Annotated in this window: 41 protein-coding genes and 1 riboswitch (2 of these 42 running past the window's edge); of the genes, 23 read left to right on the forward strand and 18 right to left on the reverse strand. The window is 67.5% G+C overall.

What is annotated here, in order from left to right; translation table 11 throughout:
* A protein-coding gene (thiC, locus tag AC5P7F_RS04705) for a phosphomethylpyrimidine synthase ThiC (protein WP_164077178.1) crosses the window boundary here: on the reverse strand, positions 1-526 show its start. 1,319 nt of this gene lie to the left of the window's left edge; the window shows 526 of its 1,845 coding nt (coding positions 1-526); the start codon lies at positions 524-526; its stop codon lies beyond the left edge, outside the window.
* Between the two features lie 82 nt (positions 527-608).
* A riboswitch (TPP riboswitch) is annotated at positions 609-710 on the reverse strand.
* A 265-nt stretch (positions 711-975) separates the two neighbouring features.
* On the opposite strand from thiC, the gene AC5P7F_RS04710 reads away from it, so the two are divergent.
* Positions 976-2,553, forward strand: coding sequence for a BCCT family transporter (locus AC5P7F_RS04710; RefSeq protein ID WP_495204140.1), 1,578 nt, complete (start codon positions 976-978; stop codon positions 2,551-2,553).
* A 543-nt stretch (positions 2,554-3,096) separates the two neighbouring features.
* Here AC5P7F_RS04710 and ggt read toward each other — a convergent pair.
* Entirely contained in the window at positions 3,097-4,815 is a 1,719-nt protein-coding gene (ggt, locus tag AC5P7F_RS04715; protein WP_046432417.1) for a gamma-glutamyltransferase, read from the reverse strand.
* A 688-nt stretch (positions 4,816-5,503) separates the two neighbouring features.
* On the opposite strand from ggt, the gene ilvC reads away from it, so the two are divergent.
* The 9 genes from ilvC (at position 5,504) to leuB (ending at position 15,158) form a co-directional block, all read left to right on the forward strand.
* Positions 5,504-6,478, forward strand: a complete 975-nt coding sequence (ilvC, locus tag AC5P7F_RS04720) for a ketol-acid reductoisomerase (RefSeq protein WP_014648333.1) — start codon at positions 5,504-5,506, stop codon at positions 6,476-6,478.
* A 39-nt stretch (positions 6,479-6,517) separates the two neighbouring features.
* Complete coding sequence (ilvG, locus tag AC5P7F_RS04725; RefSeq protein WP_164077958.1) at positions 6,518-8,254, forward strand: acetolactate synthase 2 catalytic subunit; 1,737 nt, start codon at positions 6,518-6,520, stop codon at positions 8,252-8,254.
* Positions 8,238-8,489, forward strand: a complete 252-nt coding sequence (locus tag AC5P7F_RS04730) for an ACT domain-containing protein (protein ID WP_014648335.1) — start codon at positions 8,238-8,240, stop codon at positions 8,487-8,489. Before ilvG ends, AC5P7F_RS04730 begins: the two co-directional genes overlap by 17 nt.
* A gap of 96 nt (positions 8,490-8,585) precedes the next feature.
* On the forward strand, positions 8,586-9,677 hold the full coding sequence (locus AC5P7F_RS04735) for a threonine dehydratase (RefSeq protein ID WP_049420878.1): 1,092 nt from the start codon (positions 8,586-8,588) through the stop codon (positions 9,675-9,677).
* The gene (locus tag AC5P7F_RS04740; RefSeq protein ID WP_164077959.1) at positions 9,674-11,260 is read left to right on the forward strand and encodes a 2-isopropylmalate synthase; all 1,587 of its coding nucleotides are present in this window, start codon (positions 9,674-9,676) and stop codon (positions 11,258-11,260) included. The genes AC5P7F_RS04735 and AC5P7F_RS04740 overlap by 4 nt, the downstream gene beginning before the upstream one ends.
* Before the next feature lie 10 nt (positions 11,261-11,270).
* Positions 11,271-12,050, forward strand: a complete 780-nt coding sequence (locus AC5P7F_RS04745; RefSeq protein WP_014648338.1) for a class I SAM-dependent methyltransferase — start codon at positions 11,271-11,273, stop codon at positions 12,048-12,050.
* 60 nt (positions 12,051-12,110) lie between these two features.
* Positions 12,111-13,529: a 3-isopropylmalate dehydratase large subunit gene (gene leuC / locus AC5P7F_RS04750; RefSeq protein ID WP_164077960.1), complete on the forward strand. Its 1,419-nt coding sequence runs from the start codon at positions 12,111-12,113 to the stop codon at positions 13,527-13,529.
* Positions 13,529-14,107 (forward strand): 3-isopropylmalate dehydratase small subunit, encoded by a 579-nt coding sequence (gene leuD / locus AC5P7F_RS04755; RefSeq protein ID WP_164077961.1) that lies wholly within the window; start codon positions 13,529-13,531, stop codon positions 14,105-14,107. Before leuC ends, leuD begins: the two co-directional genes overlap by 1 nt.
* A complete protein-coding gene (gene leuB, locus AC5P7F_RS04760) occupies positions 14,097-15,158 on the forward strand; it encodes a 3-isopropylmalate dehydrogenase (RefSeq protein WP_164077962.1) in 1,062 nt (353 codons plus the stop codon). Before leuD ends, leuB begins: the two co-directional genes overlap by 11 nt.
* Positions 15,159-15,299: 141 nt before the next feature.
* Here the strand turns inward: leuB and AC5P7F_RS04765 are convergent, their stop codons facing one another.
* The gene (locus tag AC5P7F_RS04765; protein WP_046432430.1) at positions 15,300-16,073 is read right to left on the reverse strand and encodes an SDR family oxidoreductase; all 774 of its coding nucleotides are present in this window, start codon (positions 16,071-16,073) and stop codon (positions 15,300-15,302) included.
* A gap of 117 nt (positions 16,074-16,190) precedes the next feature.
* Here AC5P7F_RS04765 and AC5P7F_RS04770 point away from each other — a divergent pair, with 117 nt between their 5' ends.
* Entirely contained in the window at positions 16,191-17,096 is a 906-nt protein-coding gene (locus AC5P7F_RS04770; protein WP_014648342.1) for a LysR family transcriptional regulator, read from the forward strand.
* 621 nt (positions 17,097-17,717) lie between these two features.
* On the opposite strand, the gene AC5P7F_RS04775 is transcribed toward AC5P7F_RS04770, so the two are convergent.
* Together AC5P7F_RS04775 and AC5P7F_RS04780 are read right to left on the reverse strand one after the other, a co-directional pair.
* A complete protein-coding gene (locus tag AC5P7F_RS04775) occupies positions 17,718-20,879 on the reverse strand; it encodes an efflux RND transporter permease subunit (RefSeq protein WP_075077189.1) in 3,162 nt (1,053 codons plus the stop codon).
* Positions 20,880-20,883: 4 nt separating this feature from the next.
* The gene (locus tag AC5P7F_RS04780; protein ID WP_032958176.1) at positions 20,884-22,014 is read right to left on the reverse strand and encodes an efflux RND transporter periplasmic adaptor subunit; all 1,131 of its coding nucleotides are present in this window, start codon (positions 22,012-22,014) and stop codon (positions 20,884-20,886) included.
* A 119-nt stretch (positions 22,015-22,133) separates the two neighbouring features.
* Between AC5P7F_RS04780 and AC5P7F_RS04785 the strand changes: the two genes are divergently transcribed.
* From AC5P7F_RS04785 to AC5P7F_RS04795, 3 genes are all read left to right on the forward strand, one after another.
* Positions 22,134-22,814 carry a TetR/AcrR family transcriptional regulator gene (locus AC5P7F_RS04785; protein ID WP_069117902.1) on the forward strand — a complete coding sequence of 227 codons (681 nt, stop codon included), beginning with the start codon at positions 22,134-22,136 and terminating at the stop codon, positions 22,812-22,814.
* Between the two features lie 136 nt (positions 22,815-22,950).
* The gene (locus AC5P7F_RS04790) at positions 22,951-23,598 is read left to right on the forward strand and encodes a protein-L-isoaspartate O-methyltransferase family protein (RefSeq protein WP_014648346.1); all 648 of its coding nucleotides are present in this window, start codon (positions 22,951-22,953) and stop codon (positions 23,596-23,598) included.
* Between the two features lie 16 nt (positions 23,599-23,614).
* The gene (locus AC5P7F_RS04795) at positions 23,615-24,973 is read left to right on the forward strand and encodes a TolC family outer membrane protein (protein WP_014648347.1); all 1,359 of its coding nucleotides are present in this window, start codon (positions 23,615-23,617) and stop codon (positions 24,971-24,973) included.
* Between the two features lie 100 nt (positions 24,974-25,073).
* Here the strand turns inward: AC5P7F_RS04795 and AC5P7F_RS04800 are convergent, their stop codons facing one another.
* A complete protein-coding gene (locus AC5P7F_RS04800) occupies positions 25,074-26,318 on the reverse strand; it encodes an amino acid transporter (protein WP_069117901.1) in 1,245 nt (414 codons plus the stop codon).
* A gap of 223 nt (positions 26,319-26,541) precedes the next feature.
* Positions 26,542-27,840, reverse strand: a complete 1,299-nt coding sequence (gene waaA / locus AC5P7F_RS04805) for a lipid IV(A) 3-deoxy-D-manno-octulosonic acid transferase (RefSeq protein ID WP_014648349.1) — start codon at positions 27,838-27,840, stop codon at positions 26,542-26,544.
* A 60-nt stretch (positions 27,841-27,900) separates the two neighbouring features.
* Between waaA and AC5P7F_RS04810 the strand changes: the two genes are divergently transcribed.
* Positions 27,901-28,818 (forward strand): LpxL/LpxP family Kdo(2)-lipid IV(A) lauroyl/palmitoleoyl acyltransferase, encoded by a 918-nt coding sequence (locus tag AC5P7F_RS04810; RefSeq protein ID WP_014648350.1) that lies wholly within the window; start codon positions 27,901-27,903, stop codon positions 28,816-28,818.
* A 97-nt stretch (positions 28,819-28,915) separates the two neighbouring features.
* Here the strand turns inward: AC5P7F_RS04810 and AC5P7F_RS04815 are convergent, their stop codons facing one another.
* Genes AC5P7F_RS04815 through AC5P7F_RS04825 form a run of 3 tightly spaced genes read right to left on the reverse strand, consistent with a single transcriptional unit; the run spans position 28,916 to position 31,556 of the window.
* A complete protein-coding gene (locus AC5P7F_RS04815; protein ID WP_164077839.1) occupies positions 28,916-30,247 on the reverse strand; it encodes an O-antigen ligase family protein in 1,332 nt (443 codons plus the stop codon).
* Positions 30,228-31,343 carry a glycosyltransferase gene (locus tag AC5P7F_RS04820; protein ID WP_014648352.1) on the reverse strand — a complete coding sequence of 372 codons (1,116 nt, stop codon included), beginning with the start codon at positions 31,341-31,343 and terminating at the stop codon, positions 30,228-30,230. Before AC5P7F_RS04820 ends, AC5P7F_RS04815 begins: the two co-directional genes overlap by 20 nt.
* Positions 31,344-31,358: 15 nt before the next feature.
* Complete coding sequence (locus AC5P7F_RS04825; protein WP_005410967.1) at positions 31,359-31,556, reverse strand: zinc-finger domain-containing protein; 198 nt, start codon at positions 31,554-31,556, stop codon at positions 31,359-31,361.
* Positions 31,557-31,974: 418 nt separating this feature from the next.
* On the opposite strand from AC5P7F_RS04825, the gene AC5P7F_RS04830 reads away from it, so the two are divergent.
* Together AC5P7F_RS04830 and AC5P7F_RS04835 are read left to right on the forward strand one after the other, a co-directional pair.
* A complete protein-coding gene (locus AC5P7F_RS04830) occupies positions 31,975-35,319 on the forward strand; it encodes a GH92 family glycosyl hydrolase (protein ID WP_164077840.1) in 3,345 nt (1,114 codons plus the stop codon).
* Positions 35,316-36,059: a basic secretory protein-like protein gene (locus AC5P7F_RS04835; protein ID WP_032959489.1), complete on the forward strand. Its 744-nt coding sequence runs from the start codon at positions 35,316-35,318 to the stop codon at positions 36,057-36,059. The genes AC5P7F_RS04830 and AC5P7F_RS04835 overlap by 4 nt, the downstream gene beginning before the upstream one ends.
* 531 nt (positions 36,060-36,590) lie before the next feature.
* On the opposite strand, the gene AC5P7F_RS04840 is transcribed toward AC5P7F_RS04835, so the two are convergent.
* Both AC5P7F_RS04840 and AC5P7F_RS04845 read right to left on the reverse strand, forming a co-directional pair.
* A complete protein-coding gene (locus AC5P7F_RS04840) occupies positions 36,591-38,882 on the reverse strand; it encodes an NADP-dependent malic enzyme (protein WP_014648356.1) in 2,292 nt (763 codons plus the stop codon).
* 230 nt (positions 38,883-39,112) lie between these two features.
* Positions 39,113-40,456, reverse strand: coding sequence for a C4-dicarboxylate transporter DctA (locus AC5P7F_RS04845; protein ID WP_164077841.1), 1,344 nt, complete (start codon positions 40,454-40,456; stop codon positions 39,113-39,115).
* A 332-nt stretch (positions 40,457-40,788) separates the two neighbouring features.
* Between AC5P7F_RS04845 and AC5P7F_RS04850 the strand changes: the two genes are divergently transcribed.
* Together AC5P7F_RS04850 and AC5P7F_RS04855 are read left to right on the forward strand one after the other, a co-directional pair.
* Positions 40,789-41,958: an OprO/OprP family phosphate-selective porin gene (locus tag AC5P7F_RS04850; protein WP_046432442.1), complete on the forward strand. Its 1,170-nt coding sequence runs from the start codon at positions 40,789-40,791 to the stop codon at positions 41,956-41,958.
* Positions 41,959-42,024: 66 nt separating this feature from the next.
* The gene (locus tag AC5P7F_RS04855) at positions 42,025-44,667 is read left to right on the forward strand and encodes a hybrid sensor histidine kinase/response regulator (protein WP_014648359.1); all 2,643 of its coding nucleotides are present in this window, start codon (positions 42,025-42,027) and stop codon (positions 44,665-44,667) included.
* Between the two features lie 637 nt (positions 44,668-45,304).
* On the opposite strand, the gene AC5P7F_RS04860 is transcribed toward AC5P7F_RS04855, so the two are convergent.
* Genes AC5P7F_RS04860 through AC5P7F_RS04875 form a run of 4 tightly spaced genes read right to left on the reverse strand, consistent with a single transcriptional unit; the run spans position 45,305 to position 49,109 of the window.
* Entirely contained in the window at positions 45,305-45,955 is a 651-nt protein-coding gene (locus tag AC5P7F_RS04860) for a response regulator (protein WP_014648360.1), read from the reverse strand.
* Between the two features lie 28 nt (positions 45,956-45,983).
* The gene (locus tag AC5P7F_RS04865; protein ID WP_014648361.1) at positions 45,984-47,039 is read right to left on the reverse strand and encodes an ABC transporter substrate-binding protein; all 1,056 of its coding nucleotides are present in this window, start codon (positions 47,037-47,039) and stop codon (positions 45,984-45,986) included.
* Positions 47,036-48,427, reverse strand: a complete 1,392-nt coding sequence (locus tag AC5P7F_RS04870; RefSeq protein WP_014648362.1) for a sensor histidine kinase — start codon at positions 48,425-48,427, stop codon at positions 47,036-47,038. Before AC5P7F_RS04870 ends, AC5P7F_RS04865 begins: the two co-directional genes overlap by 4 nt.
* On the reverse strand, positions 48,420-49,109 hold the full coding sequence (locus tag AC5P7F_RS04875) for a response regulator transcription factor (protein ID WP_005419188.1): 690 nt from the start codon (positions 49,107-49,109) through the stop codon (positions 48,420-48,422). Before AC5P7F_RS04875 ends, AC5P7F_RS04870 begins: the two co-directional genes overlap by 8 nt.
* Before the next feature lie 244 nt (positions 49,110-49,353).
* Here AC5P7F_RS04875 and AC5P7F_RS04880 point away from each other — a divergent pair, with 244 nt between their 5' ends.
* The 4 genes from AC5P7F_RS04880 to AC5P7F_RS04895 all read left to right on the forward strand — a co-directional run bounded on the left by AC5P7F_RS04880 (position 49,354) and on the right by AC5P7F_RS04895 (position 55,187).
* Positions 49,354-50,493 carry an OprO/OprP family phosphate-selective porin gene (locus tag AC5P7F_RS04880; protein WP_032956563.1) on the forward strand — a complete coding sequence of 380 codons (1,140 nt, stop codon included), beginning with the start codon at positions 49,354-49,356 and terminating at the stop codon, positions 50,491-50,493.
* 75 nt (positions 50,494-50,568) lie between these two features.
* A complete protein-coding gene (locus AC5P7F_RS04885) occupies positions 50,569-51,897 on the forward strand; it encodes a CitMHS family transporter (RefSeq protein WP_005419191.1) in 1,329 nt (442 codons plus the stop codon).
* Between the two features lie 24 nt (positions 51,898-51,921).
* Positions 51,922-52,662: an acetoacetyl-CoA reductase gene (gene phbB / locus AC5P7F_RS04890; protein ID WP_005419193.1), complete on the forward strand. Its 741-nt coding sequence runs from the start codon at positions 51,922-51,924 to the stop codon at positions 52,660-52,662.
* A gap of 227 nt (positions 52,663-52,889) precedes the next feature.
* Positions 52,890-55,187 (forward strand): TonB-dependent receptor, encoded by a 2,298-nt coding sequence (locus AC5P7F_RS04895; protein ID WP_495204141.1) that lies wholly within the window; start codon positions 52,890-52,892, stop codon positions 55,185-55,187.
* Between the two features lie 439 nt (positions 55,188-55,626).
* On the opposite strand, the gene AC5P7F_RS04900 is transcribed toward AC5P7F_RS04895, so the two are convergent.
* Positions 55,627-56,880, reverse strand: coding sequence for a flavohemoglobin expression-modulating QEGLA motif protein (locus AC5P7F_RS04900; protein WP_014648365.1), 1,254 nt, complete (start codon positions 56,878-56,880; stop codon positions 55,627-55,629).
* 126 nt (positions 56,881-57,006) lie between these two features.
* A protein-coding gene (gene rsgA / locus AC5P7F_RS04905) for a ribosome small subunit-dependent GTPase A (RefSeq protein ID WP_032956568.1) crosses the window boundary here: on the reverse strand, positions 57,007-57,671 show its 3' portion. The gene runs 445 nt beyond the window's last position; only the last 665 of its 1,110 coding nucleotides appear in the window; its start codon lies off the right edge, out of view; its stop codon occupies positions 57,007-57,009.

Below are 57,671 nucleotides of genomic sequence, written 5' to 3' on the forward strand. Positions count from 1 at the left end.
GCTGCTGCAGCAGGCCGGCATCGCGGATCGCGTCCAGCCGCTGGTTTTCACGGATGGCGACGAATTCCATTTCCGGCGTGATGATGCCGCGGCGCGCATAGTGCATCTGGGTGACGTTCGCGCCTGCACGTGCACGGCGCGGCAGGCTGCGTGTGGGGAAGCGCACAGCATCGAGCTTCGGGTCGTGCTCGCGATCGCGGCCGAACGACGAACTCAGGCCGTCGAGCTGTTCGGTATCGCCGCGCTCCTCCACCCAGCCACGACGCAGCGCCGGCAGGCCCGCGGACAGATCGATACGCGCGTCCGGATCGGTGTACGGGCCCGACGTATCGTAGACCGTGACCGGTGCATTCTCTTCGCCGCCGAACAGCGTCGGCGTGCGGGTCAACGCGATCTCGCGCATCGGCACCTGCAGATCCGGACGCGAACCGGGTACGTGGATCTTGCGCGAGCCGGGAATGGGCCGGGTCACGGATTCGGAGAGTTGCTGGGCCTGTTGCTGCAGGGCGGAGAGCTGTGCGTTCATCGGGCATCGTCCAGGAAGGTCAGGGACGAAGCGGCGGCGCACTGCGACCGCGCACGGACGGTCCTTGGGCGGTGTCCGGGCACGGCTGCACTGCAAAGCTTCCCTACGCCGGTATGAGCCGGATCAGGTTCCAAGGGACTGTCTCAACCGTGGCCACATGGCCGCGGTACCCCCGCTTCTTGGCGTGCATTAGAGCATAGACCGCCCGCTCCGGGAGTTGCCCCCGCGGTCAGATCCGCTTTCCTGTGGAAAGCGGATCTGATCCGGATCGTTGTTCGTTAACAGAACCATGACGTCGCGTTCAGTAACGTGCACGTCCGTCGCCCTCCAGCGACCGATGCGTCCTTCGCCGCCGACGCGGCCCCTGCCCGGTTCGCGCTGCATGCCGCCGGTCCTTCGCTGCAAGCTCTGCTCGCTCCCCTCAATCCCTTGATCGGAGAAGCTCCTTCATGGTGTTTCGCGTTTCCATCGCACTGGTTCTGCTGCTGGTGCTGCTTGCCGGTATTGCACCAGGCCCCTTCAATGCCGTGGTGCAGTCGATGCTGGCAGAAGTCATCCGCAGCGTCGGCTGGCTGTACCTGCTGGTGGTATTCCTGGCCCTGGTGTTCCTGATGTACCTGGCTTTCGGTCGCTTCGGCAACCTGCGCATCGGTGGCGAAGACGCCGAGCCCGAGTTCTCGCGAGCCAGCTGGATGTCGATGCTGTTCGCCGCCGGCATGGGCATCGGCCTGGTGTTCTGGGGCGCCGCCGAGCCCATTTCGCACTTCAGCAAGCCACCGGAAGGGCTTGCTCCGCAGAGCCTGGATGCGGCACGCGCCTCGATGCGCTATGCATTCTTCCACTGGGGCCTGCACCCGTGGGCCATCTATGCGCTGATCGGGCTGGCAATGGCCTGGTTCCAGTTCAACCGCAACGGCCGCGGCCTGGTCAGCGACATGCTGCAGCCGATCATCGGCCGCCACCATCGCGGCTGGATCGGTAGGGTGGTCAACATCGCTGCAGTGGTCGCCACCGCGATCGGTGTCGCGACTACGCTGGGCTTCGGCACCATCCAGATCGCCGCGGGCGTGGAACGCGTGTTCGGCCTGGAAGCTACGGTCCCGGTGCAGATGACCATCATCGCCATCGCCTTCGTGCTGTACATGGCGTCCACCGCCAGTGGCGTGGAGCGAGGTGTGAAGTGGCTGTCCAATTTCAACCTGGCGTTGGCTGCCCTGCTGGCCGCCATCCTGCTGGTGCTGGGGCCGACCGGATTCATCTTCGATACGTTCACCACCACGCTGGGCTCCTACCTCAACCAGCTGGTGACGATGAGCCTGCGCATGTCACCGTTCTCCGGCAGCACATGGGTGGCCGACTGGACGATTTTCTACTGGGCCTGGTGGATTTCCTGGGCTCCGTTCGTGGGGTCGTTCATCGCACGCATCTCGCGCGGCCGCAGCGTGCGCGAGTTCGTGATCGGCGTCGTGCTCGCGCCGACGCTGCTGGGCTTCTTCTGGTTCGCCGTATTCGGCGGCACCGCGCTGTGCGCACAGATCTTCGGCCATGCCGACCTGGTGCAGGCGCTGGGCAATGGCTACAAGACCGTGCTGTTCACGCTGTTCGACAGCATGCCGCTGCCGCTGCTGCTGTCGTGCATCGCACTGGTACTGCTGATGATCTTCTTCGTGACCTCGGCCGACTCGGCGGTACTGGTGCTGGCCAGCATGTCCACTGACGAAGCAGGCGATCCCCCGTTGAAGCGCAAGCTGGCCTGGGGCATTGCGGTGGCGTTGATCGCAGCGGCCTTGCTGCTGGCCGGTGGCCTGGATGCACTGCAGGGCATGATCACGATTGCGGCGTTGCCATTCGCGCTGCTGATGGTGCTGGTGATGGTGTCGCTGTACCGCGTGCTCGACCAGGAGTACACGCGTGAGCGGCGGCAGGCGCAGCGCCAGCGGCACATGATCGATGCGTGGATCGCGCGCGAGATGGCGGCGCAGGAGGAGACCCAGGCCGAGGCCGCACGCGCGCACGATCAGGATTGAGGGTGTTTTGCAGCCTGCGGCTGCACTGCTTTTTTCAAGCAACGGCAACGTCTAAACCGGCTCTGGGATGCTGAGGGTTTGGCGGGGCGGTGTGGGTGGGCAGGACACGCCGTGAACCCATCCTTGGGGGCTCGATGGCGCCATCCATGGCGCCAACGGTCCTGCCCACCCACACCGCCCCACGCCCGACAGATTTCCGGTGACGGTTGGTTTTCCACGCTTTGCGTGGAAGATGTGTATCGGAAAACAAGAAGGGGTCGGATCCGTTTTCCTGCGGAAAACGGATCCGACCCCAACCCAAAGCCCGCGGCTGTTGCCGTTGCCTTTGCTCTTGCTCTTCTTTTTCTTTTCCTGCGGTGACGGACACGGAAACTGTCCGTGGCCGGGCGGGTGGGTTGGCTGGGGGCGTGAGCCGCATGGATGCGGCGACCGAGCCTACAGGGACCTATTCACGGCGTCCCCCAGACAATCCACCCGCCCGGCCAAGCCAAGCATCGCTGAACCATCACCGCAGAGGGGGCTGCGCCCGGTGGCCGGGAACCCTCAATACCCCGCCGCCTGCCCATCCTTGCGACTCTCCGAAGCTCCGTAATAAACCCCGCTCTCGGGGTCGCGCATGATCGCCTGGTACCCGCCATACGGGCCATCGGCGAACACGATGCGATGCCCCTTGCGCATCAGCGCACGCACCGTCTCGTACGGGAAGCCGGTTTCCAGATTCACTTCACCACCGTCGGTCATCGCCGTGGCCTGTCCGGTCGGTTCGGTCGAGCCCTCGTGCTGGATGCGCGGTGCGTCACCGGCTTCCTGCAGGTTCATGCCGAAATCCACCAGGTTCATCACAATCTGCGCGTGGCCCTGCGGCTGCATCGCGCCGCCCATCACGCCGAAGCTGGCGTACGGCTTGCCGCCCTTGGTGATGAACGCCGGGATGATCGTCTGGAACGGCCGCTTGCCCGGTGCATAGCCGTTGGGATGGTTCTTCTGCAGCACGAACATCTCGCCACGATCCTGCAGGATGAAGCCCAGCCCCGGCGGCGCCATGCCGCTGCCCATGCCGCGGTAGTTGGACTGGATCAACGACACCATCATGCCGTCGGCGTCGGCCACGGTCATGTAGATCGTGTCGCCTTCTTCCAGCTGCTTCGGCGTGCCCGGCTGCACTTCCTTCAGCGCCTTGTCCATCGAGATCAGTGCGCGGCGCTGCGCGGCGTATTCCTTGGAGATCAGCTTCTGCACCGGCGCCGGCTGGAAGGCCATGTCGGCATAGAAGCGCGCACGGTCGGCGAAGGCCAGCTTCTTCGCTTCGACGAACAGGTGCACGTGCTCGGGTGAACCGAACGGGATCTTCGAGAAATCGTAGCCTTCCAGCACGTTGAGGATCTGCAGCGCGGCGATGCCCTGGCTGTTCGGCGGCAGCTCCCACACGTCGTAGCCACGGTAGTTGCTGCTGACCGGTTCGACCCACTCACCATGGTGGTCGGCCATGTCCTGGTAGCTCAGGTAGCCACCATTGGCCTTGAAGTAGTCGCCGATGGTGTGGGCAATGGCGCCCTTGTAGAAGGCATCGCGTCCGCCGTCGGCAATCTGCTGCAGGGTGCTGGCCAGGTTCGGGTTCTTCCACATCTCGCCCTTGCGCGGGGCGTGGCCGTTGATCGTGAACTGCTCCTTGAAGCCCGGGTACTGCGACAGCTTGGGCACCGAGCGGTCCCAGTAGTAGGCGATCACCTCGGCGACGGGATGGCCCTCGCGCGCGTAGCGGATGGCCGGCGCCAGGTTGTCGGCCATCGGCTTGCGGCCGAAGCGGTCGTGCAGCGCGAACCAGCCGTCGACCGCGCCGGGCACGGAGACCGGCAGCGGGCCGGTAGCCGGGATGTCCTTCAGGCCACGTCGCTGGAACTCGGCCAGGGTCAGCGACTTCGGCGAGCGCCCCGAACCGTTGTAGCCGTAGAGCTTCTGCGTCTTCGGGTCCCAGACGATGGCGAACAGGTCGCCACCGATGCCGTTGCCGGTCGGCTCCATCAGGCCAAGCGCGGCGTTGGCGGCGATCGCCGCGTCCACCGCCGAGCCTCCCCCCTTCATCACGTCCAGTGCAATCTGGGTGGCCAGCGGCTGCGAGGTAGCGGCCATCGCATGCGGGGCGATCACCTCCGAACGGGTGGCAAAGGTGTGGCCGGTGATGCGGTCGGCGGCCGAAGACAGTGCGGGCACAGCGGCCAGTACAGCGGCGGCCAGCAGGGAACGGGCAAGGCGTCGGGACACGGTCGGGTTCCGATGGAAGGGTGGTCCCCCGATCTTCGCCGCTGCGGCCATCCTGGGGTATCGGGCAGAGGTCATGGACGTTGATCCTGGGGTGGGTGTGCAAGGTCCGCACCCAGCAAGGCGAGGATCCGCCGGATTCCGCGCAAAAACCGCCCTGAAAGGAGTGAATTCCGGTTCACCGAAACACTTTCAGCGGCAACCATCCTTGTGCCACAGGCGATTGCGCCGGATGCAACGGAAACCAACAAGAATTCCGTCGCGAGGGTTGACATCGCCAAAACGGCTGTGTTTCTCTCGATCACATGTTGCATCACAACACGCCACCGCGAACCCACAACGAAGCCGCCGACATCGGCGCCGCCTCGCTGCGTTCGATTCTTGTGCTCGTACTTATTACCCAACCAACAGGTGCGGGACGAGCCAGCGTGTAAGCAACGAATACACCGGAACTCTTCAAAAACCCGCACCCGCCCCGGTGCGGGTTTTTTCATTTCAGAACCTGGTTTCAGACGCAACCACCATGCACAACGCCCAACGCAAAACCCGGACCCACACCGCCGCCACGCCTCGTGGTGGCTGTGCCTGCGCGGCGCATGGTGCCTCCTCCACCGCTTTCCCCTGACCGGCCGGTACGTCACCTCGACGACCGGCCGTTCTTTTTTTCTTCCCACCGCAAGGAACCTCCCCCATGAGCACCAACGACCTGCCCCAGACCAAGATCGCCGTCATCGGCTACGGCAGCCAGGGCCGCGCCCACGCACTGAACCTGCGCGAATCCGGCTTCGACGTGGTGGTAGGCCTGCGTCCGGGCGGCCCGACCGAAGTCAAGGCACAGGCCGACGGCTTCACCGTGAAAGCACCGGCCGACGCGGTGAAGGATGCGGACCTGGTCGCCGTGCTGACCCCGGACATGGTGCAGAAGAAGCTCTACGACGACGTGCTGGCGCCGAACATGAAGCAGGGTGCGGTGCTGCTGTTCGCGCACGGCCTGAACGTGCACTTCGACATGATCAGGCCGCGCGACGACCTGGACGTGGTGCTGGTTGCGCCCAAGGGCCCGGGCGCGCTGGTGCGCCGCGAGTACGAGATCGGCCGTGGCGTGCCCTGCATCTGGGCGGTCTACCAGGACAAGAGCGGCAAGGCGGCCGAGTACGCACTGGCCTATGCGGCCGGCCTCGGCGGTGCACGCGCCAACCTGATCCAGACCACCTTCAAGGAAGAGACCGAGACCGACCTGTTCGGCGAGCAGGCGGTGCTGTGCGGCGGTGCCTCGGCACTGGTGCAGGCCGGTTTCGAGACCCTGGTTGAAGCGGGCTACCAGCCGGAGATCGCCTACTACGAAGTGCTGCACGAACTGAAGCTGATCGTCGACCTGTTCTATGAAGGCGGTATCTCGCGCATGCTGGAATTCATCTCCGAGACCGCGCAGTACGGCGACTACGTCAGCGGCCCGCGGGTGATCGACGCCGGCACCAAGGCGCGCATGAAGGAAGTGCTGAAGGACATCCAGGACGGCACCTTCACCAAGAACTGGGTGGCCGAGTACGAAGCGGGCCTGCCGAACTACAACCGGTTCAAGCAGGCCGACCTGGAGCACCCGATCGAGAAGGTGGGCAAGGAACTGCGCGCCAAGATGGTCTGGTTGCAAGGACAGGCCGCGTAACCGCGCGGCCCTCCCCCACCCGCTTTGCAAGGTTCCCCCATGAACTCTTCCACACACCGCAGCGCGCCGCCCAACGGCGCGCGCTGGCTGACCCAGGCGCTGGAAGCCGAAGGCATCCGCACGCTGTTCGGCTATCCCGGCGGCACCATCATGCCGTTCTACGACGCGCTGGTGGATTCGTCGCTGAAGCACATCCTGGTGCGCCACGAGCAGGGTGCCGCACTGGCGGCGAATGGATTCGCCCGCGCCAGCGGCCAGGTCGGCGTCTGCGTGGCCACCTCCGGCCCGGGCGCCTCCAACCTGGTCACCGGCATTGCCGATGCGATGCTGGATTCGGTGCCGATGGTCTGCATCACCGGCCAGGTCGCCACGCCGCTGCTGGGTACTGACGCTTTCCAGGAACTGGATGTGTTCGGCCTGACCATGCCGATCGTCAAGCACAGCTGGCTGGTGCGCAGCGTCGACGACCTGCCGCGCGTGGTCGCCGATGCCTTCCGCGTCGCCCGCGAGGGCCGGCCCGGCCCGGTGCTGATCGACCTGCCCAAGGACGTGCAGCTGGCCGATGCCAGCCACCTGCCGGCGCACGTGCCGAGCAGCGTCGAGCCGCCACCTGCGCCGGCCGAAGCGGCCATCGCCGAAGCCATCGCCGCACTGGCAGCCGCCGAGAAGCCGGTGGTCTACGCCGGTGGCGGCATCGCGCTGGGCGATGCGGTGCAGGACCTGCGCGACTTCGTCGAAGCCAGCGCCATCCCCACCGTGATGACCCTGCGTGGCCTGGGCGCGCTGCCGGCCAGCCATCCGCAGTCACTGGGCATGCTGGGCATGCACGGTACCCGCGCGGCCAACATGGCGGTGCAGGAAAGCGACCTGCTGCTGGTGCTGGGTGCACGCTTCGACGACCGCGCCACCGGCAAGCTGGCCGAGTTCGCACCGTTCGCCCGCGTCGTCCATATCGATGCCGACGCCTACGAGATCTCCAAGCTGCGCAGCGCCGATGTCGCCGTGCCTGGCAACGTCGGCCATGCCATCCGTGCCCTGCGTGCGGCCTTCCCCTCCCCCAAGGCCCATCAGGACGCGTGGCGCAGGCGTTGCGCGCAGCACCGCGACCACTTCTCTGCACGCTACGACGCACCGGGCCAGCACATCTACGCCCCGGCGCTGCTGAAGCGCCTGAGCGAGCTGGCCCCGGCCGATGCGGTGATCGCCTGCGATGTCGGCCAGCACCAGATGTGGGTGGCGCAGCACTGCCGCTTCAACCACCCGCGCAACCACCTGACCAGTGGCGCGCTGGGCACCATGGGCTTCGGCCTGCCGGCGGCGATGGGTGCGCAGTTCGCATGCCCGGAGCGCACCGTGGTGCTGGTGTCCGGCGACGGCAGCTTCATGATGAACGTGCAGGAGCTGGCGACCATCGCGCGTTGCCGCCTGCCGGTGAAGATCGTGCTGCTGGACAACAGTTCGCTGGGCATGGTGCGGCAGTGGCAGGAACTGTTCTTCGCCGAGCGTTACAGCGAGATCGACCTGTCCGACAACCCGGACTTCGTGGCGCTGGCACAGGTGTTCGGCATCGCCGCCACCCGCATCGACAACCGCGACGACGTGGAAGGCGGCCTGGCCGCGCTGCTGGCCGAACCGGGCCCGGCCCTGCTGCACGTGGCCATCGATGCACGTGCCAACGTGTGGCCACTGGTGCCGCCGAACACCGCCAACAGCACGATGCTGGAAAGCAACCCCGCCCATGCCCGCCAGGAGACCCCCAATGCAATACCGGCTTGACCTGGTGCTGCACCCGGCCGAAGGCGCGCTGCTGCGCGTGATCGGCATGGCCGAACGCCGCGGCTTCGCACCGCGCGCGATCAGCGGTGCGCCGGTGGCCGACGACGATGGCCGCTGGCACCTGCAGCTGGTGGTGGATGGCCAGCGCCCGGCGGAAACGCTGTGCCGGCAGATCGAGAAGATCTACGACTGCGTGTCCGTGCAGGTCACTGCCGTGGAAGGAGCATCCGTATGAACACCCGTACCGTAGTGACCACGGTGCCGGTACGGAGGCGTCTTCTTCGCCGCCCGTGCCCGCATGCGGCGGTCGCCCGCACCGCGCTGGTGGCCCATGCCGGCCGCTGATGCCAGCCAGGAAAGCGATGTCGGCGACGTAAGCGTCGCCGACGTACTGGCGGCGCAGGCCCGGCTGCGCCGCTTCCTGCCGCCTACCCCGCTGCACCATGCCGAGCGCTTCGGCACCTGGCTGAAGCTGGAGAACCTGCAGCGCACCGGGTCCTACAAGGTACGCGGCGCGTTGAACGCGCTGCTGGCCGGCCGCGAGCGCGGCGATACCCGGCCGGTGATCTGCGCCTCGGCCGGCAACCATGCCCAGGGCGTGGCGTGGGCGGCCTACCGCCTGGACGTGCCGGCCATCACCGTGATGCCGCATGGCGCACCGGCCACCAAGATCGCCGGCGTCGCCCACTGGGGCGCGACCGTTCGCCAGCACGGCACCAGCTACGACGAGGCCTACGCCTTCGCGGTCGAACTGGCACAGCGACACGGCTACCGCTTCCTGTCCGCGTTCGACGACGCCGATGTGATCGCGGGCCAGGGCACGGTCGGCATCGAGCTGGCCGCACACGCGCCGGACGTGGTGATCGTGCCGATCGGCGGCGGTGGACTGGCCTCCGGCGTTGCACTGGCGCTGAAATCGCAGGGCGTGCGCGTGATTGGCGCGCAGGTGGAAGGCGTCGATTCGATGGCACGTGCGATCCGCGGCGACGTGCGCGAGATCGCCCCGGTTGCCTCTCTGGCCGACGGCGTGCGGGTGAAGATTCCCGGCTTCCTGACCCGCCGCCTGTGCACCTCGCTGCTGGACGATGTGGTGATCGTGCGCGAGGCCGAACTGCGCGAAACGCTGGTCCGGCTTGCGCTGGAGGAACACATCATCGCCGAGGGCGCGGGCGCGTTGGCGCTGGCGGCCGGCCGCCGCGTCGCCGGCCGCCGCAAGTGTGCGGTGGTGTCCGGCGGCAACATCGATGCCGGTGTCCTGGCCGGCCTGCTCACCGACATCCGTCCGCGCCCGCCACGCAAACCGCGGCGACGGCGCAGCGAAACCCCGCGCTCGCCGACCAAGGCCAGCGCCCTCGCCTCCCCCGCCTCTTCCCCTTCCCCCCTGCAAGCCGTCGCACCCGCTGTCGAGGAGATTTCCCTGTGACCACCATCGAACGAATTACCACCCCGCGCATCCGCATCTTCGACACCACCCTGCGTGACGGCGAGCAGTCCCCCGGCTGCAGCATGAGCCCGCCGCAGAAGCTGGTGATGGCGCGTGCGCTGGACGAACTGGGCGTGGACATCATCGAGACCGGCTTCCCGGCCAGCTCGCAATCCGACCGCGAGGCGATGGCGATGATCGGCCGCGTACTGCGCCGCCCGAGCCTGAGCCTGGCGGTGCTGTCGCGCTGCCTGCAGGCCGATATCGAGACCTCCGCACGTGCACTGGAAGCGGCAGCCAACCCGCGCCTGCACGTGTTCCTGTCGACCAGCCCGCTGCACCGCGAGCACAAGCTGCGGATGACCCGCGAGCAGGTGCTGGAGTCGGTACGCAAGCACGTCTCGTTGGCCCGTTCCTACATCGACGACGTCGAGTTCTCGGCCGAGGATGCCACCCGCACCGAGCTGGACTACCTGATCGAGGTTTCGCGCGTGGCCATTGCCGCCGGCGCCACCACCATCAACCTGCCCGACACCGTCGGCTTCACCACGCCGGAAGAAATCCGCGCGATGTTCCAGCAGGTCATCGCCGGCGTCGCCGACGTGCCGAACGCGGCCAACGTGATCTTCAGCGCGCACTGCCACAACGACCTGGGCCTGGCGGTGGCCAACTCGCTGGCCGCCATCGAAGGCGGTGCACGCCAGGTCGAGTGCACCATCAACGGCATCGGCGAGCGCGCCGGCAACTGTTCGCTGGAAGAGATCGCGATGGTGCTGAAGGTCCGCCAGGCCTTCTACGAACAGGACAGTTCGATCAACACCCCACGCATCGTCGGCACTTCGCAGCTGCTGCAGCGTCTGGTCGGCATGCCGGTACAGCGCAACAAGGCCATCGTCGGTGCCAACGCGTTCGCCCATGAATCGGGCATCCACCAGCACGGCATGCTGCGCCATCGCGGCACCTACGAAATCATGCGTCCGGAAGACGTGGGCTGGGAAGATTCGCAGATGGTGCTGGGCCGCCACAGTGGCCGCGCCGCCGTCGAAGCGCGCCTGCGTGCGTTGGGCTTCTGGCTGGACGAAGACGAACTGAAGCTGGTGTTCGAGCAGTTCAAGGGCCTGTGCGAACAGCAGCGCGTGGTCACCGATGCCGACCTGCAGACGTTGATGCAGGGCGGCTCCAGCGCGCAGGGCTACCGCCTGGCCTCGATGACCATCAGCGACGTCGGCAGCCGCGCCAACGCGCTGGTCGAACTGTCCGACCCGGATGGCAACCGCGTGGCCGAGACCGCGCAGGGCGACGGCCCGGTCGATGCGCTGTTCGGCGCGCTGTCGGCCGCCACCGGCGTGCAGCTGATGCTGGACAGCTATCACGTGCACAGCGTCGGCATCGGTGCCGATGCGCGTGGCGAAGCCAACCTGAGTGTGCGCCATGACGGCGTGGAGTACGACGGCACCGGCACCAGCAAGGACATCATCGAAGCCTCCGCGCTGGCCTGGCTGGATGTGGCCAACCGCCTGCTGCGCCAGCGTCAGGCCGCCGTCCACAGCAGCACCGACGTTCCCGCTTCCGCCACCGCCTGAGGATCCCACCATGAGCGCCTTCGACACCCCCACCCCGGCCAGCGCCGCTGGCCAGCAGTGGAACGCCCAGGACTATGCGATCGATGCCGGCTTCGTGCCGCTGCTCGGCGGTGCGGTATCGCGCCTGCTCGACCCGCGCGCCGGTGAGCGCATCCTCGACCTGGGCTGTGGCGATGGCGTACTCAGCACCGAACTGGCCCTGAGCGGTGCGCGCATCCACGGCGTGGATGCCTCGCCGGAACTGGTGATCGCCGCCCGTGCGCGCGGCGTCGACGCCCAGCTGATGGACGGCCACGCACTGTCGTTCGACAGCGAGTTCGATGCGGTGTTCAGCAATGCGGCACTGCATTGGATGACGACTCCGGACCGCGTACTGGAAGGCGTGCGCCGCGCCCTGCGCCCCGGTGGCCGCTTCGTCGCCGAGTTCGGCGGCCACGGCAACGTGGCCACGATCATCGCGGCCGTGCAGGCCGCGCGCGTGGCCCACGGGCATGGCGCCAGCACCTTCCGGTGGTACTTCCCGACGGCCGATGCCTACGCCGATCGCCTGCGCCAGCATGGCTTCCAGGTGCAACTGATCGAGTGCACGCCGCGCCCGACCGCACTGCCGACCGGCGTGGCCGGCTGGCTGCGGGTATTCGCCGCACCGCTGCTGGACGACCTGCCGGCCGAGGCCCGCGCCACCGTGCGCGAGGCGGCCACCGCACTGCTGGCCGAGCTGCCGCGTGACGCATCTGGCCAGCCGCTGGCCGACTACGTGCGCCTGCGTGTGCTCGCCCGCCGTCGCTGACTTGACCGTTCCGCTTTCCTTACTGATGTTCGCTATTTCGTACTTCTGCCAGGCATACGCATGACTTCCGCACCCCGCACCCTGTACGACAAACTGTGGGACGCCCACGTGGTGGTTCCCGAATCCGACAGCGCGCCCGCCGTGCTGTACATCGACCTGCACCTGATCCACGAGGTGACCTCGCCGCAGGCCTTCACCGAACTGCGCGAACGCGGCTTGTCGCCGCGCCGGCCGGACCGCACCAAGGCGACGATGGACCACTCCACGCCGACCCTGCCGGCCGCCGCGGACGGCACGCTGCCCTATGCCAGCGCCGCCTCCGAGGCACAGGTCGCCACGCTGGCGCGCAACTGCGCCGAGCACGGCATCGAGCTGTTCGACATGGCCTCGGACAACCGCGGCATCGTCCACGTGATCGCGCCCGAGCAGGGCTTCACCCAGCCGGGCATGACCATCGTCTGCGGCGACAGCCACACCTCCACCCACGGTGCCTTCGGTTCGCTGGCGTTCGGCATCGGCACCAGCGAGGTCGGCCACGTGCTGGCCACGCAATGCCTGCTGCAGCGCAAGGCGAAGACGCTGGCGATCACCGTCGATGGGCCGCTGGCGCCGGGTGTCGGCGCCAAGGACGTGGTCCTGCACATCATCGGCGTGATCGGCGTCAATGGCGGCACCGGCCACGTGATCGAGTTCCGCGGCAGCACCATCGAAGCGATGGACATGGAACAGCGCATGACCCTGTGCAACATGTCGATCGAAGCGGGTGCGCGTGCCGGTATGGTGGCGCCGGACCAGGTCACCTTCGACTTCGTCGCCAACACCCCGCGCGGCCCAAAGGGCGCCGATTTCGAGGCTGCGGTGGCGCGCTGGCAGCAGCTGCGCAGTGATGACGGCGCGCGCTTCGACAGCGAAGTGCACATCGACGCCGCCGATATCCGCCCGACGCTGACCTGGGGCACCCACCCGGGTACCGCCATCGCGGTGGATGCGCCGATCCCGGCCGCCAACGATGCCGCCGCACAGAAGGGCCTGGACTACATGCATTTCCGGGCCGGCAAGGCGCTGGCCGGAACGCCGGTGGACGTGGTGTTCGTCGGTTCCTGCACCAACGGCCGCCTGAGTGACATGCGTGAGGTGGCGCAGGTGCTGCGCGGTCGTCGCGTCGCCGACCGGGTGCGCATGCTGGTGGTGCCGGGCTCGGAGATCGTCAAGCGAGAGGCCGAGGCCGAAGGCATCCATGAGATCGTGCGCGCGGCCGGTGCCGAATGGCGCGAGCCGGGCTGCTCGATGTGCATCGCCATGAATGGTGATCTGGTCGCGCCCGGGCAGCTGGCCGTGAGCACCAGCAACCGTAATTTCGAAGGCCGCCAGGGTCCCGGTTCGCGCACCCTGCTGGCCTCACCGATGAGCGCGGCGTGGGCCGCGGTGAACGGGCATGTCGCCGACACTCGCGAGCTGTTCGCACAGGAGGTGGCGTGATGGCCGGTTTCCGTACCTTGACCTCGGCCAGCGTGGTGCTGCGCCAGACCAACATCGACACCGACCAGATCATCCCGGCGCGGTTCCTGTCCACCACCGAACGCGCCGGCCTGGGCCGCCACGCCTTCAATGACTGGCGCTGGCAGGCCGACGGTTCACCGGTGGCCGACTTCGCCTTCAACCAGCCGCACAACGCCGGCCGCAGCATCCTGCTGGCGGGTCGCAACTTCGGCTGCGGCTCGTCGCGCGAACATGCACCGTGGGCGCTGACCGACCTGGGCCTGCGCGCCATCGTCAGCAGCGAGATCGCCGACATCTTCCGTGGCAACTCGCTGAAGAACGGCCTGCTGCCGATCGTGCTGGACGAGGCCGACGTGCAGGCGCTGATGCAGCGCCCGGATGATGAGCTGACCATCGACGTGGCCGCGCGCGAACTGCGCACGCCGGACGGCCGCGTCTATTCCTTCCCGCTGGACGGCTTCTCGCAGACCTGCCTGCTGGAAGGTGTCGACCAGTTGGGGTATCTGTTGGGCCGTGTCCCTGAAATCGAACGTTACGAGAGTGAGCATGCACGCTGAAATTGTTGTCCTTCCCGGTGATGGCATCGGCCCGGAAGTGGCCGCCGCGGCAGTCGCCGTCCTGAAGGCCGTCGCCGAACGCTTCAACCACAGCTTCACCTTCAGCGAGCACGACATCGGCGGCATCGCCATCGACCGCCACGGCGAACCGCTGCCGGCATCGACCCTGGCCGCCTGCCAGGCCGCCAGCGCGGTGCTGCTGGGCGCAGTCGGTGGCCCGAAGTGGTCCGACCCGAACGCCAAGGTGCGTCCGGAACAGGGTCTGCTGGCGATCCGCAAGGCTCTGGGCCTGTACGCCAACCTGCGCCCGGTGCGCACCCATGAGGCCGCACTGCACGCCTCGCCGATCAAGGCCGAGCTGCTGCAGGGTGTGGACTTCGTGGTGGTGCGCGAACTGACCGGCGGCATCTACTTCGGCGACAAGACCCGCGATGCCGACAGTGCCAGCGACCTGTGCCGCTACACCGTGGCCGAGATCGAGCGCGTGCTGCGCAGTGCCTTCCGCCTGGCCCGGCAGCGGCGTGGCAAGGTCACCTCGGTGGACAAGGCCAACGTATTGGAAACCTCGCGCCTGTGGCGCGACGTGGCCGCGCGCATCGGCCGCGAGGAGTTCCCGGAGGTGGCGCTGGAGCACCAGCTGGTCGATTCGATGGCCATGCACCTGCTGGCCAAGCCGCGCGAGTACGACGTGATCGTCACCGAGAACATGTTCGGCGACATCCTCACCGACGAAGCCTCGATGCTGGCCGGCTCGCTCGGCCTGCTGCCCTCGGCCTCGCTGGGTGAACCGGGTGCGGTCGGCATCTACGAACCGATCCACGGTTCGGCCCCGGACATCGCCGGCAAGGGCATCGCCAATCCCTACGCGACGATCTTCAGCGCGGCGATGCTGCTACGCCATTCGCTGGGGCTGGAAGCCGAAGCCGCAGCAGTGGAAGCGGCGGTGCACGCGGTGCTGGATGATGGGGTGTTCACTGCCGACCTGGCCGCCAAGGGCCAGGCCGTGAGTACCGCCGCCGCCACGGATGCGGTGCTGGCCAAACTCAACTGATCCGATGGCGCCACTCCATGCGTGGCGCCTCTGCCTTTGGTCATTGTGCGCAGCCACCCATGGGGTGGCTCTACTGTAGATCCACGCCATGCGTGGATCGTTCGAATGTCGCGCAGCAGATCCACGCCATGCGCGGCTGCATTATTTGGTGGTGTACCCACCATTGACCAGGATGGTCTGCCCGGTCATCCACCAGCCATCGGTGACCAGGAAGCGGATCCACGGCACGATGTCGGCGATGTCGGTCAGGCCGGTACGGGTGAACGCCGAGAGCGCGGCCGCGGTCTTGTGGTACGCCTGTGCATCGGCACTCTCGGCCGGGTAGAAGAACGGCGTGTCCATCGGGCCCGGCCCGATCGCAGTCACCGAGATGCCGCGCTCACCGAACTCCTTTGACGCCGCGCGGGTGAAATGCTCGACCGGCGCCTTGGTGCCGGCATAGCTGGAATAGAACGGCGTGAACGCACCCAGCAGCGAGGTGACCAGGGTGCAGATGCGACCGCCGTCGTTGACCTGGCGGCCGGCCTCCTTGAGGAAGAAGAATGCGGCCTTGGCGTTGACCGCGCTCATCTCGTCATACTCCGCTTCGCTGATCTCCAGCAGCGGCTTCTTCAGCACCTTGCCGACCGTATTGATGGCGATGTCGGGACGGCCGACTGCGGCCACGGCATCGGCGAACAAGCGCTCCATCGCTGCCGCCGAGGTCAGGTCGCCCTGCAGGGCTACCGCCCTGCTGCCGGCCGCCTGCACGGCGGCAACGGTTGCTTCTGCATCGGCCTGGGTGGCGGCACTGTTGTAGTGGATGACGACGGCGCTGGCACCCTGGCGGGCGAAGTCGCGGGCGATCAGGCCGCCCAGGTTCTTGGCACCACCGGCAATCAGCACAGTCTTGCCCTTGAGGGAATGGTCGGTCATGGCTTCGGTCTCAGGAGGGGGCTGCCCGGGGTGGCAACCCTGCCCTGACGACGATATCGTGCAGAAAATGCGGATAAAGCCCGCCACATTGACTTAACTTTCCAGGACCAGCGAACAATGGACCGGATCGATCGCTTCCGCATCTTCACCCGGGTCGTGGAATGCGCCAGCTTCACCCGTGCTGCCGACCAGCTCGGCCTGCCCCGCTCGACCGTCTCGGCGGCGATTGCCGAGCTGGAACAGCGGCTTGGCACCCGCCTGCTGCAGCGCTCGACCCGACGGGTATCCACCACCCATGACGGCGACGTGTTCCATGCCCGCTGCCTGCGCCTGATCGCGGAGGTTGAAGACGCCGAGTCGCTGTTCCGGCAGGACGACGCGCAACCGGCCGGTTTGCTGAAGATCGACGTACCCAGCCGCATCGGCCGTCGCATCATCGCCCCGGCGTTGCCGGATTTCTTCGCGCGCTACCCGCAGGTGGAACTGGACCTGGGCATGACCGACCGCGCGGTGAACCTGATCGAAGACGGCTGCGATGCCGTGCTGCGGGTCGGCCAGCTGGGCGATTCCAGCCTGGTGGCGCGCACGCTGGGCCAACTCGACTTCGTCAACGTGGCCGCGCCGGCCTACCTGCGCGAGCACGGCATGCCGCAGCACCCTGCCGACCTGCAGCAGCACCGCGCGGTGAACTACGCATCGCCGACCACGGCACGGGTGGAACCGTGGGAATGGCAGGATGGCGGCCAGCTGCGCACGCTGCCGATGCCCGGCTGGGTACGCGTGAACAGCGCCGAGGCCTCGATCGCGTGCTGCGTGGCGGGATTGGGGCTGTTGCAGATTCCGCGCTACGACGTGCAGGCCGAGCTGCAGTCAGGCGCATTGGTGGAGGTGATGCCGCAGTACGCGGCGCAGCCGCTGCCGGTGACCCTGCTGCAACCGCATCGGCAACACCGTGCACTGCGCGTGCAGGTGTTCGTCGAGTGGCTGCTGCCAGTGCTGCGGATCGGCCTGCAGCTGCAGTAGATCCACGTCATGCGCGGGTGCTTCTGTAGAGTCGAGCCATGCTCGACTCATCCCATCATCGCGCGAAGAGCGAAGAGCGAAGAGCGAAGAGCGAAGAGCGAAGAGCAGCCGATCATGGCTCGGCTCTACAGAAAGCAGATCCCGCGAGCAGATCAGTCCACGCCATGCGTGGATGCATGCTTCAGTGCCAACCAAGGTTGGCACCTACCAGGACAAGGACCAGTTGCGGTAGATCCACGCCATGCGGGGATGTTTCTGTAGAGTCGAGCCATGCTCGACTCATCCCATCATCGCGCGAAGAGCGAAGAGCGAAGAGCAGCCGAGCATGGCTCGGCTCTACAGAAAGCAGATCCCGCGAGCAGATCAGTCCACGCCATGCGTGGATGCATGCTGCAGTGCCAACCAAGGTTGGCACCTACCAGGGCAACGATCCGCTGCTGTAGATGCACGTCATGCGTGGGTGCTTCTGTAGAGTCGAGCCATGCTCGACTCATCCCATCATCGCGCGAAGAGCGAAGAGCGAAGAGCAGCCGAGCATGGCTCGGCTCTACAGAAGGCAGATTCCGCGAGCAGATCCATCCACGCCATGCGTGGATGGGTGCAGCCGCAGAACCCGGGGCATTACGCCCCGGATTCGTCCGGCTTCACCCGGAACCACGCCGCGTACAACGCCGGCAGGAACACCAGCGTCAGCACCGTACCCACGATCAGACCACCCATGATCGAGATCGCCATCGAGCCATAGAACGCGCTGCGCGACAGCGGAATCATTGCCAGCACGGCCGCCAGCGCGGTCAGCACGATCGGGCGGAAGCGGCGCACCGTGGCATCGATGATCGAATGCCAGCGGTCATGCCCGGCATCGATGTCCTGCTGGATCTGGTCGATCAGGATCACCGAGTTGCGCATGATCATGCCCGCCAGCGCGATCGTGCCCAGCAGCGCGACGAAGCCGAACGGCGCACGGAACAGCAGCAGGAACAGGGTCGCACCGATGATGCCCAGCGGCGCGGTCACCAGCACCATCGCCGCACGCGAGAAGCTGCGCAGCTGCAGCATCAGCAGCGTCGCCACCACCACCAGGAACAGCGGCATGCCGGCCTTGATCGAGTTCTGCCCGCGCGCCGAGTCCTCCACGGTGCCGCCGGTTTCCAGCAGATAGCCGCTGGGCAGCTCGGCACGGATGCCATCCAGCGTGGGCACGATCTGGTGCACCACGTCCAGCGCCTGCATGCCATCGCTGATGTCGGCGCGCACGGTCACGGTCGGCAACCGGTTGCGGTGCCAGATGATGCCGTCCTCGAAGCCGTACTCCATCGTCGCCACCTGCGACAGCGTGATGCTGCCGCCGTTGGCGGTCGGCATCGACAGGCTGGACAGCAGCTCCAGCTGGTTGCGCTCATCGGCCGGCCCGCGCAGCAGCATCTCGATCTGGCGGTTGCCTTCGCGATACACGCTCACCGACTGGCCGGCCAGCGAACTGGCCAGGAACTGGCTGACCTGGGCGCTGCTCACGCCCAGCGCGCGGGCACGCTCCTGGTCGATCACCAGCCGCACCACCTTGCTCGGCTCGCTCCAGTCCAGGTTGACGTTCATCACGTGCGGGTTCTCACGCACCTTGGCCTCGACCTGGCGCGCGATCGCCTGCACCTTCTCGATGTGCTCGCCGGAGATGCGCATCTGCACCGGATAACCGACCGGCGGGCCGTTCTCCAGGCGGGTCACGCGCATCTGCACGTCCGGGAACTTCGGAATCACCTCGTGCAGCAGCCAGTCACGGGTGCTTTCGCGCGATTTGATGTCCTTGGCCAGCACCACGAACTGGGCGAAGTTGGTCGCCGGCAGCTGCTGGTCCAGCGGCAGGTAGAAGCGCGGCGAACCGGTACCCACATAGGACACATAGTTGGCGATGCCCTCGCGGCTGGACAGCAGCTTCTCCAGCTTCTCGGCCTGGGCCTGGGTCGAGCGCAGCGACGCCCCCTCGGCCAGCTCGATGTCCACCATCAGTTCCGGCCGGGTCGAGTCCGGGAAGAACTGCTGCGGCACGAAGCGGAACATCATCAGTGAGAACACGAACAGGGCGACGGTCGCGGCGATCACCCACCAGCGGCGGCGCAGGCAGGCATCGAGGAAGCGCCGGAAGCTGCGGTAGAACGGGCGCTGGTAGGGATCGTGGTCGTGCCCATGCTGCGGCGGTGCGATCAGGTTGGCCAGCGCCGGATAGCGGTCGGCCCACTGCTGGCGCTTGGCCAGCCAACGCGCGGACAGGCTGCCGGGCTTCGGCGGCTGCGGATTGAACAGGTCCGGCAGCATCTTGTCGCCCAGGTACGGGATGAACAGCACCGCTGCGATCCACGACACCACCAGTGCAATGGTCACCACCTGGAACAGCGAACGGGTGTATTCACCGGTGCTCGATGCCGCCGTGGCGATCGGCAGGAAGCCGGCTGCCGTGATCAATGTGCCGGTCAGCATCGGGAACGCGGTCGATTCCCAGGCGAAGCTGGCCGCGCGCAGGCGATCGAAGCCCTGCTCCATCTTGGTGGCCATCATCTCCACCGCGATGATCGCATCGTCCACCAGCAGGCCCAGCGCCAGCACCAGTGCGCCCAGCGAAATCTTGTGCAGGCCGATGTCGAAGTAATGCATCACGAAGAAGGTCATCGCCAGCACCAGCGGAATGGTCACGCCCACCACCAGGCCGGTGCGCAGGCCCAGCGAGAAGAAACTGACCAGCAGCACGATCACCACCGCTTCGGTCAGCACCTGCACGAACTCGCCAACCGACTCCTCCACCGACTGCGGCTGGTCGGACACCTTGCGCAGCTGCATGCCGGCCGGCAGGGTCTTCTGAAGCCGCTCGAACTCGGCGTCGAGGTTGGCGCCCAGCTTGAGGATGTCACCGCCATCCTTCATCGCCACCGCCAGGCCGATCGCCTCTTCGCCCATGAAGCGCATCTTCGGCGACGCCGGATCGGCGAAGCCACGCTTGACCTCGGCGATGTCGCCCAGGTGCACGGTGCGGTCGCCAGCACGGATCGGGAACTGGCGGATGGCGTCGATGTCGTTGAACTGGCCCGTCACGCGCAGCTGCACGCGATCGGTGGCGGTCTCGAAGAAGCTGGTGCCGGTGATCGCATTCTGGTCGGCCAGCGCCTGCTGCACCTGCTGCATCGACACACCCAGCGTTGCCAGCCGGGTGTTGGACAGTTCGATCCACACCTTCTCGTCCTGCAGGCCGACCAGGTCGATCTTGCCGACATCGGGTACGCGCTGCAGTTCCAGCTGGATGCGGTCGGCGTAGTCGCGCATCACCGCGTAGTCGAAGCCCTTGCCGGTCAACGCATAGATGTTCCCGTAGGTGTCGCCGAACTCATCGTTGAAGAACGGGCCGACAATCTCGCGCGGCAGCGTCGCACGGATGTCGCCCACGCGCTTGCGAACCTGGTACCACAGGTCCGGGATCTGCTTGGAACGCAGGCTGTCGCGCGCCATGAAGATGACCTGCGATTCGCCGGGGCGCGAATAGGAGCGGATGAACTCGTACTCGCCGGTGTTCATCAGCGCCTTCTCGATCGGCTCGGTCACCTGCCGCGAGACCTGTTCGGCGGTGGCGCCCGGCCAAAGCGTGCGCACCACCATCGCCTTGAAGGTGAATGGCGGATCCTCGGACTGGCCCAGATGCTTGTACGACCATGCGCCGATCAGCGCGAAGGCAAGCATCGCGAACAGCACCAGCGGGCGGTTGGACAACGCCCACTCGGAAAGATTGAAGCGGCGCACCGGCTTACTCCTTGGCCTTGGCGGCAGCGGCCGGCGTGGCCGGCTTCAGCACCGGGCGGTTCTGGCGGTCCACGGCGATCACCGGCTGGCCGGCACGCAACAGGTGTCCGCCGGCAGCGACCACCCAGTCACCCGCATTCACGCCGGACAGCACCGGCACCGATTCGCTGCCATAGGCACCGGTGGTGACCGACGCGGCCTTCAGCGTGCTGTTGGCCGGATCGACCACCCACACGCTGGCGGCACCGTTGGCACCGCGCTGCAGCGCACCGAGCGGCAGCTGCAGGGTGCCGTGGCGGCCGGCGCTGCTGTAGACGCGCGCGCTCTGGCCCAGTTCGACATCGGCCAGCGCATCGGCGGGCAGGCTGACCCGGGTTGCATAGGTGCGTGCCTGTGGATCGGCGGCAGCGGCGATCTCGCGGATCGTGCCTGGCAGGCGCTGGCCAGGACGGTTCCACAGCTCCACCTCGACCGGCTGGCCCACCGCATAGTCGCGGATGGTGGCCTCGGGCAGGTCGATCAGCACTTCGCGCCCGCCATCGGCGGCCAGGTTGAAGATGGTCTGGCCGGCCGACACCACCTGCCCGGCTTCGGCCTCGCGGCTGGCGATCACGCCATCGGACGGCGCGCGCAGCTGTGCGTAGTCGGCCTGGTTGCGCAGCACATCGAGGTTGGCGCGGGCGGCGTTGGCCTGGCCCTGCGCGGCCTTGAAGGCGGCGGACTGCTGGTCCAGCTGCGAGCGGCTGACCAGCTGCTGGTCGGCCAGCACCTGGTAGCGCTTGAGGTCATCACGGGCACGCACCAGATCGGCTTCGGCCGCAGCAAGCTGCGCCTGCGAGGCGCGGGCCTGCAGCGCGAAGTCGGCCACGTCCAGCTCGGCCAGCACGTCGCCCTTCTTCACCCGTTGCCCGGCATCGACGTGGCGCTTGACCAGGTTGCCGCCAACGCGGAACGACAGTGGACTTTCCTGCCGCGCACGCACCGTGCCCGGGAACGCCGCCGGCGCCTGCCCGGCCTGCTCGCCAGGGTGAACCACCAGCACCGGAACGGCCGCCTGGGGCGCCTGTTCCTGTCCCGAACAGGCTGCCAGCGCAGCCATCCACACCATACCGCCCATCCAGCGCACGATCTTCATCGGTCAACGTCCTGAAAACGCAGGGTTGCAACTAAGGGGGGAGCCGCGACTGCCGGCCCAATTTAATAAACCGGCCGGTATAGTATAAATATCGAACCGCTTGGTCTAGTATTGTCGTGATGAGTTCTCACACTTCCCGCAAGCCGTCGGCCAAGCCCGCTGCCAAGGCCGCCGGACCCGGGCGCCCCAAGGACCTCGGCAAGCGCGCGGCGATCCTTGAAGCAGCCAAGACACTGTTCATCGAACAGGGCTATACCGGCGTGAGCATGGACACCATCGCCGCTCAGGCCGGCGTCTCGAAGTTGACTGTGTACAGCCACTTCGGCGACAAGGAGACCCTGTTCTCCGAGGCCGTGCAGTCGAAGTGCATTGAAATGCTGCCCGATGCCCTGTTCGTGGCCGACGCGGACGGCCCGCTGCGCGACCAGCTGATCGGCATCGGTCTGGCCTTCTTCGAACTGATCACGTCCGATGCGGCGATCTCGATCCAGCGCATGATGATGGCGCCGGAGACCGACGAACGCCTGCGCGAGCTGTTCTGGAAGGCAGGACCGGAACGTACCTGCGAGGCCCTGGCTGACTTCCTGCGGGCACGCGCCGAGCGCGGCGAGCTGGAAATCACCGACTATTCGCTGGCTGGCGAGCAGTTCCTGACCCTGGTCAAGGGCGAAGTGCACATGCATATGATGTGCGGCATGCCACTGTCACCGGTGGAATGCGACCCTCTTGCCCACGTGACTGCCAGCATCGACTTCTTCCTGCGCGCCTATGCGCCGCGAGGGGTCGGGACGGCTGAATAACCAAAACTGAACGAACCGGAGGTCGCGATGACTTCCGGCACTGCGACCCCGGCCACCCGGCAGCTGATGCTCTGGGCGCGCCGCCGGCCTCCGGCACCGGTAAAATGGCCGGCCCACTGCGCTGGATTTGAACCTCATGACGATTGATTACGCCCACGCCCGCGAACTGATGGTGGAACAGCAGATCCGTCCCTGGGACGTGCTGGACATCAAGGTGCTCGACGTCCTGGCCCGCCTGCCGCGCGAGGCTTTTGTCGCCGATGCACACCGGGCACTGGCCTACGCCGATGTCGAACTGCCGATCGGCCATGGCCAGAAGATGATGAAGCCGGTCATCGAGGGCCGTACCCTGCAGGCGCTGGACCTGCAGCCGGGTGACGAAGTGCTGGAAATCGGCACCGGCAGCGGCTTCCTGTCGGCCTGCATCGGCGCGCTGGCGCGCGACGTGCTGAGCCTGGAAATCGACCCGGAGCTGGCCGCCGCCGCGCGCGCCCGCCTGGACGCGTCCGGCCTGGGCACCAACGTCCGCGTGGAAGTGGCCGACGCCCTGTCCTGGCAGACCGAACGCCGCTTTGACGTGATCTGTGTCACTGGTGCGGTCGACGTGGTGCCGTCACAGTTCGCCTCGTGGCTGCGTCCGGGTGGTCGCCTGTTCGTGATCCACGGCCGCTCGCCGGCGATGGAGGCCCTGCTGGTCAAGGCCGACGGCAGCAGCGAGTCCCTGTTCGAGACCGATATCGATTACCTGCGTGGTGCCGCCCCGGCCCCCCAGTTCCACCTCTGAGTCCAAGGAAGCCGCAATGATCCGCCGATCCCTCGCTGTTGCGCTGGCCACTGCCCTGCTGCCGTTGTCCGCCCATGCCGCCGACCTGCTGCAGGTCTACGAAATGGCGCGCAATGGCGATCCGCAGCTGTCCGCCGCCGAATCGACCCGGCTGTATGACAAGGAAGGCGCCGTGCAGGCGCGCGCCGCCCTGCTGCCGCAGATCAACGGCCAGGCCCAGCTGAACCGCACGCGCAGTGAGCCGAACGCCGACGCCAACTCCGGCTCGTTCACCAACAAGCGCCGCACCTACACGATCGACGGCAGCCAGACGCTGTTCAACTGGACCCAGATCAACAACCTGCGTTCGCAGCGCGAGCTGAGCAAGGCGGCGGACTTCACCCTCGATTCGGCCAACGACAGCCTGATCGTTCGCACCTCGGCGGCCTACTTCAACGTGCTGGTGGCGATCGAATCGCTGAATGCCGCACAGACCAATGAAGCGGCCGCGAAGAAGCAGTTCGACTTCGCCGACAAGCGCCTGGAAGTGGGCCTGGCGCCGATCACCGACGTGCACGAAGCACGCGCGCAGTACGACCAGGCGCGTGCCAACACCATCGTTGCGCAGAACACCCTGGCCGATAACTACCAGGCCCTGACCGAACTGACCGGCCAGCCGGTGACCAACCTGCGTGGGTTGCCGGCCGACTTCCGCCCGGAAGTGCCGGCCAACCGTGGCAACATCGATGAGCTGGTGCAGCAGGCCACCACCCAGAATCCGGCGCTGAAGGCGCAGGAACTGAAGGTCAGCGCCGCCGAGGCTGGCGTGCAGGCCGCCCGTGGCGGCCATTACCCGACCCTGTCGCTGGGCGGCAGCTGGGGCAAGAGCGCGACCTGGGGTGACAGCACTGGTTCCGGTTCGCTGTCGCCGGACGCCCGCACCAACAGCATCGGCCTGACCCTGAGCGTGCCGATCTTCTCCGGTGGTGCCACCCAGTCCGGCGTGCGCCAGGCGCTGGCCCAGCGTGACATCGCCCAGGACGGCTACGAGCAGCAGAAGCGCGCCCTGGACCGCAACACCCGCAATGCCTACCAGACCCTGGTACAGGGCATCAGCGAAGTGGAGGCCCGTCGCCTGGCCGTGGTCTCGGCACAGAGCGCGTACGACGCCTCGCAGGTCGGCCTGGAAGTCGGTACCCGTACCGTGCTGGACGTGATCCAGAACCAGCGCATCCTGTTCTCGGCGCAGCTGGACTACGCCCAGGCCCGCTACACCTTCCTGCAGAACCGCCTGCTGCTGAGCCAGTCGCTGGGTGCGCTGGACGTGGCAGAGCTGCAGGACGTCAACCGCCTGCTGACCCAGGACGCGGGCAATCCGGCAACGACCACGCACTGATCCGTCGCCCTGCCGGCAACAAAGAAGCCACCCGCAAGGGTGGCTTTTTTGCGGGCGGTGCATCCGCCCGCAGCTACCCGTTGCGTGGCCCCGCGAACCCTCAGCCCGGCCATGCCCGCAGGCGTTCCAACGCCGCAAGGACGCACAGCGCGGCCGCCAAGGGCGCCAGCATCGGCAGCACCAGTTCGCGACCGGTTGCGCCCTGCCTCATGTCATTCCGCCGCCGCAGCACCGCCAGGCACAGCGCCGCCATCACCAGCAGGGTTGCCGGACCCGGCAGCGCCGGCAGGGTGCCCAACGGCAGCCACAGCACCAGCATCACCGCCGGCAGTCCGACCGCCGCCACGATCACACCGCGGGAGCGTCCCACTGCATCACCCGCCCCTGGCCACAGCGATGTTGCCAGCCGCAAGGCCAGCATCAGCAGCACCAGCTGCAGGGCGGCCAGGCCCGTAGCCCCCGCCAGCGGCAACAACGGCAGCATCCACTCCAATTGCGGATGCATCTGCAGCGCCACCGACAGTGGCCGGGTACTGGCAAGCGCGGAAAACTCGACCAGCCCTGCCTGCAGTGCTGCCAGCACGATCAGCAGCAGCATCGCCAGCAACGAGACCAGCGCCAGCACTGCCGGTTGCCACATCGCGCCCTGGCGGCGCAACGCAGGAAAGCCCAGTGCCAAGCCGACGCTGGCAAATACCCCCAGCAGCGGCACCGCAGCCGCCAGCACCCCGCCCAGCCCGAAGCGATACGGCGCGGTCGCCGGTGGCAGCCAGGGGATCCAGTGCGCGTAATGCACATGACGTGCCGCCAGCGCCAGCAGCAACACCCCCGCACCGATCTTCACCGTCAACAGGGCGCAGGCCACCAGCACCACACGCCGTGGCGGCAGCAATGCCAGCGCGCCCAGCATCAGCAGGCCCACCGCCGCCGTGACCTGTTCCGGCAGCCAGTCGCAGGGCTGGAGGCCTTCGGCGGCCAGCACCGCGTGCAGATGGAGGGCCATGGACTGCGCCACGCCCGCCGTGGTCGCCACCAGCTCCAGCAGCAGGGCCATGCCCAACACGCCCGCCACCCGCGGCCCCCAGCTGGCAGCCAGCAGCCCGTGCAGGCCCTCGCCCGCCGGCAACCGCAGCACCAGATCCTGCAGGCAGCACAGCACCAGGCCGGCCCCCAGTGCAGCCAGCAACAGGCTCAGCACGATGGCGGGGCCTGCCTGTGCCGCCGTGTGCTGGCCCACCAGTGCGATCACGCTACCGCCCACCAACAGTGTCAACGCCACCACCGCCAGATGGTCCGTCCCCAGTCCGGCCCCACCCGTGCCGTCCCCGCCCCTGTCGCCGTCCATCGCAAGTTCCCTTGATATCCGCCCAAGCGCGGTCGACAGCAGGCTGGCAGCCTGCGTCGTCCTGCGGAATCAGAATCGGTGGAATGTGCGCAACGATGTGATGGCAGGCACGCTGCCAGCGGCAGGGTCGGTCCAGCAACGACAGAAAAATCGTCGCTAAGCAGAATTGATGAAGTTGATCACGACAATGCTCGTCAGCGCCGCTGACTCCGCGCTGCCGCGATCACTCGCGCGGTGGTGGCAGGTGCGGCGCCACCAGGGCAAGCGTGCGTTGCAGCGCGCCGCGGCCATTGCTGACCAGCGTGCATCCCGCCCGCGCCATGTCTTCGCGGGCCTGGGCATCGTCGAGCAGGTGCTGCAGCAGATCGCCCACCGCCTGCGCGTCCTCGCCGATCAGCAGCGCTCCGGCCTCGCGCATGCGCCGGGAAATTTCCGCGAAGTTGTGCAGGTGCGGGCCGGTCACCGCCGCCGTTCCCATCGCGGCCGGCTCCAGCAGGTTGTGACCACCGATGGCCTGCAGGCTGCCGCCGACGAAGGCGACCTGGGCGCAGGCATAGAACGGCATCAGCTCGCCAAGGGTGTCGATGACGAACACGTCTGTGGCCGCGTGTGGCCACTGGTCCACGCGGCGGGTCGCCACGCTCCAGCCCTGTTCGCGCGCCAGCGCTTCCACCTTCGGGAAACGCTCGGGATGTCGCGGTGCCCACAGCAGCAGCAGCTCCGGATGCCGCTGGCGCAGGCGCCGGTGCAGGTCGATCACCGCCTGCTCCTCGCCATCATGGGTACTGGCGGCGATCCATACCGGACGAGCGGCCGGTACCCGCGCGTGGAACTGTTCGACGAAACCCTGCACATCCGGCGTGGCGATGTCGAATTTCAGGTTGCCCAGCGCCTGCACCTGGCCGGGATCCGCCCCCAGCTGCACGAAGCGCTCGGCATCGTCCTGCGACTGCGCGGCCACGCAGGTGACGGTGCGCAGCGCGCGGCGGATCAGTGCCGCCAGCAACCGGTAGCCGCGCAGCGAACGCGCCGACAACCGGGCGTTGAGGATGTACACCGGAATGCCGCGGTCACGGCAGCCGAACAGCATGTTCGGCCACAGCTCGGTTTCCAGGATCAGCGCCAGGCTGGGCTGGAAATGGCCGAGGAAACGGTTGACGCTGCCCGGCACGTCGTACGGCAGGTAGACATGGTCCAGGGCGTCGCCCCACAGCGCGCGTACGCGCTCGGAGCCGGTCGGGGTGATGGTGGTGATCACCCAGCGGATGTCCGGGCGCTGCTGGCGCAGGGCATTGACCAGCGGCGCGGCGGCATTGACCTCGCCCACCGAGACCGCGTGCAGCCAGACCCGCGGCTGCCCGGTCGGCTGCGGATAGGAGGCATAGCGTTCATCCCAGCGCCGGAAGTATTCACGAACCCGGAAACCGCGCCAGACCAGGTGGTACACGGTGATCGGCAGCAGGATGTAGAGCACGACCGAATACAGGCCGCGCAGGATCCATTCGACAGGGTCTTTGCGCATGCGGCAAGGATACGGGAGCCCCCGGGGAAAGACACGCGGCCGCCTTGGTAGAATGGCCCCATGTCAGATGCCTCCACCGCCGTCCGCCCATCGCTGCGCGATCCGCGCAACTGGCCGATGTTCGCCGCCATGTTCGGCGCCTTCGCCATCGCTCGCCTGCCGTGGATGCTGCAGCGCGCGCTGGGCCGGGGCGTCGGCTGGATCACCTGGCGCCTGCTCGGCAGCCGCCGCCGCGCCGCCGAAGTCAACCTGCAGCTGTGCTTCCCCGAGAAGGACGAAGCCTGGCGCCAGCGCCTGGTGCGCGACAGTTTCGATGCGCTGGGCGTGGGCGTGTTCGAGTGCATCCGCGCCTGGTGGGGCAGCATCGACCGCATCCGCCCGCAGGTACGGATCGAAGGCCTGGAACACCTGCGGCAGATGGAGGCTGAAGGCCGCGGCGTGCTGCTGGTCTCCGGCCACTTCATGACCCTGGAAATGTGCGGACGCCTGCTGTGCGACTACGTCGACCTGTCCGGCATGTACCGCAAGCACAAGAACCCGGTGTACGAGTGGGCGGTGAAGTTCGGCCGCCTGCGCTATGCCAAGGCGATGTTCGCCAACGAGGACATCCGCGCGACCGTGCGCCACCTGAAGAAGGGCGGCTTCCTCTGGTACGCGCCGGACCAGGACATGCGTGGCAAGGACACCGTGTTCGTGCCGTTCTTCGGCCACACCGCTTCGACCATCACCGCCACCCACCAGCTGGCAAGGATGACCGGTTGTGCAGTGATCCCGTACTTCCACCGCCGCGAAGGCGGGAAGTACGTGCTGAAGATCGGCGCACCGCTGGAGAATTTCCCCAGTGAGGACGTGGAAGCCGATACCACGCGGGTCAACCAGGCCATCGAAGAGATGGTGCGCGAAGCCCCCGACCAGTACCTGTGGATCCACCGCCGCTTCAAGCGCCAGCCCGGCGGCCGGAGTGATTTCTACAAATAACCGGATGCGGTGGAAGGGCCGGCGTCCTCGTGGCGCCAACCTTGGTTGGCGCCGGATGAACCGAGGCCGGTCCCGGGGAGCCCACCAAGGTTGGCAACTACTGCATCGGCGGAGATTCGTCCGATTCGCGGGCCAGCAGACTGCCGGCGAACAGGGCCGCCAGCAGCACGGTCAGGCCGCCCCAGAACGCAGAATAGAACGCCAGGTGCGTATTGAGCGGGAACACGGTAACCGCCAGCGCCAGCATCGCCGGGCGGGCGCGGTCACGCGCCGCCGGCGGTGCATAGCGCCAGGCCCGCCAGGCCTGCGCCACCGCCGCCAGCCACAGCAGCAGGCCCAGCACGCCGGTCTCGGCCAGGATTTCCAGCACGATCTGGTGGGCGTGCAATGCCGGTTGATTGCCCCACACGGCGGGGCCCTCGTCTGACACGCAGGCCGGATACGCATCACGGAAGCCGCGCGCACCGACACCGTTGACCGGATGTTCCTCGATCATGCACACCGCCGCCGTCCAGATGCGCGCGCGCCCCGAAAGCGCCTCGTCAACGCCCTGCCCGTCTTCGTTCCATGCCTGTGCCGTGCGCGCAACACGCTCGCGCAGCTGCGGCACGCCCGCTGTCAGTGCGGCCGTACCCAGCGCTGACACAAGGGCCAGCAGCAGCAGCCGCTTCCAGCCGAACTGGCGCAGGCCGCTGTAGCCCAGCACCAGCACAAAGGTGATCCACGAGGCGCGCGAACCGGCCAGCAGCAGCACGCATCCCACTGCGGCGGCGGCCAGCAACCACCCCGCACTGCCGAAACGCCGCGCCATCGGCAGCAGCAGGAAGGGTGACAGGCTGGCCAGCACCTGGCCGAATTTCAGGTTGCAGGGCCCGAGCGCGCCACTGAGGCGGTCGGCCAGTGCGGCTTCGTCGGCCGGGCACAGCGCGTGGCCACTTACGGCCAGCTTCAGGTGCTCCAGCGACCAGAACCATGGGCTGGTGCCGGCCAGCGCCTGTACCAACGCGTCCAGCGTCCACGCGCCGGTGATCAGCGCCAGGCCACCGAAGGTCAGCCGCCGCCGTTCCGGCGTGGCTACCGCGATCGCCACCAGCCACATGAAGGGCAGGTAGCGCAGTCCGGCGGCAGCCTTGGTCCACGAGGCCGCCGGATCGATCGCATCGATGGCCGAGAACGCCTGTGGCAGCCAGTAGCCGAGGAACAGGATCGAGGTCAGGGCCCACGCCGCCGTGCTCAACAGGTGCGGGCGGCGCTGCAGCCGGCGCATGACCATGCGCACGGCAGCATAGAGCGCGCCAAGGCCGAGCACGGTTTCAGCGATGCCTGGCAACGGCCACATCGCCACGTACGCCAGCACCCACCAGGGTGCCCAGCGCCCAGCGCGGTCGTCGCGCACGATGGCAGCGGGGTCAGCCGGCGAGATCGGCATAGAGGCGGAGGGTATCGCGCTGCATGGCCTGCAGGGTAAACGGGATGCGGGTCGGCAAGGATGGCGGCTGCGCCAGCAGGGCCAGCGCACGTTCACCCAGCGCGCGCGCGTCGCCGAGCGGCACCGCGCCGCCGGGCTGCAGCTGCTGCAGCAGTTCGCCAACGCCACCGTGGTCCCAGCCCAGCACCGGGCGGCCGACCGACAGCGCCTCGACCACGGTGCGGCCAAAGGCTTCCGGCTTGTCCGACAGCTGCAGCACCAGATCGCTGGCGGCGTAGGCCAGGGCGATGCGTGCGGTAGGCGTGCTGATCTGTACGGCCTCGGCCACGCCCAGTGCCGCAGCCTGGCGGCGCAGATCGGCCACGTAGGCCTCACGCCCGGGTTCCTCGGTACCCAGCATCCACAGCTGCGCAGGCACGCCGGCGGCACGCACGTCGGCCAGCAGCTGCAGCGCGTGGGCGTGGCCCTTCAGCCGGGTACCGCGCCCGGGCAACAGCAGCAGCGGGCCATCAACCTGCGCCAGCCAGGGATAATCGGCGGCCAGGGCCAGCCGCGGGCGACGGTCGGCACGTGCTACGCGTGGGAACTGGCCGACATCGACACCGCGGGGAATGACCTGCAGTTTTTCTTCCGGCACCGTCGGGTAGTGGCGTTGCACGAAGGCGCGCACGGTATTGGACACGCAGATCACGCGTTCGCCACTGGTCATCACCGCACTGTAGCGGCTGGGCGAATTCAACCCGTGCACGGTGGTCACCCAGTGCGGGCGCTGTGCGGCGGGCATGGCGCGGATCGCGTACAGGCCCAGCCAGGCCGGCAGCCGCGAACGGGCGTGCACGATGTCCGCACCGACCTCGGCAAACAGGCGGCGCAGGGTCGGCAGATGGCGCAGGGTCAGCAGCGACTTGCGGCCGATGTCCAGGGTGAGGTGCTCGGCACCGCTGTCCAGCAGCGGCTGCACCAGGCGGCCACCGGCGGACACCACCAGCGCACGATGGCCGGCCGCGACCAGGGCAGCAGCGATTTCCAGGGTCGAGCGCTCGACACCGCCGGAGTGCAGCGCCGGCAGCAACTGCACCACGGTCAATCGGCGCATCGAAGGGGCCGCCGTTTAGTCGGCCAGCACGAACACGGAACCGCAGTACGGGCACTGCGCTTCACCGTTGGGCTCGTCTTCGATCGGCAGGTACACGCGCGGATGCGAGTTCCACAGCGCCATTTCCGGGGTCGGGCAGCTCAACGGCAGATCGCTGCGGTGCACGGTGTAGCGCTTCTCGGCGTTGGCGGGCGCGGTGGCGGTATGGCTCATGGCGGATGTCGGTGAACGGGTTGCGAGGCCTGTGATTCTAGCATCTGGGCCGCACCGACATTGCGCCACAAGGCCTTTGCGCGCTCCCGCCGATGCCTCGCATCTCCCCGCCGCACGCCGGGCGGCGGCGGCGCCGGGGATTTCGCGGTCGTTCCGGCAGGTTCGCTCGCCAGAATCGACTCCAGCGATATTTCCCGCATTTGGATCGAACTAAATGGCACTTGCCAGCGCGCGACGGCTGTTGCAGGATCGGGCCAGGTCGCACCCCGACCCACCCAATCCAACCCGATCGCATGGCCCGCCCCCACCGGACCGGCATCGCCTCTTCCACTGCCAGCCTGGCGGGCGGAGCGATGCTGTCCGTGGTGTCCGCCGATGCGGGTTCTGCCCGCCGCCAGCCCTTCCGGGAGACCCTTGCATGACCCTGTCCGATCCGCGCCGCGCCCTGCTTCCACTCGCCCTGGCCCTGGCCTGTGCGACCACTGCGATGCCGGTGCTGGCACAGGGGCTGCAGACCTCGTTCGAGCCCGGCGAACCTGCCCCGACGCAGGCCGCGGGTGCACTTCAGGTCACGATCGGCAACGGCCCTGCGGCGCCTTACGCGGCCAAGCGCAACGCCGGCTACAGCGGCCTGCATGCACTGCGCTACAGCAGCGAAGGTGGCAGCGCGCGGCGCGAACTGTTCAAGGCCGACCTGCCCATCGAGGCCGATACCACGCTGTCGTGGCTGGTGCTGCCGGAGATCGTCGGCAAGGACACCGTCGCTTCGACCTATGTCTCGCTGGACCTGCTGCTGGACGATGGCAGCCGCGTGTCGGCCGGTGCGGCGCGCGACCAGCATGGGGTGGCGATCGGCGCACGCGCGCAGGGCGAATCGAAGACGCTGTACCCGCAACAGTGGGCGCGCAAGGCAGTGCGGCTGGGCGACGTACCCACGCTGAAGGGCCGCCGCGTGGTGGCGATCGAGCTGGAGGTGGCCAGTGCCGAGGGCGCGCCGGTCTCTGGCTGGATCGATGACGTGCGCCTGGACGCACAGCCGCGGCAGCAGCCACAGCGCGTCTCCGACTGGGTGCTGACCACCCGCGGCACCCAGGCCAACGGCACCTTCTCGCGCGGCAACAATTTCCCGGCCACGGCGGTGCCGCACGGCTTCAACTTCTGGACCCCGGTGACCGATGCCGGCGCACTGAACTGGCTGTACCGCTGGAACGAACAGAACGACGCACAGAACCGCCCGCAGCTGCAGGCGCTTGCGCTGAGCCACCAGCCCAGCCCGTGGATGGGTGACCGCCAGACCTTCCAGGTGATGCCCTCGGCCAGCCGTGGCGTGCCGGAGGCCGACCGCCGCAAGCGCGCGCTGTCGTTCGATCGCCGCCATGAAAGCGCGCGCCCCTACCGCTACGACGTGCGCTTCGACAACGGCATCGCTGCCGCCATCGCGCCGACCGACCATGCCGCGTTGTTCCGCTTCGACTTCCCCGAAGGCGGTGACGCCAACCTGCTGTTCGACAACGTCGATGCACGTGGTGGCCTGACTCTGGATGCCGCCACACAGACGCTGTCGGGCTACACCGATACGCGCAGCGGCCTCTCCAACGGCGCCAGCCGCATGTACGTGGTGGCCAGCTTCGACAAGCCCTGGCGCAGCAGCGGCCGCCTCGACACCGGGCGCCCGACCGGCTACATCAAGTTCGATGCCGGCAGCGAGCGGCGGGTGACGATGCGCATCGCCACCTCGCTGATCTCGGTGGAGCAGGCGCGGCACAACCTCGCACTGGAAATCGCCGCCGCCGATACGCTGGAGAGCGTGGCCGGCCGCGCACAGGACGCGTGGGACGCGCGCCTGGCCCGCTTCGACATCGGCGATGCCAGCGACGACCAGAAGACCACGCTGTACTCCAGCCTGTACCGGCTGTACCTGTACCCGAATTCCGGCCACGAGAACGTGGGCAGCGCCGCCGCACCGGAGTGGCGCTACGCCAACCAGGCCAGCGCCAGCGATGACAACACCGAAGGCAGCGCGACCCGCAGTTACGCCGGCGTGCGCGATGGCAAGGTGTTCGTCAACAACGGCTTCTGGGACACCTTCCGCACCACCTGGCCGGCCTATGCACTGTTCACGCCCGACGATGCCGGCCAGCTAGTGCAGGGCTTCATCGAGCAGTACCGCGCCGGCGGCTGGATCGCACGCTGGTCGTCGCCGGGCTATGCGGACCTGATGGTCGGTACCAGCTCGGACGTGGCCTTCGCCGATGCGTGGCTGAAGGGCATCGGCGGTTTCGATCCGGCCGAGGCCTACGCCGCCGCGCTGAAGAACGCGACCGTGGTCCCGCCCGACCGCCATGTCGGCCGCAAGGGCATGGACCGTTCGACCTTCCGTGGCTACGCCAGCGCGGACGTGCATGAAGGCATGTCGTGGACGATGGAAGGCGCACTCAATGATTTCGGCATCGCCAACATGGCCGACGCGCTGGCCAAGCGTGCGACCACGCCGGCCGCACGCGAGCGCTACAGCACCGAGGCCGACTACTTCCGCTATCGCGCCGCCAGCTACACGACGATGTTCGATCCGGCCGCCGGCTTCTTCCAGGGCCGCACTGCCGATGGCCAGTGGCGCGTGGACGCGAAGGACTACGACCCGCGCGTGTGGGGCCACGACTACACCGAGTCCAATGGCTGGACCTTCGCCTTCACCGCCGCCCACGATGGCGAGGGCCTGGCCGCGCTGTACGGTGGCCGCGACAAGCTGGCGGCGAAACTGGATGCCTTCTTCGCCACGCCGGAAACCGCGGACCCGGCACTGGCCGGTTCCTACGGCGGCACCATCCACGAGATGACCGAGGCGCGCGACGTGCGCATGGGCATGTACGCGCACAGCAACCAGCCGGCGCACCACATCCCGTGGATGTACCTGTACGCCGGGCAGCCGTGGAAGACCCAGCAGCACGTGCGCGAGATCCTGTCGCGGCTGTACGTCGGCAGCGAGATCGGCCAGGGCTATCCGGGCGACGAGGACAATGGCGAGACCTCGGCGTGGTACGTGCTGGCCTCGCTGGGCCTGTACCCGCTGCGCATGGGCGCCCCGGAGTATGTGATCGGTTCGCCGGCCTTCCGCCACGCGCGGGTGGAACTGCAGGGCGGCGCGGTGCTGACCGTGAACGCGGCCAACAATTCGCGAGAGAACGTCTACGTGCAGTCGCTGAAGATCAACGGCACGCCCTGGACGAAGACCTGGGTGCCGCACGAGCTGATCGCCAGGGGCGCGACGCTGGACTTCGTGATGGGCCCGCAGCCGTCGCGCTGGGGCAGCGGCGTGGATGACGTGCCGCGCTCGCTGACCGCCCGTGGCCAGCGCCCGCAGCTGCTGCACGACCTGCTCGGCAGCGGCGCGAAGGCAACACTGGCCGATGGCCGCGCCCTGCCGGCGCTGGTCGATGACGATGCGGCCACCACCGTCGGCCTGGGTGGCGGCGCGACCATCGCACTGACCGGCCTGAGCAATGGCACGCCGACGATGTATACGCTGACCAGCGGTGACGGCCGCATCCAGGGCGGCGAATGGACGCTGGAAGCGCGCAATGGCAACGGCCACTGGACCGTGCTCGACCAGCGCAGCGGCGAAGCCTTCGAGTCTGCCCGCCAGACCCGTCCGTTCCGCATCGCCAGACCCGGTCGTTACAGCGAGTACCGGCTGCGCCTGGCCGCGCCGGGCCGGCTGCCGCTGGCGGAGATCGAACTGTTGGCGCCCAGCGCCGTACAATGAGCCCTATGCGCTACCGTCTGTTGCCTCTGGCCCTTGTTGCCCTTTCCTTCTCCAGCTTCGGCCAGACCCAGGCCTTTGATGCGCAGCTGACCCGCGACGGCGTGACGCTGAACTACCAGGACGCCCGTGGCGCCCTGGCCGCGCCGCAGCGCAAGCGGGTGATCGATACGTTCTACTTCGCCTACCTGCGCGAACGTGCGGACTTCCACCCGGCCGCGCCATCGATGGTGCGCATCGTGATCGATCCGGCCTACACCGGGATCGCCTTCGTCGGTGACAAGGACCAGGCGGCAACGATCACCATCAATCCGGGTTGGCTGGCGCAGCACCCCAACGACATCGACCTGGTCACCCATGAGGCCATGCACATCGTGCAGGGCTATCCGGGCCATGGCGACGCACGGGTGCCGGGTTGGCTGGTGGAGGGCATCGCCGACTACGCACGCGACCGCTACGGCATGGACAATGCCGCCGCGGGCTGGTCGCTGCCGGGCAAGGTCGAGAAGGGCCAGAACTTCGACAGCGGCTACCGGGTCACCGGTGCGTTCCTGAAATGGGCCGACGCCGAACACCCCGGCCTGGTGCTGGCACTGGACACGGCCCTGCGCGATGGCCGCTATGCACCGGCGCTGTGGCAGAAGCACACCGGCAAGGCACTGCCCGCACTGTGGGCCCAGTACGCCAAGCCGCGTTCGGATGCACCGCCGCCGGCCCCTGCACGCCGCGGCAAGCGGCGCTGACTGGGTGGTCAACTGGGAATTGGGGCGACTGGGTAGAGTCGACTGTTAGTCGACTGACTTTCGTACAGCCACCGAAAACCCCGCGCTTCGCGCGATAGTCGACCAACGGTCGACTCTACCTCGCTGCTTTCTACGCCTCAGCGCGACTGCACGAAACCGGCGTACAGCGCGAACAGCTGCTGGAAATATCGCCGCGTGACTCGATTACGCATGACGCCCTCGCCCATGAAAGTTGGTCGGGCCCAGGGTGGGAAGGCCGGTCCGGTCCCTTCCCACGGCCGGGCCGCGTGGGCGTATTGGGCCGCAACGGCGTTGCAGGGAAATGACCGGGCGGCGTAGCGCGTGTGGCAGGTTCGGCGGCCGTTGCGGCAAATGAAAACACCGGGCAATGCCCGGTGTTTTCACTTGCGCCGACGTCCAACCGCGCCAGCGCCATCATTCTTCCGACCAGGAGCCCCTTCTTGTTGAAGGGGCGCGCCGAAGGCGGGGGTAGAGGAAGAATGCGTGGGCAGCGGAAGTGGGAAAGAAGGCTTATGCCTTCTTTTCCGCTTCCAGCTGCTTGCGGATCTGCGCATCGACCGCCGCGATCGCGGTCATGTTCAGGATCCGGCGCGAAGTGGCGCTGGTGGTCAGGATGTGCACCGGCTTGTTCACGCCCATCAGGATCGGGCCGATCGCCACGCCATCGGTGAACACGCGCACCAGGTTGTAGGCGATGTTGGCCGCTTCCAGGTTCGGCAGCACGAACAGGTTGGCGCGGCCCTGCAGGGTCGAGCCCGGCAGCAGCTTCTGGCGCAGCGCTTCATCCCATGCGGTGTCGCCCTGCATTTCGCCGTCCACGTTCAGGCGCGGGTTGCGCTTGAGCAGCAGCTCGCGCACCTGGCGCATCTTCAGCGCGTCCTTGGAATCGTGGCTGCCGAAGTTGGAGTGCGACAGCAGCGCGACCTTCGGCTCGATGCCGAACAACTTCATGCGGTAGGCCGCCTGCAGGGTCGCTTCGCACAGCTGCTCGGCGGTCGGGTCTTCCTGCACGTGGGTATCGACGAAGAAGAACACGCCCTGCTGGTTGATCACGCCGGTCATCGCCGAGGTCGAGGTGACCTTCGGCTCCAGCGGCAGCACGCTGCGCACGTAGCCCAGCTTCTTGTGGAAGCGGCCGACGATGCCGGTCAGCATCGCATCGGCTTCGCCACGGGCCACCATCACTGCTGCGATCAGGGTCGGGCGCGAACGCATCAGGTTCTTCGCCGCGGCCACGGTCACGCCACGACGGCCGGTCAGGCCATGGTAGTACTGCCAGTATTCGTTGAAGCGCGGATCATCGTTGATGTTGGTGACTTCAACGTTCTCGCCGATCTTCAGGCGCAGGCCGAGGCGTTCGATACGCGACTCGATCACTTCCGGGCGGCCGATCAGGATCGGGTGCGCCAGGCCGTCATCGACCACGTTCTGCACCGCCTGCAGCACCACTTCCTCTTCGCCTTCGGCGTACACCACGCGCTGCTTGTCGCTGCGCGCGCGGTCGTAGACCGGCTTCATCATCAGGCTGGTGCGGTAGACGAACTGGGCCAGCTTGTCGCGGTAGGCGCCCATGTCGTCGATCGGGCGCGAGGCCACGCCCGAATCCATTGCGGCCTGGGCCACGGCGGCCGACAGCTCCACCAGCAGGCGGCGGTCGAACGGACGCGGGATCAGGTATTCACGGCCGAAGCTAGGGGTGTCACCGCCATAGGCCGAGCCCATGTCGGTGGCGGCGCGACGGGCCAGTGCAGCGATGGCACGCACGCAGGCGATCTTCATTTCCTCGTTGATCGCGGTGGCACCCACGTCCAGCGCACCACGGAACAGGTACGGGAAGCACAGCACGTTGTTGACCTGGTTCGGGTAGTCCGAACGGCCGGTGCCGATGATCGCGTCCGGACGGGCGGCGCGCGCCAGTTCCGGCATGATTTCCGGGGTCGGGTTGGCCAGTGCGAAGATCACCGGATCCGGCGCCATGGTCTTGACCATGTCGGCGGTCAGGATGCCCGGCGCCGACAGGCCCAGGAAGATGTCCGCGCCGTCGACGATCTCGGCCAGGGTGCGCTTGTCGGTGTCGCGCGCATAGCGCTGCTTTTCCGGGTCCAGGTCGGTACGGCCGGTGTGGATCACGCCCTCGCGGTCGAAGGCCAGGATGTTTTCCGGCTTCAGGCCCAGCTGCACCAGCATGTTCACGCAGGAAATACCGGCCGCGCCCATGCCCGTGGTCGCCAGCTTCACGTCCTCGATCTTCTTGCCGGTGATCGCCATGGCGTTGAGCACCGCCGCGCCGACGATGATCGCCGTGCCGTGCTGGTCGTCATGGAACACCGGGATCTTCATGCGCTCGCGCAGCTTGCGCTCGACCACGAAGCATTCCGGCGCCTTGATGTCTTCCAGGTTGATGCCGCCGAAGGTCGGTTCCAGCGAGGCGATGATGTCGACCAGCTTGTCCGGGTCGGTCTCGTCGACTTCGATGTCGAACACATCGATGCCGGCGAACTTCTGGAACAGCACGCCCTTGCCTTCCATCACCGGCTTGCCGGCCAGCGCGCCGATGTTGCCCAGGCCCAGCACCGCGGTGCCGTTGGAGATCACCGCCACCAGGTTGCCGCGGGCAGTCAGCTCGCTGGCCTGCTGCGGGTCGGCCTTGATCGCTTCACAGGCGTACGCCACGCCCGGCGAATACGCCAGCGACAGGTCGCGCTGGGTCAGCATGGGCTTGGTAGCGGAAACCTTGATCTTTCCCGGCGGGGACATCCGGTGGTAATCGAGGGCGGCCTGTTTGAAATCTTCGTTGGACATCGATGTGGGTTACATGAATGGGCAGAAGGGACAGGGGATGATACCCCCGTTGGAGCGTCTGGACCTGTCGCTATCCTGTCGCAAGCATGCTGCGACCGCACAATTCCGTGCCGTATGCGACGGTACCGGGATGTCAGCTTCGGCGTTGCCCATGACAGCCATGGGACGCCCTGAAACGCCGCGGGGCCGTACCACTGTCGTGACCGGCCCCGCGGTACCACACACCTGGATCAGCCCTTGGCCGGCAGTGCCTCGGGCAGCGCATCGACCGGCGGCGGCAGTTCGCTTTCGCGGCCATCCAGCGCCAGCTTCAAGCGGTTGCGGTCCAGCGCGCCTTCCCAGCGCGAGACCACCACGGTGGCCACGGCATTGCCGATGAAGTTGGTCAGCGAGCGGCATTCGCTCATGAAGCGGTCCACGCCCAGGATCAGCGCCATGCCGGCAACCGGCACTTCCGGCACGACGGCCAGGGTGGCGGCCAGGGTGATGAAGCCCGCGCCGGTGACGCCGGCCGCGCCCTTGGAGCTGAGCATGGCGACCAGCAGCAGGGCGATCTGGTGGCCCAGGGTCAGTTCGGTGTTGGTGGCCTGGGCGATGAACAGCGCCGCCAGGGTCATGTAGATGTTGGTGCCGTCCAGGTTGAACGAGTAGCCGGTCGGGACCACCAGGCCCACCACCGACTTGCTGCAGCCGGCGCGTTCCATCTTCTCCATCAGCGACGGCAGCGCCGACTCCGACGACGAGGTGCCGAGCACCAGCAGCAGTTCGGCCTTCAGGTAGCGCGCCAGCTTGAATACCGAGAAGCCGCACAGGCGGCAGACCACGCCGAGGATCACCGCCACGAACAGGAAGGCGGTGAGGTAGAACGAGCCCACCAGCCATGCCAGGTTGATCAGCGATCCGACGCCGTACTTGCCGATGGTGAAGGCGATCGCACCGAAGGCGCCGATCGGGGCGGCCTTCATCAGGATGTGCACCAGCTTGAACACCGGAGCGACCAGCGCCTCCAGGAAGTTCAGCACCGGCTTGCCCTTCTCGCCCACCATCGCCAGCGCGATGCCGAACAGCACGGCCACGAACAGCACCTGCAGGATGTTGCCGTCGACGAACGCGCTGAGCAGCGTCTTCGGGATGATGTCCATCAGGAAGCCGACCAGGGTCAGGTCGTGCGACTTCTCGACGTAGCCGTGCACCGCGGTCTGGTCCAGCTCGGCGGGGTTGATGTTCATGCCGGCGCCGGGCTGCACCACGTGCGCCACGATCATGCCGACGATCAGCGCCAGCGTGGAGAAGAACAGGAAGTACGCCATCGCCTTGGCAAAGACCCGGCCCACCGTACGCAGGTGGGTCATGCTGGCGATGCCGGTGACGATGGTGAGGAAGATCACCGGCGCGATGATCATCTTCACCAGGTTGATGAAGGCATCACCGAGCGGCTTCATCTTCTCGCCGATCAACGGCTCGTAATGGCCGAGGATGGCGCCCAGGACGATCGCCACGATCACCTGGAAGTACAGCTGGCGATAGATCGGCAACGGCTTTGCAGGCACCGGTGCTGCGGTCGGGATGTGCATGGCGGACTCCGGAAGGGGCGTTTTCAGGCACGTACGGCCCCGGAGCTGCACGGGAACCGTTACCGTGGAAACTGATCGCAGGCCCTGTGCAGCACGCACAGGAGGTGCGACCAATGGACGCCTTTGTACGCGCCAGGCACGCCAGCGCAGATAACCTATTGGTACTAGCCTCCCGGTTCAGGTGGCACAGGTGCCTACACTGGCGCCGCACCGCCCGATCCCGGGGAGGCTGGTGGCCCGGGCTGAACGGCTGGGTGAGTCTTTGCGAAAGTTCCGGCCCTTCCGGCCGTTGATGTCCTGTCCACACGCAATCTGAGAGAGCCGCACCCAACATGCGCCCGAATCCCACCTTGCTGGCCCTGTCGCTGGCCGCCCTTCCCGCCTTCGCCTCGGCCGCCGATTTCGACAACTGGCCGACCAAGTACACCTTCGGTGATGGCACCGAGCTGGCGGCCACCGCCAACATCGCCTACGACTACAACGACTTCTCCTCGGCCAGTGGCCTCGAGGACGACGATGCCGTGCGCCGCAAGGAATTCGGCGCGACGCTGAAAAAGAAGGGCGTCTACGATGCGATGGTCTACTACGACTTCCAGGCCGATACCTGGCTGGACGTGTTCGTGCGCTTCGAGAGCAAGGCCTTCTTCGGCCGTGACGTCGGCCGCTTCCGCTTCGGCTACATGAAGACCCCGGTCGGCCTGGATGCGAACACCTCTTCGCGTGCCGGCAGCTTCCTGGAAACCTCGCTGCCGGTGCAGGCCTTCTACGAAGGCCGCCGCACCGGCGTGGAGTGGGTGCTGGAGCGCCCGCAGTACCTGCTGCAGGCCGGGGCCTATGGCGGCAAGGACCTGCAGGGCGACAACCCCGGCACCACCCAGGCGGTGCGTGCGGTGTGGACGCCGGTGAAGGCACCAGGCGATGTGATCCACCTGGGCCTGGCCTACTCGCAGGAAAACCCGCGTGGCTACAGCGATGGCCGCGACGTGCATCACGAGGCCAGCGCCCGCCTGCGCGCGCGCCCGGAAGCCGGCCTGACCGACATCCGCTACGTCGATTCCGGTGCGCTGGTCACTGCCGACCAGATCCGCCGCACCGGCCTGGAAGGCATCTGGATCCGGGGCCCGTTCTCGCTGCAGGCCGAAGCGCTGCGCGCTACGGTCACCCGTCGTGACGGCAAGCCCGACTACACCGGCAGTGGCCAGTACGCGATGGCCAGCTGGGTGCTGACCGGCGAATCGCGTCCGTACAACGCCGGCGCGGTGGCCAACATCAAGCCGGCGCACAACTACGGCGCGGTCGAACTGCTGGCCCGATACAGCCGTCTCGACCTGGACGATGGCAGCATCCTCGGCGGCCGCCAGCACGACCTGACGCTGGGCGCGAACTGGTACCTGACCAGCCACTTCAAGTTCCAGGCCAACTACGTGAAGGTCGACGCCAGCCGTCGTGGCGTGCACAGCACGCCGGAGATCTTCGAACTGCGCGCGCAGATGCACTTCTGACCCCTTCCACGTCAGACCCCGGCGGGCGTGCACGCCACGCCCGCCGGCCCTGCGTAGACTGCCGCCATGTACTGGCTCAGCCGCCACCGGATGCTGTTGCTGACCCTGCTGGTGATGGTCGGCGGTACCGTGCTGTGCGCGGTCGCCGCCGGTCATTACGCCTGGCGGCGCGCGCTCGGCGAGGAAAGCAGCCAGGTGCAACGCCAGCTGCAGCTGTATGGCCAGGGCCTGCAACAGCGCATCGACCGCTTCGGCACCTTGCCGCAGGTGCTGGCACTTGACCCGGATCTGCTGCATGCACTGCGCGTGCCGCCCTCGCCCAGCGAACGGCAGCGGCTGAACCTCAAGCTGCAACGCGCCAACGAAGTCACCCGTGCCTCGACCCTGACCCTGGTCGGCCACGACGGTGTGGCGGTGGCGGCCAGCAACTGGGACCAGCCGACCACCAACGTCGGCGAGAACTACAGCTACCGCCCCTACTACCGCCAGGCGCTGGCGCAGGGCCGTGGCCGCTTCTACGGCATCGGCATGACCACCGGCGTGCCCGGCTATTACCTTTCGCAGGCCATCGAAGAAGACGGCAAGCGGCTGGGCGTGGTGGTGATCAAGGTCGAGTTGTCCGCGCTGGAACAGGAATGGCTGAGCAGCCCGGACGTGGTGCTGGCCAGCGACGACCACGACGTGGTGTTCCTGGCCAACCGGGACAGCTGGCGCTACCGGCTGCTGCGCCCGCTGGGAGCCGATGAGCGCCGTGAGATGCTGGACGCCCGCCAGTACGCCGACCGCGCATTGCAGCCCCTGCGCGCACGCACCGAAGACGTGCTGGCCGATGGCGGCCGCATGGTGCGCCTGCTGGATCCGGCGCTGCCGCAGCCGATGCTGTGGCAGAGCCTGCCGCTGCCCGCCGAAGGCTGGAACCTGCACCTGCTGCACGATGCCAGTGCCGCCACCGGCGCCGGCCGCGCCGCAGCACTCACCGGTGGCGCTGCATGGCTGGCGCTGGGCTTCCTGGTGCTGTTCGTGCAGCAGCGCCGGCGACTGGCCAAGCATCGCCTGCGAAGCCGCCGCGAGCTGGAAACCCTGCTCAAGCAGCATGCACAGGAACTGCGTACCGCGCAGGATGGCCTGCTGCAGGCCGCCACCGATGCCGACAGCGGCCTCAGCCGCAGCCTCGAACACCTGCCGCAGGGCGTGGTGGTGATCGACCGCGAACTGCGCCTGGTCGCGTGGAATTCGCGCTATCTGGAACTGTTCCGCTTCCCGCAGGACCTGGTTCGCGTCGGCCGGCCGATCGAGGAACTGTTCCGCTTCAACGCACGCCGTGGCCTGCTTGGTCCGGGCCCGGTCGATGAAGCCATCGAGCGCCGCCTGAACCACCTGCGCAGCGGCCGCCCGCACATGCGCGAGAGCGAAAAAGACGATGGCACCGTGCTGGAAATCCGCGGCAACCCGCTGCCCGACGGCGGCTTCGTCACCAGCTATGCCGACATCACCAGCTACAAGAACGCCGCGCGCGAACTGCGCTCGCTGGCCGATGCGCTGGAACACCGCATCGCCGAGCGCACCCATGACCTGGAAGAAGCACGCCGCGAAGCCGAGCAGGCCAACCGCTACAAGACGCGATTCGTCGCCTCGGCCGTGCACGACCTGCTGCAGCCGCTCAACGCGGCGCGCATGTTCGTCTCGGTGCTGCGCGGCAAGCTGGGCGACCCGGCGCAGCAGCAGACTGCGGACCACATCGATGCTGCGCTGGCCGCGCAGGATGCGATCCTCAACAGCCTGCTGGATATCGCGCGCCTGGAATCCGGCAGCCTGCCGACCCGAGTGCAGGCGTTCCGGCTCGGGCCTTTGCTGCAGACGCTGGCGCGCGAATTCGGCATCGCCGCACAGTCGCGTGGCCTGGTGGTCGACTGGGTCGATACCGATGCGGTGGTGGTCAGCGATGAAGCCCTGCTGCGCCGAATCCTGCAGAACTTCCTGTCCAACGCGCTGCGCTACAGCGAACGCGGCCGCGTGCTGCTCGGCTGCCGTCGCCGTGAAGGCATGCTGTGGATCGAGGTGCACGACCAGGGCCCCGGCATTCCCGACGCATTGCAGGGCGAGATCTTCGAGGAGTTCCGCCGCCTGCACGACGGCCAGCAGCGCGGCGCCGGCCTTGGCCTGGCCATCGTCGATCGCATCGGCCGCCTGCTTGGGCATCCGATCCGGCTGCGCTCGCAGCTGGGCCAGGGCAGCGTGTTCGCGGTGGGCGTGCCGTTCGGCGAAGCCAGCGCGATTCCCGCTACTGCTCCTGTGCCGGTGCTGGTGCAGGAACCGGCGGCGGACAACCCGCTTCGCGGTCGCCGGGTGTGGGTGATCGACGACGATCCGCACGTGTGCGCGGCCAGCCGCGCGCTGCTGGAGCGCTGGGGCTGCGAGGTGGCGCTGGCCGATGGCCCACAGGCGGCGCTGCAGCTGGCAGCAACAGGCGCAGTACCGGAGCTGGTGCTGCTGGATGTGCGCATGGGCGATCACCATGGGCCGGTGCTGTACGAGACATTGGCCGAATTGTGGCAGGCCCGCCCGCCTGTAGTGCTGGTTACTGCCGAGCGCGATGCGGGATTGCGTGAGATGGCCGCCGAACGCGGCTGGGGGATGATGGCCAAGCCGGTGAAGCCGCCGGCGCTGCGGGCACTGATGAGTCAGTTGCTGATCCGCCATCGTGGGTAGTTTCCAGCCAACGGCGCAGCCCCTCGTGGGTGGTGTCTGGGTGGTCGCGGAAAGCAGAAGCCGCGGGTGGGCCGGTCGGGTTGGGTACGCGGGGGACGCCGTGAATCCGTCCCTGGAGGCTTGGCAGCCGCTTGCTCGTGTGCGCTGTCCTGCGCACACGGCAAGACCGGGGTTGGGCGTCCTGCCCAACCCGCCCGAGGCATGCCTCGGGCCCATGCGGCTGACACCCCCGCGCACCCGACCCGACCGGCCTCCGACAGATTTCGGTGGCCTGCACCCACGGAGAAGAAAATAAGATCAAAAGCGGGTCGCGCGCTGCGCTTGCTCGTGTAGAGCCGAGCCCATGCTCGGCTTCACGGACCGGCCAGAAAGCAGCCGAGCGTGGGCTCGGCTCTACAAAAAGCGGCCTGTCAGGCTGCCTTTGCTTTTGATCTTCTTTTCTCTTCCGTGGGTGGATGCGCACGGAACCTGTCCGTGGCCGGGCAGGTGGGCTGCGCAGGGGCGTGAGCCGCATGGATGCGGCGACCGAGCTTACATGGATGTACTTGCAGCGGCCCCTGTGCAGTCCACCTGCCCGGCCTCACCCATGAACTGCTCTACGTGTCCACCCACGAGGGGCTGCGCCGTTTGCTGGAAACTACAGCCCGATGCCGGCGTCGCCCTCGGGCTCCAGCGCCTTCACCAGCACCGCCGCCTGTGTGCGGCTGTGGCACTCGAGCTTCTTCAGGATGGCGGTGACGTGCACCTTCACCGTGTTCTCGGCCAGCCCCAGGGTGTAGGCGATCTGCTTGTTGAGCAGGCCGTCGGCCAGGCAGAGCAGCACGCGGAACTGCTGCGGGGTCAGCTGGGCCAGGCGGCTGGCCAGTAGTGCATCGGCCTCGGAACGCTCGGCGGCCATCGCCGGGAACCACAGGCCGCCATCGAGTACTGCCTGCACGGCCTCCCCGATGGTCTCGGCCGGCGCGGACTTCGGGATGAAACCGGCGGCGCCGAACTGCTGGGCACGGCGGATCACCCGCGGATGGTCGTTGGAGGAAAGGATCACCACCGGGATGTCCGGATGCGAGCCGCGCACGTGCAGCAGCGCGGAAAAACCGTGCGCGCCGGGCATGGTCAGGTCGAGCAGCACCAGGTCCACGTCCGGCTGTGCGTCGAGCGCCTCGGCCAGCGCATCGGCACTGGCCACCTCGCGCACCTGCGCCAGCGGCAGGCTCTGCCGCAAGGACTGCACCACCGCCGAACGCAGCAGCGGGTGGTCGTCGGCGATCAGGATGGTGTATTCGCTCATGCCGCCATTGTACGGGCAGGCCGGAGCCTCAGCGCCCCGCCGGCTCGACGCTGCTGCGCCAGGCATCGAGGAACTGGCGGCGCTTGAGCGCATCCAGGTACACCAGCAGGCCCGGGCCGAGCTGGATCGGACGCCGGCTGCGGCCGGGCGCATCGTCGCCACGTGCGTTGCCGGTCACGATCGGCATCAGCCGCGCCTCGCGCGACAGCACCTGCTGGCCACGGGGCGACAGCAGGTAGTCGAGGAAGCGCCGCGCTTCTTCCGGGTGTGGGCCGGTACGCGGAATCACCGCGGTGCGCAGCACCACCAGCGTGTAGTCCTCAGGCTCGACGATGGCCAGTGGCGCGCCGGCATCGACACGTGCCTGCGCATAGGAACCAAGCACGTTGTAGACCAGCGACAGCTCGCCGCTGGCCACCTTGTCCAGCAGCACGCCGGTGCGCTCTTCGCGCACCACGTCGTTGTCGCCGAGCGCCCCCAGCAGCGCGCCGGCGATGCTGCCGCGCTGCGCATCCTGGGTTGCCAGCAGGTAGCCGACACTGCTGCGCTCGATGTCATAGGTGCCGACCCTGCCGCGCAGCGGTGCACCTTCGGCACGCAGCCGGTCCAGCAGCTGGCGGCGCGTGTGCGGCACCTTTGCCGAAGGCATTGCGCGGGTGTTGTAGACCATCACCACCGGCTCGTAGCTGATGCCGAAGGCCTCGTTGCGCCACTGCGCCCAGGCTGGCAGCGCAGCGGTCAGCGCCGAGCGATGTGGCAGCGCGTGGCCATCGTTGACCAGCTTGGTCTGCAGGTCCATGCCGCTGGAGATCAGCAGGTCCGGCGATGCCGGCCCACCGCGGTCGTGCAGGTAACGCGCGTACAGGTCCTGCGTGATGATGTCCTCGTACACCACCTCGGTGCCCGGGTGCAGCCGCTGGTAATCGGCAATCACCACCGCGAACACTTCGATGTCGGTAGTGCCGTGAATGCGCAGCTGCGCGGTGGCCGCCCCCTGTGCGGGAAAACGACGCACATCGCCGGGCGCGGCCAGCACCGGCAGGGCCAGCAGCAGGGCAACGGCCGTGGCAAACAGGCGGATCATGGACTGCTCCGTGGCAGGCGGATGGTGGCGATCAGCCCGCCCTGCGGGCGGTTGCTGAGGTCGATGCGGCCGCCGTGGCTGTCGACCACCCGCTTGACGATGGCCAGGCCCAGCCCGGCACCGCCGGATGGCGCGCCTTCGCCACGCGCGAAGCGCTCGAATACGCGTTCGGCATCGGCAGCCGCGATGCCTGCGCCATGGTCGGCGATGGTCAGCACGGCCTGCCCGCTTTCCACGGTCAGCGCGATCTGCAACGGGCCGTCGCCGCCGTACTTCAACGCGTTGTCGACCAGGTTCTTGATTGCCTCGCGCAGCAGCAGCGCGTCGCCATGCACCTGCACCGGCTCGGCAGTCATCGCCAGTTGCACGCGCGGTGCCGGGCTTGCCTGCGGCAGTGCTTCATGCAACGCCTGGTGCACGGTCTCGGCCAGATCCACCGCCGCAAAGCGCTGCAGGTGCGAACGATGGATCACGCTGGCATCGCTGAGCAGCTGGTTGAGCAGCCGGCTCATATGCGTGGCGTTGCGCTCGATCGCCTGCAGGCTGCGTCGCATGTCCTCCGGATCGTCATCATCCAGCGCCAACTGCGCCTGAGCTCGCAATGCCGCCAGTGGCGTGCGCATCTGGTGTGCGGCCTCGGCCATGAACGCGCGCAGTGTCTCGTTGCTGCTGGACAGGCGCTCCATGAAGCGGTTCAACGCGGCCACCATCTGGTCCATCTCGCGTGGCACGCGGGCATCGAGCGGCTTCAGGTCGGACGGCTCGCGGCGCGACAGCTCGCGCTCCACCCGCACCAGCGGCCGGAACGCACGATGCACGCCGAACGCCACCAGCGCCAGCAGCAGCCCGGACAACACACCGATCGCCAGCAATGCACGATTGACCATGTCCTGCGCAACGGCTTCGCGCGCGCGCCGGGTCTGGCCCACCTGCACCTGCACCTCGCCCTGCGCGGAGGCCGCGGCGAAACTGCGGCCGACCACCACGAAGCGCACGGTTTCGCCGCTGTAGGGGGCGTCGAACAGCTGCGGCTGGGTACCGGGCCTGCGCGGCGGTGTCGGCAGATCACCGTAGCCGGTGATCAGCGTGCCGCGGCTGTCGGCCACCCGGTAGAACACGCGGTCCTCCGGCGCCATCGCCAGCAGGTCCAGCGCCGCATAGGGCAGATCGACCTGCCACTGGCCGTCGACCAGGGCCACCGAATCGGCAATGGACAGCGCCGAGGACACCAGCAGGTGATCGTAGGATCGGTTGGCGGCGCGCTGGCCGTAATCGCGTGCGGCGAAAAGCAGGGCCACCGCGAACACCGCCAGCAGCACGCCGAGGTAGAGCAGCAGCGTGCGCCGCAGCGAACCCGGCGCCGCAGTCGCAGCACGCGTGTCAGCCATCGGCGTCGGCATGGGTATCGCTGGCTTCCAGCAGGTAACCGACGCCACGCACCGTGGTGATGCGCAGCGGCGCGCCCGCCAGCTTCTTTCTCAGGCGACCAACGTACAACTCGATGGCATTCGGGCCCGCTTCGTCATCGAAACCAAACAGGCCGTTGCCGATCTCGTCCTTGCCGACCACCTGGCCAAGACGGCCGACCAGGATCTCCAGCAGGCGGTACTCGCGATTGGGCAGTTCGATCGGCTCCCCGTCGAGGCTGACCCGGTGCGCCGCGTTGTCGAACTGGAAGCCGCCGATCTGCACCACTTCGCTGGCCTGGCCGCGCGCACGCCGCAGCAGCACGCGGCAGCGCGCTTCGAACTCGCGGAAATCAAACGGCTTGCCCAGGTAGTCGTCGGCCCCCACATCCAGCGCCTGCACGCGATCTTCGATGCCGTCACGCGCGGTCAGCATCAGCACCGGCGTGCTGTCACCGCGCTCGCGCATGCCGGCCAGCACGCGCAGGCCATCGAGCTTGGGCAGGCCGATGTCCAGCACCACCAGGTCGAAGCTCTGGTAGCGCAGCACGCTGGCAGCGGCCAGGCCATCGGCCTGCCAGTCCACGGCGTGCCCGCTGCGGCGCATCCGGCGGATGATCGCATCGGCCAGATCCGGATTGTCTTCGACCAGCAGCAGGCGCATGGGCACACGGGTGGGAGGGGAACCGAATGCTACCGCATGCCGCCGCTGGGCTCGCCGGGCGCGGCACGGCGAGCCCAGCGGCCTGTGCTTTTCGCTGCACCGCACAATCCGTTGACAGGACGATGACAGCTTGCCCGACCCAGACTGCGGCCGCGCACCGTCCGGTGCCCACGATTGCCGCGCGCCTGGCGCGCACCTGGGAGGGTTTGTGGAATTCACGTTTGCCTGGCGGCGTCCTGCCGCCATGATGGCGCTGGCTGTCCTGTCGGTGCCGGCCTTCGCCGCCGAAGACGACCGTCCGGTCACCGCCACCCTGGGTGGCCGCCTGCACCTGGACTTCGCCACCTTCGACAACGACAACCGCGGAACGCCGAACAAGGATGACACCGAGATCCGCCGTGCATGGGTCGATGTGTCCGGCAAGTTCTTCGTGGTCGACTACAAGCTGGAAGCCGACTTCTCCGGCGACCGCGTCGAGGCCAAGGATGTCTACCTGGCCCGCAGCTTCGGCAAGGCGGGCAAGCTGACCGTGGGCCAGTTCAAGCAGTATTTCTCGCTGGATGACCGTACCAGCTCCAACTACGGCAGCTTCCTGGAGCGCGGCAACGCCGGCACCACGCTGGCGCCGCTGTACCGCCTGGGTGCGTCCTGGCAGGCCAACCCGGGCGACTTCACCTGGGCGGCCAGCCTCTACAGCCTGGAGAGCATCGACGCCTGGCAGGTGAAGGGTCGCGCGGCGGGTGGTCGCGTCACCTGGGCGCCCTCGCCCAGCGACGGCGACGTGCTGCACCTGGGCCTGTCGCTGGCCCGCGAAGCGTACGACAACCCCGGCGCCAATGGCGTGCCCGGCCTGCGCATCCGCCCGCGCCCGGCCGGCCACCTGTCCGACGAGAGCCGCCTGACCCTGGTCGACTTCTCCGCCGGCCGCGATACCGACGTCAACAAGTGGTCGCTGGAATACGCGCAAGTGCGCGGCCCGCTGTCGTGGCAGGGCGAGTTCAGTGGCGCCACCTTCGATGACGGCGCCCAGCGCGGCGACGTGATGGCCGCCTACGGCATGCTCAGCTGGTTCGTCACCGGCGAAAGCCGCGCCTATGACCGCAAGACCGGGCGCTTCGCGCGGGTGAAGGACATCCGCCACAAGGCCGGTGCATTCGAAGTGGCGCTGCGCTACGACCAGATGTGGGGCGCGCAGCACCTTGATGGCGCGCCGGACCTGCGCCGCGGCAGCACCGAAGCCTGGACGCTGGGCGGCAACTGGTACCTGCGCGACAACCTGCGCTTCATGCTCAACGTGATCGAAAGCCGCAACCGCGACCGCCTGGCCGGGGTCACGGTGGACCGCACCCGCGCGGTCACCGGCCGCCTGCAGTACGACTTCTAGGCCTGACATTCCGGGCGCGCGGCGCCCGGCCCCTTCCACTCCCCACGTCCTGTTTTCGCAAGGAGTCCGCAGATGATGCTGAGCATCCTCGGCTTTGGCATGGTCATTACGTTCATGTACTTGATCATGAGCAAGCGCCTGTCGCCGCTCGTCGCCCTGATCACCATTCCCATCCTGTTCGCGCTGATCGGTGGCTTCGGTGCCGGCATCGACGAGATGATGCTGGAGGGCATCAAGAAGATCGCGCCGACCGGCGTGATGCTGATGTTCGCCATCCTCTACTTCGGGGTGATGATCGATGCCGGCCTGTTCGATCCGCTGGTGCGGGTGATCCTGCGCTTCGTCAAGGGCGATCCGATGAAGATCGTGCTTGGCACCGCCGTGCTGGCGATGCTGATCTCGCTCGATGGCGACGGTTCGACCACCTACATGATCACCGTCTCGGCGATGCTGCCGCTGTACCAGCGGCTGGGCATGAACGCGCTGAACATGACCTGCGTGACCATCCTCGCCGGCGGCGTGATGAACCTGACCCCGTGGGGCGGCCCGACCGCACGCGCGGCCACTGCGCTGCACGTGGACCCGGCCGATGTGTTCGTGCCGCTGATCCCGTCGATGGTGATCGCCTGTGCCGGCGTGCTGCTGCTGGCCTGGTACCTGGGCCTGAAGGAACGCCGTCGCCTCGGCGTGGTGACCCTGCCCAAGGGCGGCAGCTGGATGGACAACAGCGTGTCCGATGACAGCAATCCGCTGCCGACCGTGGAAGACGCCGAGGACATCAAGCGGCCGAAGCTGCTGTGGGTGAACCTGGCCCTGACCGTGGCGCTGATGACCGCGCTGATCATCGGCGTGCTGCCGATGCCGGTGCTGTTCATGGTCGGCTTCGCCATCGCCCTGGTGATCAACTACCCGAACCTGGCCGAGCAGCGCCGCCGCGTGGTCAACCACGCCGGCAACGTGCTGTCGGTGGTGTCGCTGATCTTCGCCGCAGGCATCTTCACCGGCATCCTCAACAACACCGGCATGGTCGAAGCGATGTCGCACAGCTTCCTGGCGGTCATTCCGGAGTCGTGGGGCCCGTACCTGGCGGTGATCACCGCGGTGGCGTCGATGCCGTTCACCTTCTTCATGTCCAACGACGCGTTCTACTTCGGCGTGCTGCCGATCCTGTCCGAGGCCGCCGGCAACTACGGCATCACTCCGGTGGAAATGGCGCGCGCCTCGCTGGCCGGCCAGCCGGTGCACCTGCTCAGCCCGCTGGTGCCGTCCACCTACCTGCTGGTGGGCCTGGCCAAGGTCGAATTCGCCGACCACCAGAAGTTCACCCTGAAGTGGGCCATCGCCATCTCGATGCTGCTGATGATCGGCAGCCTGCTGTTCGGCCTGTATCCCCTCGCCGCCTGACCCTTTGCCAAGGAGCCTTCTGCAATGACGCTTCGAATCGCTTACGTCACCAGTGGAATGGGCAGTGTCGGCACTGCCATCTGCCAGAGCCTGGCCCGCAGCGGCCACACCGTGGTTGCCGGCTGCGCGCCGAACTCGCCGCGCAAGGCCAACTGGCTGCGCGAGCAGCGCGAACAGGGCTTCGACTTCATCGCCTCCGAAGGCAACGCGACCGACTGGGCCTCGACCAGCGCCGCGTTCGCCAAGGTCCGCGCCGAAGTGGGTGAGGTCGATGTACTGGTCAACAACTCCGGCGGCAGCCGCGACCTGCTGTTCCGGCAGATGACGGTGGAGGACTGGAACGCGGTGATCGCCTCCAACCTCAATGCGCTGTTCAACCTGACCAAGCAGGTGGTCGACGGCATGGCCACGCGGGGCTGGGGCCGCATCATCAACATCGGCTCGGTCAGCGCACACAAGGGCCAGATCGGCCAGGTGAACTACGCCACCGCCAAGGCCGCGATGCATGGCTTCAGCCGTGCGCTGGCCGCCGAAGTGGCTTCGCGCGGCGTCACCGTCAACACGCTGTCGCCGGGCTACATCGCCAGCCAGGCGATCAGCAGCTTCCCGCCGGATGTACTGGACCGGCTGGCGGCCTCGGTGCCGGTGCGCCGCCTGGGTCGCCCCGAGGAAGTGGCCGGCCTGTGCGCGTGGCTGGCCTCGGATGAAGCCTCGTACGTGACCGGCGCCGACTATCCGGTCAACGGTGGCCTGTACATGGGTTGAGCCTTTCTCCACGCTGCGCGTGGACCGCCTCCCCCACGGAGTGCGCGGGGCCGGTGAACCTTTGCTTGCGAAGGGAATCCGGCCCCTTTTTCATCCGGCTGCGGGACCTGCGCGGGTGCCCGGCACCATTCGTTGGTTTTCCGTAAAGAAGGTTTCATGTTCCGTTCGCATAGTGGCCCTGCACCGCGCACGCGTGCCGGTGATCACCCCCCATGCAACGGACCACCATGCAGACCCGACACCTGACGATCGCCGTAGCGATCGTGCTCTCCGCCGCTGCCAGCGCCCATGCCGCCACCACCGCCGATACCGGCGCCAGCACCGATGCCGCGCTGAGCGCGCAGACGCTGGATACCGTCTCTGTGATCGGCCAGGGCGAGACCCGCCAGGTGCAGCGCATCACTGCCGTGGACAAGCAGGTGCTGCCGCCGGGCACCAGTGGCCAGAAGATCCTCGATCGCCTTCCGGGCGTGTCGGTGCAGTCCAACGATGCCTTTGGCGCCAACGAGGAATCGCAGACCATCAGCCTGCGCGGCTTCGACAAGAGCCGCCTGGGCTACACGCTGGACGGCATCCCGCTGGGCGACAACAGCTACGGCAATTACAACGGCCTGAGCATCGCCCGCGCGATCATCGCCGAGAACCTGGCCGGCGCCGAACTGTCGCAGGGCATTGGTTCGCTGGGCGTGGCCTCGACCAGCAACCTGGGCGGCACCATCCAGTATTTCTCGATGGATCCGTCCACCGAATTCGGTGGCCGCGCCAGCGTCACCGTCGGCGACAACCACCAGCGCCGCGGCTACCTGCGCGTGGACAGCGGCGACCTCAACGGCTTCTCGGCCTATGTGTCCGGCGTGCACCAGGACCAGGACATGTGGGCCGCGCCGTTCCAGAACCAGACCACCCGCCAGTTCAATGCCAAGGCAGTGTGGAACGTTGGCGACCACCGTTTCGGTGCGTTCGTGGCGACCTCGCGCTCCAGCCAGGCCAACTATGCCTACCTGTCCAAGGACATGCTGGCACGCGGACTGGGGTATGACTGGAACATCTACGCGCCGGACTGGGATCGCGCCGTCGCCGCCGCGTACTGCGCGCCTGGCACCTACAACAAGGCGCGCTGCAAGTTCAGCGGCGGCGTCAACAGCATCGACGATGCGTACTATCAGAGCCGTGCGCTGCGCGACGACAACCTGTACTCGGTCGATGCCGACCTGCGCCTGGGCGAGCAGGGCCGCCTGAAGCTGCTGGCCTACCACCACGACAACCGTGGCCAGGGCCACTGGTGGGCACCGGGCCAGCCGTCCTACCCGGGTACCGACAGGATGCTGCCGATCTCGATCCGCAGCACCAACTACACGATCAACCGCGATGGCCTGACCGCCGCGCTGTCGTGGACGGTGGGCATCCACGAGCTGGAAGCCGGCCTGTGGTACGAGCAGAACGACCATAACGTGTCGCGCAACTTCTACTACATCAGCGGCCCGTTCCTGGACGACCTGTACCTGAAGAACCCCGACCGCTTGCTGTTCAACCAGGACTTCGACATCCGCACGCGCCAGTTCTACGTGCAGGACCGCATGCGCTTCCTGGACCAGCGCCTGACCGTGGACGTGGGCATCAAGAGCCCCAACACCCGCATGCGCGCCACCGCGCAGCCCGGCGTTGAAACCCGCATTGCGTCGGGCACACTGACCGCCAAGGAATCGGTGCTGCCGCAGGTAGGCCTGGGCTTCAAGCTCAACGCCAACAACGAGCTGTTCGCCTCCTACGCCGAGAACATCGCCGCCTTCGTCGGCGGTGGCAGCGGCGGCCCGCTGCAGGTGTCGCCGGAATCGTTCGCGGCCAGCGCCGGGCTGGAGCCGGAGAAGTCCAAGAGCCTGGAAGCCGGCTTCCGCACTTTCGGTGAGAAGTACCAGGCCTCGATCGCTGCATACAACGTCAAGTTCGACAACCGCCTGCTGTCGCTGAACCCGTGTTCGAGCATCGAAGTCGGCACGCGCCCGGAGTGCGTGACGCGCTTCATCAACGTCGGTTCGGTGAAGAGCCATGGCGCGGAACTGACCTTCATCCTCAAGCCGATTGATGGCCTGCAGTGGTACAACGCGCTGTCCTGGAACAAGACCACCTACGAGGATGACTACACCTCGGGCGGTGCGATCGTTCCGGTGGCCGGCAAGATCACGGTGGATACGCCGCAGCGCATGGCCTCCAGCGAGATCAGCTGGAACCGCGACGGCTTCTTCGCCAGCCTGCGTGCGAAGTACACCGGCAAGCGCTACTACACCTACACCAACGACCAGTCGGTGCCGGGCGTGACCACCTTCGACGCCGGTGCGGGCTACGATTTCGGCCCGGGCCTGGGCCTGCGCAACGTGCGGGTGTCGTTGAACGCGACCAACCTGACCAACAAGCGCTACGCCGGCCAGCTGAGTTCGTTCGCACCGACTGATCCGAAGGGCACGCGCTATGCGATCCATGCGAGTGCGCCGCGGCAGCTGTTCATGACGGTGGCGGCGGAGTTCTAAGTCAGAAGCGGGCGCTGCGGCGCATTGACTGTTCCTGCATGGCGCAGGTAGGCAGGCCCATGCAGGACACGCCGTAAACCCGTCCTTGGGGGCTCGATGGCGCCATCCATGGCGCCAACGGTCCTGCATGGGCCTGCCTACCCGCGCTCGACAATTCCCAGCGCCGGCGCGGAGGCAATGGAAAGCAAGAGCAAAAGCAAAGAGCCGGGCATTGCCCGGCGCTTTGCTTTTCAAACTTCTCAAACGCAATCCCTCTGGTGGACCTGCTGCCGCGCCCGCAGGAAATTGTCTGGAGGAGGCGGGGCACCCTGGTCAGGACCGTTGGCGCCATGGATGGCGCCATCGAGCACCATGGAGGGGCTTTTGCGTGTCCTGACCAGGGTGCCCCGCCTCCTCCCAGCCGATAGCAGGCAGGCGCAGGAGGATCCGCCAACGCATTTCATTCCGGCGCCAGCTGGTCCATCCGTATCCGGTTGGCGAACAGCGAGAACGCCAGCATGCCGGCCAGGCCGTTCGCCCGGCTCACCCAATGCGGCAGCCAGCGCGGCGGCTTCAGCACCCCCGCCTCGAACAGCGGCGCGAACGCGATCGCATCGGCCAGGCTCATCTTGCCGGCGAACAACCAGCGGCAGACCTGCAGGCGGTCCTCGGCCAGCATGTGCCGGAAGAAGGTATGCACCGATACCAGGCCGCGCAGGTACACCGTGTCCTTGGTGAACGCCAGGCCGCCACTCGGCGGCACGCCACGGAACACGCGCTGGGCCGAGGCGAAACTCTCTTCCGCGTTCTGCCCGGCATCGCAGAAATAGCGGAACACTTCGATGAAATCAGCGCCTTCGCGTGCCATCGCAATCGCTTCGGTACGCAGGCTGATGCGTTTCAGGCGCTCGATGTCGATGCTGCCGGTGATCTGCTCGGCGAAGGTCGCCAACCCTTCCTGGGTCGCCGTTACCCGTGGCGAGGACAACGCCAGGCTCGGCAGTACCGGCTGGCCGCGGCCATTCAATGCGGTCAGCGAATGCACCAGCGCTTCGTGGTGGAACAACTGCGCGCGGTCGTAGGCGCTGAAGCGCGCGCTGGTGCGCAGGCGGATGCGGGTCGGGCCGGCGGCGGCCTTGGACACCAGCTCCGGATCCAGCTGCACCTGGATGATGCGCGATTCGAAGAACGCATCCAGATCATTCTGCAGCTGCAGCTGCAGGGCGATGGCCGAGACCGGCACCTGCTCTTCCGGCGCCAGCAGTTCGTGGTCCAGTTCGGCGGCAATCTGTATGAAGTGGCGCGCCGCGTCGCGCGTGCTCGGGCCATTGCCCGGCAGCGGCTGCTCGGGGGCGCCGAACAGCTGCACCGAACAGGTATCAACGGCGGCGGTGCCCAGCCCTTCCAGCAGCTGCGCGGCCAGGTCCCAGCTCTGCGCTGACTGCTGCACGTAGTGGCCGAGTGGATGGCTGTCGTCGCAGTCGGCGGCGATCGCGGCCAGCGCGCGACGTTCTTCGCTGAAGTCCAGCCGTGGGTAATCCACCTTCGGCAGCACCGGCTGGCCACGCGCCACGCTGTCCAGGAACGGTGCCTGCAGCGTGGCCGGCCAGCTGGTCAGGCCCAGCAGGCGGATGCCTCCCACGGCCTCGACCAGGCGCGCATCGAGCGCTGCATGGTGGGCCACGTCACGGTCCAGCGTCGCAGTCGGTTCCATGCGCGGACTATAACGCCCTGCCGTGCCCGGCGCGGTGCGCCGCCGCCCGAGCATTGGCTCGGGCGCTACATGAAATGACTCCACCGCGGACCAGCTGTAGAGCCGAGCCCATGCTCGGCTGCCTTGTTACCGCCTACGCGGCTTGCCTGCCGGGCGGAACTGCTGGCCCTTGCCTTTCTTGCCGCCGCGCTCCTGCGCGGTCTCGGCCTGGCGTACCGCCAGCTTGGCGGCAGCGGCAGCCACTTCTTCCTTCAGCTTGAAGTAGTTCAGCAACCGGCTCTCTTCGATCTCACCCGCCTCGATCGCCGCCCGCACCGCACAGCCTGGTTCCTGCTGGTGCTTGCAGTCGTTGAAACGGCACTGTGCGGCCAGCGCCTCGATGTCGGCGAAGCCACCTTCGGACAGCGTCTCTTCGCCGGTCGGCTTCAGCTCGCGCATGCCCGGGGTGTCGATCAGGCAGGCGCCCGTCGGCAACGGCATCAGCGCGCGGTGGGTGGTGGTATGGCGGCCACGCGAATCGTTGGCGCGCACCGCGTTGGTCTTCATCCGCTGCTCGCCAAGCAGGGTGTTGGTCAACGTGGATTTGCCGGCACCGGAGGAACCGACCAGCACCACCGTGCGGCCCGGGCCCAGCCACGGTTGCAGCACCGCCACACTGTCGGCATCCAGGCCGTTGATCGCATGCAGCGCGATGCCCTGCATCTCCAGCTCTTCCAGCACCGCCAGCGCATCCTCGCTGTACTCGGTCTGGTCGGCCTTGGTCAGCACCACCACCGGTTCTGCACCACCAC

The sequence above is a fragment of the Stenotrophomonas sp. YJH_SMC_105-26 genome, from assembly GCF_059368915.1.

Bases quoted from the DNA above. Each gene is read 5' to 3' on its own strand.
- AC5P7F_RS04710 (WP_495204140.1), top strand. From the start codon at position 976: ATGGTGTTTCGCGTTTCCATCGCACTGGTTCTGCTGCTGGTGCTGCTT.
- ilvC (WP_014648333.1), top strand. From the start codon at position 5,504: ATGAGCACCAACGACCTGCCCCAGACCAAGATCGCCGTCATCGGCTAC.
- ilvG (WP_164077958.1), top strand. From the start codon at position 6,518: ATGAACTCTTCCACACACCGCAGCGCGCCGCCCAACGGCGCGCGCTGG.
- AC5P7F_RS04730 (WP_014648335.1), top strand. From the start codon at position 8,238: ATGCAATACCGGCTTGACCTGGTGCTGCACCCGGCCGAAGGCGCGCTG.
- AC5P7F_RS04735 (WP_049420878.1), top strand. From the start codon at position 8,586: ATGCCGGCCGCTGATGCCAGCCAGGAAAGCGATGTCGGCGACGTAAGC.
- AC5P7F_RS04745 (WP_014648338.1), top strand. From the start codon at position 11,271: ATGAGCGCCTTCGACACCCCCACCCCGGCCAGCGCCGCTGGCCAGCAG.
- leuC (WP_164077960.1), top strand. From the start codon at position 12,111: ATGACTTCCGCACCCCGCACCCTGTACGACAAACTGTGGGACGCCCAC.
- leuD (WP_164077961.1), top strand. From the start codon at position 13,529: ATGGCCGGTTTCCGTACCTTGACCTCGGCCAGCGTGGTGCTGCGCCAG.
- leuB (WP_164077962.1), top strand. From the start codon at position 14,097: ATGCACGCTGAAATTGTTGTCCTTCCCGGTGATGGCATCGGCCCGGAA.
- AC5P7F_RS04765 (WP_046432430.1), bottom strand. From the start codon at position 16,073: ATGACCGACCATTCCCTCAAGGGCAAGACTGTGCTGATTGCCGGTGGT.
- AC5P7F_RS04770 (WP_014648342.1), top strand. From the start codon at position 16,191: ATGGACCGGATCGATCGCTTCCGCATCTTCACCCGGGTCGTGGAATGC.
- AC5P7F_RS04780 (WP_032958176.1), bottom strand. From the start codon at position 22,014: ATGAAGATCGTGCGCTGGATGGGCGGTATGGTGTGGATGGCTGCGCTG.
- AC5P7F_RS04785 (WP_069117902.1), top strand. From the start codon at position 22,134: ATGAGTTCTCACACTTCCCGCAAGCCGTCGGCCAAGCCCGCTGCCAAG.
- AC5P7F_RS04790 (WP_014648346.1), top strand. From the start codon at position 22,951: ATGACGATTGATTACGCCCACGCCCGCGAACTGATGGTGGAACAGCAG.
- AC5P7F_RS04795 (WP_014648347.1), top strand. From the start codon at position 23,615: ATGATCCGCCGATCCCTCGCTGTTGCGCTGGCCACTGCCCTGCTGCCG.
- AC5P7F_RS04800 (WP_069117901.1), bottom strand. From the start codon at position 26,318: ATGGACGGCGACAGGGGCGGGGACGGCACGGGTGGGGCCGGACTGGGG.
- waaA (WP_014648349.1), bottom strand. From the start codon at position 27,840: ATGCGCAAAGACCCTGTCGAATGGATCCTGCGCGGCCTGTATTCGGTC.
- AC5P7F_RS04810 (WP_014648350.1), top strand. From the start codon at position 27,901: ATGTCAGATGCCTCCACCGCCGTCCGCCCATCGCTGCGCGATCCGCGC.
- AC5P7F_RS04815 (WP_164077839.1), bottom strand. From the start codon at position 30,247: ATGCCGATCTCGCCGGCTGACCCCGCTGCCATCGTGCGCGACGACCGC.
- AC5P7F_RS04820 (WP_014648352.1), bottom strand. From the start codon at position 31,343: ATGCGCCGATTGACCGTGGTGCAGTTGCTGCCGGCGCTGCACTCCGGC.
- AC5P7F_RS04825 (WP_005410967.1), bottom strand. From the start codon at position 31,556: ATGAGCCATACCGCCACCGCGCCCGCCAACGCCGAGAAGCGCTACACC.
- AC5P7F_RS04830 (WP_164077840.1), top strand. From the start codon at position 31,975: ATGACCCTGTCCGATCCGCGCCGCGCCCTGCTTCCACTCGCCCTGGCC.
- AC5P7F_RS04835 (WP_032959489.1), top strand. From the start codon at position 35,316: ATGAGCCCTATGCGCTACCGTCTGTTGCCTCTGGCCCTTGTTGCCCTT.
- AC5P7F_RS04840 (WP_014648356.1), bottom strand. From the start codon at position 38,882: ATGTCCAACGAAGATTTCAAACAGGCCGCCCTCGATTACCACCGGATG.
- AC5P7F_RS04845 (WP_164077841.1), bottom strand. From the start codon at position 40,456: ATGCACATCCCGACCGCAGCACCGGTGCCTGCAAAGCCGTTGCCGATC.
- AC5P7F_RS04850 (WP_046432442.1), top strand. From the start codon at position 40,789: ATGCGCCCGAATCCCACCTTGCTGGCCCTGTCGCTGGCCGCCCTTCCC.
- AC5P7F_RS04855 (WP_014648359.1), top strand. From the start codon at position 42,025: ATGTACTGGCTCAGCCGCCACCGGATGCTGTTGCTGACCCTGCTGGTG.
- AC5P7F_RS04860 (WP_014648360.1), bottom strand. From the start codon at position 45,955: ATGAGCGAATACACCATCCTGATCGCCGACGACCACCCGCTGCTGCGT.
- AC5P7F_RS04865 (WP_014648361.1), bottom strand. From the start codon at position 47,039: ATGATCCGCCTGTTTGCCACGGCCGTTGCCCTGCTGCTGGCCCTGCCG.
- AC5P7F_RS04870 (WP_014648362.1), bottom strand. From the start codon at position 48,427: ATGGCTGACACGCGTGCTGCGACTGCGGCGCCGGGTTCGCTGCGGCGC.
- AC5P7F_RS04875 (WP_005419188.1), bottom strand. From the start codon at position 49,109: ATGCGCCTGCTGCTGGTCGAAGACAATCCGGATCTGGCCGATGCGATC.
- AC5P7F_RS04880 (WP_032956563.1), top strand. From the start codon at position 49,354: ATGATGGCGCTGGCTGTCCTGTCGGTGCCGGCCTTCGCCGCCGAAGAC.
- AC5P7F_RS04885 (WP_005419191.1), top strand. From the start codon at position 50,569: ATGCTGAGCATCCTCGGCTTTGGCATGGTCATTACGTTCATGTACTTG.
- phbB (WP_005419193.1), top strand. From the start codon at position 51,922: ATGACGCTTCGAATCGCTTACGTCACCAGTGGAATGGGCAGTGTCGGC.
- AC5P7F_RS04895 (WP_495204141.1), top strand. From the start codon at position 52,890: ATGCAGACCCGACACCTGACGATCGCCGTAGCGATCGTGCTCTCCGCC.
- AC5P7F_RS04900 (WP_014648365.1), bottom strand. From the start codon at position 56,880: ATGGAACCGACTGCGACGCTGGACCGTGACGTGGCCCACCATGCAGCG.